The following is a 57671-nucleotide window of genomic DNA, read 5'->3' on the forward strand; positions in this document are numbered from 1 at the left end:
GGGAATACCGTCGCGCTGCCAGCGCTCGACGGCGATGAAGAAGGCGTCGTGCATGGCCTCCTCGGCCAGGTCGAAATCACCCAGCAGGCGGATCAGCGTCGCCAGGATGCGCCGTGACTCGCTCCGGTAGACCGCCTCGACCTCAGCACGCACTTGCGCCAGTGCCGTCATCAGTCGGGCATCCGCTGGGTCACCACCTCCACCAGGCGGTCCAGGCTTTCTCCCCAGCCCTGGTGAAAGCCCATTTCCTCATGGGCGCGGCAATCGGCGGCGTTCCAGTGCCAGGCGCTGGCGGTGTAACGGGTTTTGCCCTGCTCCTCGTCAAAACTGATCACGGCAGTCATGAAAGCCTTGTCCGAAGGCACCCAGCCTGGGCCGAAGGCATCGGTGAACACCAGCCGCCGAGGCGCGGCGATTTCCAGGAACACGCCCTGGTTCGGGTACTCGCTGCCATCCGGCGCCCGCATCAGGGTGCGGAACAGGCCACCGATCCACAACTGCATCTCGCACTCCGGGGTGGTCATGCCGTGCGGCCCCCACCACTGCATCAGCCACTGGGGATCGGTCCAGGCGCGGAACACCTTGGCCGGTGGCGCGTCGATCAGGCGGCTGATGGACAACTCGTGTTGCGCTTGCGCGGGGTGGGCAAGGCTCATGCTGGTAGGTCTCCATTGCTGTCAGGGTTGCAGTTCGCGCACCGGCCGCACCTCGACACTGCCGACCCGCGCGGCGGGGATGCCCTTGGCGATGTTCAGCGCCTCGTTCAGGTCGCGGGCTTCCACCAGGTAGAAGCCCGCCAGTTGCTCCTTGGTCTCGGCGAACGGGCCATCGGTCAGGCTCATGTGCCCGTTGCGCATGCGCACTGTGGTGGCGGTCTGCACCGGCTTCAGCGCCTCGGCCGCCAGCATTCGCCCGGAGCCTTGAATGGATTCGGCATACGCCATGCATTCGGCGTCTTCCGGGCTGTCGGGCAGGCTGTGCAGCAGCCCCTCGTCACAATAGACCAGGCACAGGTATTTCATGGTCGCCTCCAGGGCTTTGGCAAAGTGCGTTTGGCGATAACGGCTCAGGGCTTGAGATCGAACAGGGCTTTCTGGGTTTCCATGTCGAACGGCGCCGACCAGTGCTCGTGGATGACCTGCCACTGGCCACCTTGACGACGATAGCCCACGGTGGCGCGCATGAAGCCGCACTGGCTTTCATTGTCCGCAGGGCCACAGCGGTTCAGCCAGTGGGCCAGGGCCAGGTCGCCAGCGGCATGCACGGTAAGTTCGGCGAACTCGAAAACCATCGGGCCGGGGCACATGCCCATGCACATTTCCCAGTGCGCCTGGTAGGTTGCCTTGCCTTTGAACTGCAGGGCCTGGATGGCATCGAAGGCGACGATGTCGTCGGCATAGGGAGCGATGATGTTGGGGATGTCGCGGTCGCGCACGGCCTGCATCCAGCGCTCGATCAATTGGCGGATCTCGGTTTCGGCTGCGGTGCTCATCGGGGGTTCCTCCGACAGGTCATGGGTGATTGGGCACGCGGTGCGGCGTGCTTTCACCTATGGTCGAACGGGAACTGGAGGAATCGACAGGCAGGGGAAACAATTCTGCACGGTGACGGCAGAATACCTGCGAGAAATAGCGAAAAGCAGGCTGGCTCAGGCCATTGCGGCTTGCTCAAAGACCTCATCAGCCCACTGGTTGAGGCTTTTGCCGGCAGCACGGGCAGCAACACTCGCGGCGGCATGAACTTCGGGCCGAATACGCAACATTACTTTGCCCGAAGCAGGTTTTTCCGGCGCAATGCCCTGCTCAGCACAATCGGCCAGGTAGTCTTCCAGCGCACCGCGAAATGCCTCATGCAGCTCGGGCACCGAGCTTGCGTGAAAACTGATGATGTCACGCATACCAAGCACTCGGCCGACGAAAATATCGTCACGCGCGTCGTACTCGATACGGGCGGCGTAGCCTTTGTAGCGCATGCAACTCATATCCTGACTCCTGCCCGCATGAGGAATTCACGGGCTTCTTCAATCTGATACCGCTTGGCTTCCTTGCCTGGATGAGGCCGATGGCATCTCCAGAATTGGCCACCAAGCACCAGTTTGACTCTGGAGCCTTGCCGCTCCAGCACCTCACCGCCCAGATGGAGTACCAATGCCTCGATCTCGGAGAAAGCCAACGACGCCGTGGTCGGCGTTCGGAAAATTGCGTCGAGGATCTTGCGGTATCGAGTGTTCATCGAAAAATGCTATCAAACAAAGATAGCACTTTTTCCTCGATATTCATTCAGGATTTTTCTGGCGCTTGAACTGCAATACGGTTGACAGCCCTGACACCAGCAGGCTGGTGAAAGGGCCATCGACACCAGGCAAATGTCCGATCAACCCTGCTGACAACCCTCACCCATGGCCCGGTACTGAATGGTGTGCACCTGGCCCTGGTGGTTCTCGTAGGTCATGGTCGCAGGTACCACTTCGCAGACGTTGGGGATGGTCGACAGGTTGATCACCCGCTTGATGTCCAGGTTCATGGAGTAGTCGTACTGCTGGGCGACGGGCTCGCTGGAGACGGGTCTGGCCTCATCGGCGAGGGCGAACGAGGACATACCGACCAATGCAAGAATCAGTAATGGTTTCATGTGAGTTTGCCTTTTGAGCATTCAAGCTGATCGATTGACTTCTATTGCCGTGCTCGGCGCGGAGAAGTTGCCATCTGCGATGAAGATGGCACGAAGTACCGATCCCGCTTCGTACTGCCAGTGGGGATGGATAAAAGTCTACTCCCGGCCCGGAATAGTTGAACCCCGAACTCGGACATTCACCCTTGCCAGATATGCAACAATCTGCGACAAGTTCAGCGCAAAATATCGGGCCAGAGCCTCTGGCCACCTTTCAGGGCAGGGCGCGCGATTTCTGAAAATTTGGATTGTTCGAAACTTTCGGCCCCGGAACGCCGGCTGCTGGACCACTTTTACCGCCAGCACGGCTCACGCATGCGTGCTGCGGGCGATGCTGAGCTGTGGGTAGCGCGAGGCCCTGGCATCATCGCGGGCTTGAGCCTGAGCCCGGTAGGCGATGGCTTCTGGCTGACCGGGTTGTTCGTCGACCCGCAACGGCGCAGCCAGGGGGTGGCCGGGCGGTTGGTCGAGGCGGCGCTGGCGCAGGCTGGCGGGCCCACCTGGCTGTTCTGCCACCCGGACCTTGCGCCCTTCTACCAGCGCCTGGGCTTCGACATGGCCCAGCTGCTGCCGCAAGCCCTGGCTGGCCGCCTGCAGCGCTACCAGCGCAGCAAGCGCCTGGTAGCAATGCAACGAGGTCAGTCGTCGCTGGCGTCGAGCCCGGGGAACAGCACCTCGGTGTAGCCGAACCGGGAAAAGTCCTGGATGCGTGACGGGTACAGCCGGCCGATCAGGTGGTCGCATTCATGCTGCACCACCCGCGCATGGAAGCCGTCGGCAAAGCGGTTGATCGGGTTGCCCTGGGGGTCGATGCCTTCATAGCAGATGTGCTTGAAACGCGGCACCACGCCGCGCAGGCCAGGCACCGACAGGCAACCTTCCCAACCGTCCTCGATCTCGCTGGACGTCGGCGTGATGACCGGGTTGAGCAGGATAGTCTGCGGCACCGGTTCGGCATTCGGGTAACGCTCGCTGCGCTCGAAGCCGAAGATGACAAGCTGCAGGTCGATGCCGATCTGTGGCGCGGCCAGGCCCACCCCGCCCACATGGCGCATGGTTTCGAACATGTCGTCGATCAGTTGCTGCAGTTCGGCGCTGCCGAGCATATGTTCGGGCACTGGCGGGGCGATGCGCAGCAGGCGTTCGTCGCCCATCTTGAGAATGTCACGGATCATCGGGGGTTCGGCTCGGAAGATTGATGCTCGCTCGGTACAGGGTGCTCATGGCCCAGCACGGTAATGGTTTCGCCGGGCTTGTGCTCATCGACGTCCTTCTCGCCAGGGTTCTTGCCCTCGCTCGACATGTGCTCGATCACCGCATTCATCTCCGCACCCAGCAGCAAAACGGCGGCGGAGATATAGAAATACAGCAATAGCACGATGATTGCACCGATACTGCCGTACATGGCGTTGTAATCGGCAAAGGTCTTCACGTAGTAGGCAAAGCCCAGCGACGCCAGGATCCACACCACCACCGCCAGCACCGAGCCCGGTGTGATGAAGCGGAATTCCTGCTTCACATCCGGCATCACGTAATAGATCAGCGCCACCGCCACCATCATCAGGATGATGATCGCCGGCCAGCGCAGGATGGTCCACACGGTGACGATCACCTCCTGCATGCCGATCTGGGCGGCAATCCACTCCATCACCTGCGGCCCCAGCACCATCAGCGCCGCAGCCACCAGCAGCATGCCGGCAATGCCGACTGTGTAGATGATCGACAACGGAATGCGCTTCCATACCGGGCGGCCCTCGGGCACATCGTAGGCGGCGTTCATCGCGCTCATCATCAGGCGCACACCGGCCGATGCGGTCCACAGGGCAATCACGATACCCACCGACAGCAGCCCGCCCTTGGACTGCTGCAACTGGTCGATCACCGGGTTGACCTGTTCCAGTGCCTGGGGTGGCAGCACCAGTTCCGATTGCAGGCGCAGCCAGGAAAAGAAGTCCGGCAGGTGCAGGAAACCGATCAGGGCGATCAGGAACAGCAAGAAGGGAAACAGTGAGAACAGCATCTGGTAGGCCAACGCGGAAGCGTAGGTCGACATCTCGTCGTCGAGAAATTCCTTGACAGTGCGTACCAGCACGCGGTGCAGGGGCAGGCCGCGCAGGTCGGGGAAAATCATAGCGTCTCCTTTCGCCGCTTGATTCGTGAGTACATGGGTAAGTCTAATAGACCATGCCGTTACTGTGCTGATCCCGGCCATGCTGCAAGAATTTGCTTACGCCAGTACCGGCCTTTTCGCGGGTAAACCCGCTCCCACAGGTCCTACGCAAGTTCAAGCACTGTGCAGCACCTGTGGGAGCGGGTTCACCCGCGAAATGGCCGGGACAGGTCACTCACATCAAGGCTTTTTCACCGCATCCTTCACGTTGCCCTTGATCTGTTGCCCCTCGCCCTTGAGCTCCTGCGCCTCGCCCTCGGCCCGCAGCCGCTCGTTGTCGGTCACTTTGCCGACACCCTGCTTGACGTTGCCGATCGCTTCGTTGGCCAGGCCTTTCGCTTTGTCTTTGGTACCGCTCATGGCAAAACTCCTGCAATTGGAGGCACAAGGACCGTGCCGACAGTCGGTGGACCCGACGCCTTCGCCAAGCGTTCCAACAGTTTTTTTGCCTTCGAACCGAGCGGCAAGGCGGTTGGCAAACCTTGCTCCGCTACACGCCACCCCTCACAATGCAGGCCTTCATAGCGTCAACCCGCAGGAACCTGCATGAAACTCGACAAACCCGCCGCCATCGCCCGGCGCAACGAAGCACTGGCCCGCCCGGTGCTGACCAGCAGCAACACCCTGTTCGCCATCCTCGACCGCAAGCGCAACCTGTGGTGGTTCGAGGTGCCGGTGGCCCTGCTGCGCAAGGGCCAGCCCGACTGGGTCAACCTGCTGCTGCACACCCCGGAAAGCGACGAGCTGCAGCACCTGAAGGTGCCGACCAACTTCCTGCGCGCTCACCAGGAACAAATGGAAGTGCGCAACCCGGGCAAGCGCCGCTCGACCATCAGCCTGGCCCTCAGCGCCGACCGCGACTCGCTGCTGCGCGACACCCGCCCCGGTGGCGAGCAGCTGGACTTCCGTACCTTCGTGCAGGCCTGATCAGGCCTTTTCGATGCGATCGTCATGGATGACGATGCGGCCCTGCTTGAACAACCCGCCGATGGCCTTCTTGAAGTTGCCCTTGCTGACGTTGAACAGCTTGCTGATCAGCGCCGGGTCGCTCTTGTCGCTCACGTTCAGCACCCCGCCTTCGGCATCCAGGCGCGCCATGATCTGCTCCTGCAGGCTGTCGGCCAAGGCCGCGCCGACCGGTTGCAGGCTGAGGGCGATCTTGCCGTCCTGGCGCACTTCCTTGATGAAGCCCTTCTCGTGCATGCCCGAGCGCAGGAACTTGAAAACTTCGTTCTTGTGGATCAGGCCCCAGTGGCGATTGTTGATGATCGCCTTGAAGCCCATAGGCGTCTCGCCGGCCACCAGCAGCTCGACCGGCTGGCCCACCTGGTAGTCCGCCGGGGTGCGGTCCAGGTAGCGGTCCAGGCGTGAGGTGGCAGTGATGCGGCGGGTGCGCTTGTCGAGGTACACGTGCACCACGCAGTAGTCGCCGATCTTCAGCGGCCGCGCCTCTTCCGAGTACGGCATCAGCAGGTCCTTGGACAGGCCCCAGTCAAGGAAGATGCCGGCACCGTTGATGTCCTTGACCTTGAGGCTGGCGAATTCGCCGACCTGCACCTTGGGCTTCTCGGTGGTGGCGATCAGCTGGTCTTCGCTGTCCAGGTAGATGAACACGTTCAGCCAGTCATCGACCTCGGTTTCGGCGTTTTTCGGGATGTAGCGCCCGGGCAGCAGGATCTCGCCGTCGGCGCCGCCGTCCAGATACAGGCCGAAGTCCACGTGTTTCACGATTTGCAAACTGTTGTAACGCCCAAGCAGAGCCATTTCCGATGTTCCTCAAGACAAGGTGGCTATTCTACACCTGAAGCCAGCGCGCCGCCCGACCGCTGATGCGGTGGAACCGTCAGCCCCTCGTCGCGTCTACCGTCTGGCCAGCCCCCAGCAAGGAACAGCACATGCCGCTACGCCTGTTCAAAGCCCTGCTCATCGCCATCGGCTTCGCCCTGGCCCTGGCCGCCTGCAGCCGCATCGACCTGGCCTACCGCAACCTCGACCGCCTGGTGCCGTGGTCGCTGGACGACTACCTGGCCATGAACAGCGAGCAGAAGGCCCTGCTTGACGACCGCCTGCGCGAGCACCTGGCCTGGCACTGCAAGACCCAATTGCCCGGCTACCTCGACTGGCTGGACCGGATACGCGGCATGGTCGCCGACGACCAGGTGACCGACCAGGCCCTGCAGCAGCGTACTCGCGAAGCCCGCGAGGCAATTGGCCGGGTGGCCGAGGAAATCACCCCTTCGGCCACCGAGTTGCTGCGCGGCATGAGCGATGCCCAGGTGGCGGAGATGCGCGAGGCGTTCCGCGAGGACATCAGCGAACGGCAGAAGAAGTATGTGGATACGCCGTTGGCCAAGCAGATCGCCCGCCGTACCGAACGCATGGAGAAACGCCTGACCCCGTGGTTCGGCGAGCTGACCGCGGTGCAGAAGCAACGCGTGCAGGCCTGGTCCCAGGCGCTGGGCGACCAGAACCGCGAATGGATCGCCAATCGAGCGCACTGGCAGCAGCAATTGCTGCTGGCGATGAACCAGCGCAACGACGCCAGCTTCGAGCCGCGCCTGGCGACGTTGTTACAGCGCAAGGAGAGTTTGTGGACGCCGGAGTACCGGGCGGCGTATCAGAATACCGAGCAGCAGGCGCGCAGCTTGCTGGTCGACCTGGTGCAGCAGAGTACCCCGCAGCAGCGGCGGTTTCTGGAGGAAAAATTGAGCAAGGTCCGGACTGATTTCAGTGAGTTGAAGTGTTTGAAGGGTTAACTGGGAAAAGCAGGGCCGGCCTCTTCGCGGGTAAACCCGCTCCCACAGGTACGGCACAGGATTTGAAACCAGTGGGGTCCCTGTGGGAGCGGGTTTACCCGCGAAGAGGCCGGGCCTGATAAAACAAGATCACCGCCCCTTGCGCCGATACGGAAACACATCGATCACCTTCCCTTCACGAATCGCCGCCTGCAGCCCCTTCCAGTAATCCGCATCGTACAACTCCCCATGCAAGCGGCTGAACAACCGCCGCTGGCCGATATCGGCAAACAGGAACGGCGGGAACTCCTCGGGGAACACGTCATGCGGGCCGATCGAGTACCACGGCTCGCCCGACATCTCGTCCTCCGGGTAACGCGGCGGCGGGATATGGCGGAAGTTCACCTCGGTCAAAAAGCTGATCTCGTCATAGTCATAGAACACCACCCGGCCATGGCGGGTAACGCCAAAGTTCTTCAACAGCATGTCGCCAGGGAAGATATTCGCCGCCGCCAGCTGCTTGATGGCCAGGCCGTAATCCTCCAGCGCCTCCAGCACCTGGCCCTCGCTGGCGTGCTCCAGATACAGGTTCAGCGGCGTCATGCGCCGCTCGGTCCAGCAGTGGCGGATCAGCACCGTGTCACCTTCCAGCGCCACGGTCGATGGCGCCACCTCCAGCAGTTCGGCCAGGCACTCCGGCTCGAACTTGCTGCGCGGGAAGCGAAAATCGGCAAACTCCTGGGTATCGGCCATCCGCCCAACGCGGTCGACGCTTTTCACCAGCCGGTACTTGTCGATCACCGTGGCACGGTCGACCGTCTTCGACGGTGAAAAGCGATCCTTGATGATCTTGAACACGGTGTTGAAGCCCGGCAGGGTGAACACGCTCATGACCATGCCACGCACCCCGGGCGCCATGACGAAGCGGTCGTCGCTGTTGGCCAGGTGGTTGATCAGCGCCCGGTAGAACTCCGACTTGCCGTGCTTGTAGAAACCGATGGAGGTATACAGCTCGGCCACGTGCTTGCCCGGCAAGATGCGCTTGAGGAAGTTGACGAACTCCGCCGGCACCGGCACATCGACCATGAAGTACGAGCGGGTGAAGGAAAAGATGATCGACACCTCGGCCTCGTCGGTGATCAGCGCATCGGCCTCGATACCGTGCCCTTCGCGGTGCAGCAGCGGGATTACCAGCGGCCACTGCTCGTCGCTGTTGAACAGCCGGCCAACCAGGTAGGCACCCTTGTTGCGGTACAGCACCGGCACGAACAGCTCCAGCGCCAGCGCTGGGTCCTTGCACACCCAGTCCGGCAGGCACTCGCGCAATTGCTCTTGCAGGCGTGTCAGGTCGCCCTCCAGGTCACCGTATGGCACATCGAACGGGTAATCGGTGAACACCGCCCGGAGCAGGCTCTTGAGCCCGCCGTCCGGCCGATAGGTACGGGTCTGCGCGGCGCGCTCGCGGCCGCGCATCGAGGGCCGGGTGGTATGGATGAACATGCAGCCGTCGCTGATCAGGTCATGGCTGAACAGGCTGCAGAACAGCGAGTTGTACCAGGTCTCGGACAGCTCGTCGTCCAGCCGCGGGTCGATCAGGTGGATATAGGCGTTCTTCACCAAAGGCCATTGCTCCACATCCAGCAGCACATCCTCGGCAAAACCCTGGCGCAGCCAGCCGTTGACCTCGGCGACCTTTTCTTCATAGAGATTGATGCGGGCGGCGGAAGCACGCTGGATATCCTGCCAGCGCGCCTGCTCGAAGCGTTTGCGGGCACCGAGGGTGATGCGCTGGAAGTGATCGCGGTAGTCATCGAAGCCGGCGAGGATCATCCGGGCGATTTCGACTGCTGGCCAGGGCTGGGACATGCGAAGACCTCGGTGCGGTGTTGAGTTACAGAGCTTAGTCGCCTCTTGGTTTTTGCGGAGCCTGTGCCGACCTCTTCGCGGGTAAACCCGCTCCCACAGGTTCTGTGCAATGCACGGCCCTGTGGTAATCCTGTGGGAGCGGGTTTACCCGCGAAGAGGCCGGCACAGATTTACACCGCAAGAAAGCACAAGAATCCCTTGGCCCCCTGACGTACACTCGCGCCCCTGCCCCGCCTCCGGAGACCGCTGTGAGCCCCATCGCCCTAGCCCGCCTGCTGACCCTTGCCGCCGTCTGGGGGGCGAGCTTCCTGTTCATGCGCATCATCGCCCCCGAACTGGGTACGGTGCCGACGGCGTTCTTCCGTGTGTCCATCGCCTGCCTGGGCCTGGTTGCACTGCTCGCCGCCGCCCGCGTGCGCTGGGATTTCCAGGGCAAGCTCGGCGCCTGCCTGGTGCTGGGCATGATCAACTCCGGCATCCCCGCCACGTTCTACTCCGTGGCCGCCCAGGTACTGCCTGCCGGCTACTCGGCAATCTTCAACGCCACCACGCCGTTGATGGGCGTGCTGGTCGGCGTGCTGTTCTTCCGCGAACCAATGACCCTGGCCAAGCTCTGCGGCATCTTCCTGGGCCTGTTCGGCGTCGGCATCCTCAGCGGCGCCGGCCCGGTGGCCCTGGACCTGGCCCTGCTGCAAGGCGCACTTGCCTGCCTGGCGGCCACCACCTGCTACGGCTTTGCCGGCTTCCTCGCCCGCCGCTGGGTCAGCGGCCTGGACAGCCGTCTGTCGGCACTGGGCAGCATGCTCGGCGCCACCCTGATGCTGAGCCCGCTGTTCGCCTGGAGCGCGCTGACCCAGCCGCCTGCCAGCTGGGGTGGCTGGCAGGTGTGGCTGTCGTTGATGGGGCTGGGCCTGCTGTGCACAGCGTTCGCCTACATCCTGTACTTCCGCCTGCTGGAGGAGATCGGCCCGGTCAAGGCCAGCACCGTGACCTTCCTGATTCCGGTATTCGGCGTATTGTGGGGGGCGTGGCTGCTGGACGAACCGCTGTCGATGGCGCACCTGTACGGCGGCCTGCTGATTGGCCTGGCATTGTGGCTGGTGCTGCGCCCGGCACGAAGCTGAAGCGGGGTACAGGATGAACGACGCGTACAAGAAGGTGCTGTTCCGCCTGGAGCAGGACGAAAACGGCTACCCGCCCGCCTCGGTCGAGGGCCTGTGGGCCAAGGCCGTGGAAGGCGGCTATGCCGTCGACAACATTCCCTTCCATGTCTACGGCATCGCCCCGGGCGACGTGATCGGCACCCGTGAGGACGCCGGCGAAACCTGGTTCGCCGAACTGCGCCGCAGCAGCGGCAGCTCGGTGTTCCGGGTGATCGTCAAGCCCCCGGAAACCCTGGACCAGGTATGCGCGGCCTTGCACGACTTCGGCTGCAACTGCGAAACCGAGCAGGCGGTGAAGATGCTGGCGGTCGAGGTCCCGCCGCAGCGCTCGCTCGACACCTTGCTCTACTACCTGCTCACCCAGCGCGAAGCCGGCCTGCTGGACTTCGAGGAAGGCGTACTGCGCCACGCCATCCCCGAAGAATTTCGCTAGGGCCTACGCCTCGGCCAGGCGCGCGGCGGGCTTGCGAAACACGAACAGCAGGCCCACCACGATCAGCCCCATGCCCAGCAGGCTGAGCGGCGCCAGGCGGTTGCCGAAGATCAGCAGGTCCATCACCGCGGTCACTGCCGGCACCAGGTAGAACAGGCTGGTGACATTGACCAGGTTACCCTTGGCGATCAGCCGGTACAGCAGCAGGGTCGCCAGCAACGAGACCACCAACCCCATCCACAGCAGCGCGCCGACGAAACCACCAGTCCACTCCACATGCAACGGCTGCAGCGGCGCGAACAGCGCGCACATGGCAAAGCCGGCCAGATACTGCAGAGGCAGCGTGCCCATGGGGTTGTCGGTGATGCGCTTCTGCAGGATTGAGCCGAAGGTCATGCTGACCAGGGCCAGCAAGGCGAACAGCATCCCCGCCAGCGACACCCCGCCCAGGTTGATGCCCTGGTAGACCACCATGATCAACCCGCCAAGCCCCAACCCCAGGCCGAACAAGCGGCTCCAGGAGCGCTGGCGCTCCATCAGCACCACGGTCAGGATCGGTTGTACCCCCATCACCGTGGCCATGACGCCGGGGGTAACGTGGGTATCGAGCGCCAGCAGATAGAAGATCTGATAGGCGCCGAGTAACACACAGCCGGTACCCAGGGCTCGCAGGATGGCCCCGCGACTGCGCGGCCAGCGTAGCCCCAGCAACGGGCCGATCAACAGCAGGCCGGCCAGGGCCAGCGCCGAGCGCAACAGCAGGAAGGCGAACGGGCTGGCGTGTGCCAGGCCAAGTTTGGAAACGATCGCCCCGCTGCTCCACAGCAGGACGAACAGGCTGGTAGTGGCCGCCGAGGCCACGGATGCTTTGCTAAAGACAGACATGTATTGCCACCTGATTCAAGGCGAATAAGCCAGACGGACGGCGTGTGCTTCAGCGTGGGAAGTCGCCGACCGTGTTCAGTAGGTTGCGTGTACGAAGGGATGCGGCCAGAAGCCGATCAGCCCAGCACGACCACGCAAGCAGGCGGAGCTACGCCGCCTACGACGCCACTGACAGGTGGTGGTGGATAGTGACTGATCATCGCCGGCTGCTGGCAGCCACGCACGACCATGCCCGCGACTGGCGCGATGGCAAAGCTTGTGGTGGAAGGGCTGGCTGGCATGAACAGGTCTTCGGGAAGAGAACAGTGGGCTGGACTATAGCCCGGTGCCCCATGCCTTGCAAACAGCTTTTGTGGGAGCGGCCTTGTGTCGCGAAAGGGCCGCAGAGCGGCCCCAGCAATATCTGCGGCGAAGCTGAGTGTGTGGGGCCGCTGCGCGCCCCTTTCGCGACACAAGGCCGCTCCTACAAAAAGACCGCGCCACCATGGATGTTGGTTAATTTCTCACCCCCCCGATTCGTCTGAATGCGAAACGCAGCCCGCATTCACCCGTTTCGAGGACCACCGATGAACGTATCCGCCTGGCTCCACCGGCCAGCCCAGGTCACCTGCCTGCTGCTGGTCAGCGCCTACGCCCACGCCGCCAAGCCCGGCGACGTGTTCAAAGACTGCAAGGACTGCCCCGAGATGGTCGTGCTGCCCGCCGGCAGCTACGTGATGGGTGCCCCCGACGACGAAGTGGGCCGCCAGCCCGACGAGGGCCCGCTGCACACCGTGACCTTCGCCAAGCCCTTCGCCATGAGCCGCTACCAGGTCACCGCCGGCGAACTGGACGCCTACATCAAGGCCACCGGCACCGTCATCAAGAGCGGCGACGACCGCCCAGGCCGCTGGTGCGAAGCCAGCAAGCCCAGCTACAAGCAAGGCCCCCGCCAGCCGGCGGTGTGCGTCGACTACGACGAAGTACAGGCCTACACCCGATGGCTGGCAAAAACCACCGGCAAACCCTACCGCATGGTCAGCGAAGCCGAACGCGAATATGCCGCCCGTGGTGGCTCCAGCGGCCCGTTCCCCTTCCCCTTCGACGAACCGGGCAAGTACGAGATCAGCAAGCACGCCAATACCTATGGCCCCAAGGATGGTCATGCCTTCACCGCCCCGGTGGGCAGCTACCCGCCCAATGCCTTCGGCATGTACGACATGCACGGCAACGTCTACGAATGGGTCGCCGACTGCTACCACGACAGCTACGAAGGCGCCCCCACCGACGGCAGCGCCTGGATCCAGGACCCCAAGTGCATCCGCGCGCACATGCGCGGCAACGACTGGGGCGAACCGCCGATCTTCTCCCGCTCGGCCAACCGCAACGACCGCCTCAAGACCACCCGCGGTGACTTCCTCGGCTTTCGCGTAGCACGCGAACTGTGAAGTTGTGACGCGGTTAACGCAGCACCGGGCAAAAAAATCGCCAATAAGAATCGTTCCGGTTTTTCACAGGTGCTGCGTCCTATAGCTGACATAGAAAAAAACCCTCTGCCAACGAGACCGCAATAGATGTCCAAGTCCCTCCCCGGCCCGCTCAACCCGCTTGCCAAAGCATTACTGATTAGTCATTCCCTTCGCCCCCAGCGCGCGTTAACCCGCATCGGCCTGGGCCTGGCGATATCCGCTGCGATGGTTGCCCAGGTGCAGGCACAGGAGTGGACCCTGGACATTCCCGCGCAGTCGATGAACTCGGCGTTGCAGGCACTGGCCAGGCAGACCGATACCCAGTTGCTGTACAGCCCGGAGGACATCAATGGGCTGCGCTCCACGGCCCTCAAGGGCCGGCATGACCTGCAGTCTTCGCTGCGGACACTGCTGCAAGGCACCGGGCTGCGTTACCAGATCGATGGCAACACCGTGACGGTGACGGCCAGTTCGGGCGCACAGGCCGGCCAGGTCGAGCTTTCGGCGACCAACGTCAATAGCGTGGGCCTTGGTGCCACCACCGAAGGCACGGGCTCCTACACCACCGGTGTCACCAACACTGCCACCAAGATGAACCTGTCGATACGTGAGACGCCCCAGTCGATCAGTGTGATCACCCGCCAGCGCATGGACGACCAGCAGCTCAACAGCGTGACCCAGGTGCTGAACCAGACACCGGGCATCACCATGTCCCAGGACGGTGGCCTGCGCTACAACATCTACTCCCGCGGCAGTGCCATCAACACCTACCAGCTTGACGGCGTGACCACCACCCAGGAAAACCAGACCCGCAACATGCCCAGCACCTTGCTGGACATGACCATTTACGACCGCGTCGAAATCGTCCGCGGCGCCACCGGCCTGATGACCGGCGCCGGTGAACCCGGCGGTGTGGTCAACCTCATTCGCAAACGCCCGACCCGCGAATTCCAGTCGCACATCCAGGGCACTGTCGGCTCCTGGGACTCCTACCGCAGCGAAGTCGATGTTTCCGGCCCCTTGACCGAGGGCGGCAACCTGCGCGGGCGCATGGTGGCGGCCAAGCAGAAAAGCGGCAGCTTTCGCGACTGGTACAAGGAAGACAAGGACATTCTCTACGGTGTTCTCGAAGCGGACCTGAACGACGCCACCCTGGTGCGTTTCGGCGTCGATTACCAGAAGTTCAAGGCCACCGGTTCACCGGGTGTGCCGCTGTTGTTCACCAACGGCAAGCAGACCAACTTCTCCCGCTCGACCAGCTCCGGCGCCCGCTGGATGTACGACGAGCTGGAAACCACCAACTATTTCATGGCCGCCGAGCACACTTTCGCCAATGACTGGCAACTCAAGCTGGCCGCGAACTACATGGATTCCAATCGCGATAACTACAACGGCTCTTATCAGACCTCTTCGGGCCGAGCGTGGATCAATGAAGAAACCGGCGCTGCGCGAATGTTGCGTTACAACGCTGAAGCCGACCAGACCCAGCGCGGCCTGGACCTGACGCTGCAGGGGCCTTTTTCCCTGTTCGGGCGCACCCACGAGTTCATCACCGGTTTCAACTATCAGGATTACAAGAACGATCACACCGGTTATGACGTAGGCAACACAACCGTCAACTTCTATGACTGGGACAACTACCTGCCTCGGCCTACCGATACTGGCGCACTGGGGGAAATTCTCGACATCAAGAGCAGCCAGCGAGGCGCCTACGCGGCATTCAAGTTCAACCTGATGGACGACCTCAACGTAATCGTGGGCGCGCGCACCTCCGACTATGACTACGACTATTACTACTGGCCTACTACGAACGTCAAAATGCACGAGCGTGGTGAAGTAACACCGTACGCGGGCATCATCTATGACCTGACCCCCGAGCAATCGGTGTACGCCAGCTATACCGATATCTTCAAGCCACAATCCAACCTCGATCGTAACGGTTCGGTCATTGGCCCTGTCATAGGCAGCAACTACGAAGTAGGCTGGAAAGGGGCGTTCTACGACGGGCGTCTGAACGCCAGTACGGCATTGTTCCTGGTCAAGCGTGACAACCTGGCGGTGCAGGATGGCGACGCGATCGTGCCAGGCACGCTCGACCAGCAAGCCTACAAGGGCGCAAAGGGTACCGAAACCAAGGGTATCGACCTGGAACTGTCGGGTGAGGTACTGCCTGGTTGGCAGGTCATGACCAGCTACAGCCATGCCCGCACGGAGGACGCCGATGGCGTGCGCCAGCTGACGCAGTACTCCATGGACACCTTCCGCTTCTGGAACACCTATCGCTTCCAGGGTGACTGGAACAGGCTGACGGTGGGTGGCGGGGTGTCCTGGAACTCCAGCATGTCGCTCTACTACAACAGCCTCAAAGCCCGAGCCACCCAGGATGACTACACGGTTGCCAGCCTGATGGCGCGCTATCAGGTCACCGACCATCTGGCCGCCACCCTGAACCTGAACAACATCTTCGACGAGAAGTACTACTCGGGTATCGGCGGCAGTGTTGGCCATTACGGTGACCCGCGTAATGCCACCATGAGCCTGCGCTACGACTTCTAGGCCGACAGCCACCTGTACCGTTGTAGTCGAAGCGGCGTCATCCACACAGGATGACGCCGCTTTTTTTCGTCTCGGTGACGGCACTGCCGACATGAAAAACCTGTGGGGCCCAGGTTGAAGGTGGGCCCCACAGGTCATTCAGCTGGGCTTGGCGGATCAGCCCGGGACCGGCTCCGCCACCAGCCTGGCCGCCAGCCCCTCGATCACGTCCCGATGTTTGAGGATGTCATAGTGACCCGCTGCAACCGTGTGGTTCTCGCGGCTTCCGTGAACCGCGAAACGTTGGCCATGGTCACCAGCCCACCAGCACAAGGCAGCGGCACGGGTCGTCGGCAATGCCGGCAAGCGCTCCGACAACGCCTTCAGTTGCATCGCCACGGCAAAGGTGTGGGCCAGTTCGGCGCTTTCTACACTGGCGAAGGCCGACGATGCCCGCAGCCCCGAGCGTACCTCATCGATCAGCCGCTCAAGCAGCGGAACACCACTGCCCGGCGCAACGGCCGGCAGCGCCACCTGCTCCTTGGCCAGCCCCAGCAGCACACTCAGGAAGCTGCCAAGGTCGTCACTCCAGTCCGCAGCCGGCGTTGCCGACGCACCGGTGGGGATGAAACTGTCGACCAGGCCAAGCATCGATACTTGCTGGCCCTGGGCTTCCAGCTCCTGGGCCACCAGCACCGCCAGCGTGCCACCCAGCGACCAGCCGGCAAGCTGGTATGGCCCTTCGGGCTGCTTCTGGCGAATGTACTGGGCATAGTCGATCGCCATGGCCTGCAACGAATCATCCTGCCAGTTGCGATCGAGCAGCATGCGGCATTGCACGCCGTAAACGCTGCAATGCCCTTCCAGTCGACGCGCCAGCGGCTCGTAGTCGAACACCGTGCCAAAGCCTGCATGCAGGCAGAACAGAGGCCTGGCCCCGGCTACCCGGCTGTTGAGCAGCAGCAGCGGATCAAGGGCGACTTCGGCATCGGTATAGCCGGAAAGCTCGCCAATGGTGGGCCTGGCCATGACATCACGCAGTTTCAGCTCGATCGACAGGTCGGGCCGCGCTCGTACCTTCGACAGCATCTTCAGCACACGCAACGAATCGCCCCCCAACTCGAAGAAGTTGTCATCGACACCGACTTCATCCACTTCCAGCACTTCCTGCCAGATAGCCGCCAATGCCCTCTCCGTGTCATCACGCGGAGCCACCCGCGCCGGTCGCGCGGCCAACTCCGGGGCCGGCAGCGCATTGCGATCGATCTTGCCGTTGGGCGTGAGTGGTAACGCCGGCAGCACTACCCACTGGGTCGGTACCATGTAGTCCGGCAGGTCGGCACGCAAGGCGTCACGCAATGGTGTGGCGGAAGTCGCCCCATTGCTGGTGACCAGATAAGCCACCAGTTGCTTGCCGGTAGCGCCCTCCCGGGCCACCACCACGGCATCCCGCACATCCGCCAGGTTCCGCAGCCGTGCTTCGATTTCCCCGGGCTCGATGCGGAAACCGCGAACCTTCAACTGGTTGTCCAGGCGGCCGATGAAGTCGATCACGCCATCGGCCCGACGACGCACCCGGTCACCGGTGCGGTACAGCCGCCCGCCCTGGGCAAACGGGTCGGCGACAAAGCGCTCGGCGGTCAGTGACGGGCGCTGGTGATACCCGCGCGCTACACCCTCGCCACCAATGTAGAGCTCCCCGGCCACGCCATCGGGCACCGGGTTCAGGCCCTGGTCCAGTACATGCAGCGTGCGTTGGCCAACCCGCTCACCGATCGGCGCGTACACCGCCTGGCATGACTGCTGTGCCGATACTTTCCACAACAGGGGGGTCACGACCGTTTCCGTAGGCCCGTAGCCATTGGTCAGGAACTGCGGGCGCAAGGTCCGCTTGACCAGCTCGAACAGTGCATCGGGCACCGCGTCACCGCCAAAGCAATAGATACGCACCGGCGGTGCAACCTCCTGCCGGGTTTGCGCGAACTCGGCCAGTTGCTGCAGGTACGCCGGCGGGAAGCAGGCAATGTCGATGCGTTCGGCATGCAGTACCTGCCAGGTCTGCTCGGCAGTCCACAGCTGGCTATCGCGCACCACCAGGCAACCGCCCGACGACAAGGTCGACAGCCAGCGCTCCTGGGCACCATCGAAAGCGAACGACATGAACAACAGCTCACGAGTGCTTTCATCCATCTGGTAAAGGCGGGCGATTGCCTGGCAGTGCATGCCGATCTGCCCATGGCTGACCGCCACGCCCTTGGGTTTGCCGGTGGAGCCGGAGGTGTAGATCAGGTACGCCAGGTTGGCGTCGTGCACCAGCACCTGGGGGGCATCGGACGGCAGGCTGGCGATAGCCAGAAGGTCCAGCTCCACGCAGTGCTCCACGCCGGCAAAACGCTGGCGCAAGCCGCTGCTGGTCAGCAGCAGGTGCATGGCCGAATCCTCGACAATCCACTGCAAGCGATCCTGCGGGTAGTCGATATCCAGCGGCACATAGGCGGCGCCGGTTTTCATCACTGCCAGGAAAGCCACGATCACCTCCACCGAGCGTTCCAGGGCGATGCCGACCGTAACCTCCGGGCGCGCGCCCAAGGCAATCAGGTGGTGTGCCAGGCGGTTGGCACGCTCATCCAGTTGGGCATAGCTCAACTGTCGCTGGCCACAGGCCACCGCGATTGCCTCGGGCCGCGCCTGGGCATGCCGGCCGATCAGCTCGGCCAGCCTGGGCATGGCCCGCTCGCGTGGCTGCAGGGCATTGCGAGCCTGGGCCTGCTGCGCTTGCGCCGGGGTCAGCATGTCCAGGCTGCCCACGGTGGCGTCAGGGTTGTCGAGCATGCCCGCGAGCAGCCGTTCGAAACTGCCACGAATGCTGTCGGTGGCTTGCTCCGTGAAGCGGTTGCGCAAGTAGAGGAACTCGACCGAGAGCGTCTCGCCCAGATGCACCGCCAGGTCCATGGCGTAGTTGGTCACGTCGCGGTTGCTCACCTCACCGAACTGCAGCGAGCCACCCCCGCCCTCTTGCAGGCGCTCGTCCACCGGGTAGTTCTCGAATACCACGATGCTGTCGAACAATGCTTGCCCGGCCTGCCCCGCCCAGCGCTGCACATCGGCCAAGGCTGCATGTTCGTGGTCCCGCAGTTCCAGGTTGTAGGCCTGCAGTTGCTGCAGCCAGTCGACAATCCGTTGCTGCGGTTGAGGCGTCTGCACCACCGGCAAGGTGTTGATGAACAACCCCAGCATTTCGTCGGCGCCGGGCAAGCCGGCCGGCCGGCCGGCCACGGTGGCGCCGAAGCACACCGTGGCTTGCCCGGTATAGCGCTGAAGCAGCAGCAGCCAGGTCGCTTGGATCAAGGTGTTGGCAGTGATGCGCAGGCGCTGGGCCTGCTCACGCAGTTGCCGGGTACGCGAGGCATCCCAGCGCAGGTACAGCGCGGCGTGCCCCTGCAGGTCTGCCGACGGGCGAGCCGCCAGGCTGTCCGCCAGCCAGGTAGGGCTTTCCAGCTCTTGCAGCTTGCCTCGCCAGAACTGCTCCAGCGCCGCCTTGGGTTGCCCGGCAAGCCAGCGGATGTAATCGCCAAACCGCCCTGCCGGTGCTCGTGCAGGGTGACCATGGTAGGTCTGCAACACCTCACCGAGCAGTCGTGAAGTGCTCCAGCCGTCCATCAGAATGTGATGACGGGTCCACAGCAGGTGCAGACGCTCGTCGTCCAGCCGCACCAGCGTCAGGCGCATCAACGGCGCGACACTCAGGTCCAGGCCTTGTGCGGCGTCGGCCTCGGCCAGCGCCTGCAGCATCTGCGCACTCACCGGGCGGTCGCGCCAGTCATGCACGACCACCGGCAATTCGACCTTGCGGTAGACAAGCTGCAAAGGCTCGGCCAGGTGGGGCGCCGACCAGAACGCACTGCGCAGGATATCGTGGCAGCCGATCACCTGCTGCCAGGCTGCCACGAACCGATCGATTTCCAGACCTTTGACTTCCACCGACGTCTGGTTGATGTAAAGCGCGCCTTCAGGCCCCTGTAGCGAATGGAACAGCATGCCCTGCTGCATCGGCGACAGTGGGTAGATATCGGCCACCTGCCGTGCAACTGCCGGCAGGTCATCCAGTTGCTGTTGGCTCAGCGCGGCCAGTGGGAAGTCCGAAGGCGTTACACCACGGTTGCCAGGCTCGCAGCAATGAGCGATGAGCGCGCCAAGCTCTGCGGCATAGTCATCTGCCAACCGCTGCATGACCGCCGTGTCGTAGCGCTGCGCACTGAAGGTCCAGCCAAGTTTCAGCTCGCCGCCATATACCTGGCCGTTCAGGGCGATCTGGCTATCGAGCGGCGCATCGGCCGGTTTGGCCGCACCACCGTATTCCCGGGCGGGTGCGAACAAGCCCGACTGCTCGTCGAAGCTACCGTCGAACTGCCCGAGGTAGTTGAACACGATCTCGCCCTGAGGCAACGCAGCCAGGGCCTCACGCGCGCCAGTCGGCCCCATGTACTTCAGCGCGCCATAGCCCAGGCCTTTGTTCGGCACGGCCCGCAGCTGCTCCTTGACCGCCTTGATCGATTCGCCGATGCCCCCCAAGGGGCTCAACTTCACTGGGTACATGCTGGTGAACCAGCCCACCGTGCGGCTCAGGTCAATGTCATCGAACAGGTCTTCCCGGCCATGGCCTTCCAGCCTGACCAGCACCTGTGGCTGCTCGGTCCAGCGGGCGATCACTCGAGCCAGGGCTGTCAGCAGCAGGTCATTGATCTGCGTGCGATAGGCCGCCGGGGCATCGTGCAACAACTGCCGCGTGGCCTCGCGGCCCAGCCGCGTACTGACCGACGCTGCGTGCTGCTGCTGGTTGCCGCCCAGCGCATTGGCGCACGGCAGATGGTCGCTGGTGCCCTGCAACTGCGCTTGCCAGTAGGCAAGTTCCGCTTGCAGCGCCTCACTTTGGGCATAGGCCTGCAACTGCTGCGCCCAGGCCTTGTAGGCGCTGGTCTTGGCTGGCAATTGCACCGGCTGCCGGTTGCCCAGGGCCTGGTAGGCCTGTTGCAGGTCCTCCAGCAACAGGCGCCACGACACACCATCCACCGCCAGGTGATGAATGACCAGCAGCAGACGCTGGCTGCCATCGGGCAGGCTGGCCAGCAGCGCACGGACCAGCGAGCCTTGCTGCAGGTCCAGGCTGCGTTGGGCCTGGTCAGCGAGTACGGTCAACGCCTCCTCGTCCGCGCAGGCATGCTCCCAGAGTATCCGGGCCTGTTGCTGTGGCTTGTATTCCGCTTGCCAGGCCCCCGCCTGCTGCTCGAAGCCCAGACGCAGTGCATCATGATGGGCGACCAGTGCCAGCAACGCATCGTGCAGGCGGTTCGCCTGCAGGGGTTCGCTGGGTGTCAGCAGAACCGACTGGTTCCAGTGCCCGCGCTGGCCAATATCGGCCTCGAAGAACCAGTGCTGAATCGGTGTCAGCGGTGTGCTGCCGGTGATCGGCCCTTGTTCGCTCGCACCTGCGACAACACGCCGCGCCACCGTGGCCAGGCCTTGTACGGTCTGATGCTGGAACAATTGCTTGGGGGTGAACTGTACGCCGGCCTGACGGGCCTTGCCCACGACCTGCAGGGAAACGATGGAGTCGCCACCCAGTTCGAAAAAGTTGTCGTCCAGGCCCACCCGGTCCAGCTTCAACACATCGGCCCAGATCGCCGCGATCTGTTGTTCCAGTTCACTCTGCGGGGCCACGTAGGCCGCTTGCAGCAGGCTGGCGTCCGGCTGCGGCAGCGCACGGCGGTCCAGCTTGCCGTTGGCGGTCAACGGCAGCTTGGCCAGGAACAGCAGGTGGGCCGGCACCATGTAGTCCGGCAGGCTCGCCTTCAGCGCAGTACGCAGCGTTTCACGCTCGGCAGCCTGGGCCTCGGTGCTGGCCATCACGGCCGCATCGGCAGGTACTACATAACCCACCAACTGCTTGCCGCCAGGGCCGTCCTGGGCCAGCACCACACCCTGGGCCACGCTGGCCTGCGCTTGCAGCCGCGCCTCGATCTCGCCCAGCTCGATGCGAAAACCTCGAATCTTCACCTGATGGTCGATCCGTCCCAGGTACTCCACCACTCCCGCGCCGCCGTAGCGGGCCAGGTCGCCCGAGCGATACAGGCGGCCACCCTGGCTGTCGAACGGGTTCGGCACGAAGCGCTCGGCGGTCAGCCCCGGGCGCCCGTGATAGCCCCGCGCCAGGCCGGCCTGGCCGATCACCAGTTCGCCATGGCTGCCCGGGGCCACCGGGTTCAGCGCGGCATCCAGCAGATACCACGACAGGTCCGGGATCACCTCGCCGATCGGGCTGCTCGCGCCCTTGGTCAGGTCGGCCTTGGTGATCGGCCGGTAGGTCACATGCACCGTGGTTTCGGTGATGCCGTACATGTTGATCAGCCGTGGCTGCTGGTCGCCGAATACCTCGAACCAGGGAGCGAGGCTGCTCACGTCCAGCGCTTCACCGCCGAACACCACGTGCCGCAGGGCCAGGCCCTGCCCCTGCCGCGCTGCCGCGCAAGCCACCGGGATCAACTGGCGGAACGCCGACGGCGTCTGGTTCAGGACCGTCACCTGCTCGCGCTGCAGCAGCGCATGGAAGTCCTCGGTGGAACGTGCCACATCCTTGGCCACCATCACCGCCCGGCCGCCGTACAGCAGCGCGCCGAACAGCTCCCATACCGAGAAGTCGAAAGCGTAGGAGTGGAACACCGTCCACACATCGCTGGCATCGAAGCGGAACCAGTCCTGCGTCGCCGCGAACAGGCGGACCACGTTCTGGTGCGGCAGCAGCGTGCCCTTGGGCTTGCCGGTGGAGCCGGAGGTGTAGATCACGTAGGCCAGGTTCTGCGGGGCTACTGCAACCCCGGGGTTGGCGTCGCTGTAGCTGGCCAGAGCCTGCTCATCCAGCTCCAGGCACTCGATAGCGGCCGGAATTGGCAGCACCTGGCGCAGGTGCGACTGAGTCAGCAGCAAGGCAATGCCACTGTCGGCGAACATGTAGCTGAGGCGGTCCTCTGGGTACTCCGGGTCCAGCGGCACATAGGCGCCACCGGCCTTGAGGATACCCAGCAGGCCGATGACCATTTCCAGGCTGCGCTCCATGGCGATGCCCACCAGCACATCAGGGCCAACGCCACGCTCGATCAACTTGTGCGCCAGCTGGTTGGCCCGACGGTTCAGCTCGCCATAGCTCAGGGTCTGCTCGCCGAAAGTGACTGCCGGCGCCTCGGGAGCGGCGGCCACCCGGGCCTCGATCAGTTCATGAATGGTTCGCTCATCCGGGAAGGCGACGGTGTTGCGGTTCCAGTCACGCAGCACGGCTTGCTGCTCGTCTTCGCCGAGCAACGGCAGCTCGCTGATACGCTGGCCCGGTTGGCGCACGATAGCTTCCAGCAGGTTGACCCAATGCCGCGCCATGCGCTCGATGGTGCTGGCGTCGAACAGGTCGGTGGCGTAGATCAACGAAGCCCCGATGCCCTGTTCATGCTCGGAGGTGTCCAAAGCCAGGTCGAACTTGGCGGTGTGGTTGTCCCAGGCCAACGCCTCCATCTCCAGCCCTGCTATACGTCGGGGCTCGCCCTTGGCCTGGGTCTGGTGGTTGTACAGCACTTGAAACAGCGGGTTGTAACTGAGGTTGCGCTCCGGTTGCAGCGCATCGACCAACTGCTCGAACGGCAGGTCCTGGTGGGCCTGGGCACCCAGGGCTCGTTGCTTGACCTGTTGCAGCAGCTCGCCGAAGGTCAGCTGCACATCGAACTCGGCACGCAGCACCTGGGTGTTGACGAAGAAGCCGATCAGGCGCTCGGTCTCGACCCGGTTGCGGTTGGCAATCGGTACCCCAACGCGGATGTCCGCCTGGCCCGAGTAGCGATGCAGCAGGGTCTGGAAGCTGGCCAGCAACAGCATGAAAGGCGTCACGCCCTGCTGCTGGGCAACCCGTTTCAGGTGGGTGGCCAGCTCATCGTCCAGCACGATCGGCAACCGTGCCCCTCTGTGACTTGGCATGGCCGGGCGCGGATGGTCCAGCGGCAGCTCCAGCACCGGTTGCTCATCACCCAATTGTTCGGTCCAGTAAGCCAGTTGCCGTGCCTGTTCGCCAGCTTCCATCCAGCTACGCTGCCAGATGGCATAGTCGGCATACTGGATCGGCAGGGCCGGCAGTTGCGGCACCTGGCCCTGGCTGAAACCTTGATAGAACTGTACCAGCTCATTGACCAGCACCGGCATCGACCAGCCATCGGCGACGATATGGTGCAGGGTCAGTACCAGCACATGCTGGTCCGCCGCCAGGCGCAGCAGCCGGGCCCGCAGCAGCGGCCCCTGCTCCAGGTCGAACGGTATCCCCGCTTCGGTCTCGACCCAGGCCCGCACCGCGGCCTCGTCGGCGTGCGCCTGCTCCTCGATGAGCAGGTCGAACGGCATCTGGCCATGAATGACCTGCACCGCCTGCTCACCGTCGCGACGGAACGTGGTACGCAGGGTTTCATGTCGCTCGATCAGGGCCTCGAAGGCCAGTTGCAGAGCTGTGGTGTTCAGAGCCCCCTTGAATTTCAAGGCAGCCGGGATGTTGTAGGTGGCACTGGCAGGCTCCCATTGCCACAGGAACCACTGCCGTTGCTGGGCGTATGAAAGCGCCGGCAATGGATGCTCGCCGCGCACCTCGGGGATCGGCAACTGGGCCAGGCTCATGCCCTTCGCCGCCAGTTTCTCGAGGAAGAGTTTGCGCTGTGGCAGCGGCAGGCCGATGAAGCGCTGCACCAGAGCCATGTTTCTGTTATCCGTTTGCATTTCAGACTGCCTCAAGCTCGCTCATGAAGTCCTGGAGTTCATCCAGGTCTGCATCGCTATGGGTATTCAAGCCATTGATCATTGCTGCGTAGTCCTGCAGCGTTTGCGCCTGGAACAACAACGCCAGGGGCAGGCTCGTGCCAAGCTCGACCTGTAGCCGCGCCATGACCTGGGTTGCCAGCAAGGAGTGCCCGCCCAGTTCGAAGAAGTTGTCGCCCAGGCCGACCCGCTCCAGCTTCAACACATTGGCCCAGATCGCCGCGATCCGTTGCTCCAGTTCGCTTTGTGGTGCGAGGTAGTCACGCTGCAACTGGCTGGCATCCGGTTGCGGCAGCGCACGGCGGTCCAGCTTGCCGTTGGCGGTCAACGGCAGCTTGGCCAGGAACAGCAGGTGGGCCGGCACCATGTAGTCCGGCAGGCTCGCCTTCAGCGCAGTACGCAGCGCTTCACGCTCGGCAGCCTGGGCCTCGATGCTGGCCATCACGGCTGCATCGGCAGGCACCACATACCCCACCAGCTGCTTGCCGCCAGGGCCGTCCTGGGCCAGCACCACTCCTTGGGCCACGCTGGCCTGCGCCTGCAACCGCGCCTCGATCTCGCCCAGCTCGATGCGAAAACCTCGAATCTTCACCTGATGGTCGATCCGTCCCAGGTACTCCACCACTCCCGCGCCGCCGTAGCGGGCCAGGTCGCCCGAGCGATACAGCCGGCCACCCTGGCTGTCGAACGGGTTCGGCACGAAGTGCTCGGCGGTCAGCCCCGGGCGCCCGTGATAGCCCCGCGCCAGGCCGGCCTGGCCGATCACCAGTTCGCCGTGGCTGCCCGGGGCCACCGGGTTCAGCGCGGCATCCAGCAGGTACCACGACAGGTCCGGGATCACCTCGCCGATCGGGCTGCTCGCACCCTTGGCCAGGTCGGCCTTGGTGATCGGCCGGTGGGTCACGTGTACCGTGGTTTCGGTGATGCCGTACATGTTGATCAGCCGTGGCTGCTGATCACCAAACGCTTCGAACCAGGGGGCGAGGCTGCTCACATCCAGCGCTTCACCGCCGAACACCACATGCCGCAGGGCCAGGCCCTGCCCCTGCCCCTGCCGCGCTGCCGCGCAGGCCACCGGGATCAACTGGCGGAACGCCGACGGCGTCTGGTTCAGCACCGTCACCTGCTCGCGCTGCAGCAGCGCATGGAAGTCCTCGCTGGAACGAGCCACGTCCTTGGCCACCATCACCGCCCGGCCGCCATACAGCAGCGCGCCGAACAGCTCCCACACCGAGAAGTCGAAGGCGTAGGAGTGGAACACCGTCCACACATCGCTGGCATCGAAGCGGAACCACGCCTGCGTCGCCGCGAACAACCGGACCACGTTCTGGTGCGGCAGCAGCGTGCCCTTGGGCTTGCCGGTAGAGCCGGAGGTGTAGATCACGTAGGCCAGGTTCTGCGGGGCCACTTCGATATTCGGATTGGCATCGCTGTAGCTGGCCAGAACCTGCTCATCCAGCTCCAGGCACTCGATAGCGGCCGGAATTGGCAGCACCTCGCGCAGGTGCGACTGGGTCAGCAGCAAGGCAATGCCACTGTCGGCGAACATGTAGCTGAGGCGGTCCTCTGGGTACTCCGGGTCCAGCGGCACATAGGCGCCACCGGCCTTGAGAATCCCCAGCAGGCCGATGACCATTTCCAGGCTGCGCTCCATGGCGATGCCCACCAGCACGTCAGGGCCAACGCCACGCTCGATCAACTTGTGCGCCAGCCGGTTGGCCCTGCGGTTCAGCTCGCCGTAGCTCAGGGTCTGCTCGCCGAAAGTGACTGCCGGGGCCTCGGGGGCAGCCGCCACCCGGGCCTCGATCAGCTCGTGAATGCTGCGTTCATCCGGGAAAGCGACGGTGTTGCGATTCCAGTCATGCAGTACTGCCTGCTGCTCCTCCTCGCCCAGTAACGGCAGCTCGCTGATACGCTGGCCCGGTTGGCGCACGATGGCTTCCAGCAGGTTGACCCAATGCCGCGCCATGCGCTCGATGGTCCTGGCGTCGAAGAGATCAGTGGCATAGGTCAGCGCCGCACCGATCCCTTGCTCGGCTTCGTAGGTATCCAGGCTCAGGTCGAACTTGGCTGTGTTCGTGCTCCAGTCCAGGCCGGACATTTCCAGGCCCGGCAAGCGGTGCTGGCTACCCTTGAGTTCTGTCTGGTGGTTGTACAACACCTGGAACAATGGGTTGTGCCCAAGGTTGCGCTCCGGCTGCAAGGCTTCGACCAACTGCTCGAACGGCAGGTCCTGATGGGCCTGCGCGCCCAGGACACGTTGCCTGACCTGTTGCAGCAGCTCGCCGAAAGTCAGCTGCACATCGAACTCGGCACGCAGCACCTGGGTGTTGACGAAGAAGCCGATCAGGCGCTCGGTCTCGACCCGGTTGCGGTTGGCCGTGGGCACACCAACACGGATATCGACCTGGCCCGAGTAGCGATGCAGCAAGGTCTGGAAGCTGGCCAGCAGCAGCATGAACGGCGTCACGCCCTGCTGCTGGGCAACGCGCTTGAGGTTGACCGCCAGCTCATTACCCAACTCAATCGGCCAACGCGCGCCTTGGTGGCTCGGTACAGCCGGGCGCGGATGATCCAGGGGCAGTTCCAGCACCGGCTGCTCACCCCCCAATTGTTCGGTCCAGTAGGCCATCTGCCGCGCCTGCTCGCCGGCTTCCATCCAGTTGCGCTGCCACACGGCAAAGTCGGCATACTGGATCGGCAGGGCCGGCAGTTGCGGCACCTGGCCCTGGCTGTAACCCGCATACAGTTGCACCAGCTCATCGACCAGCACCGGCATCGACCAGCCATCCGCGACGATATGGTGCAGTGTCAGTACCAGCACATGCTGGTCCGCCGCCAGGCGCAGCAGCCGGGCGCGCAGCAGCGGCCCCTGCTCCAGGTCGAACGGTTGCCCGGCTTCGGCTTCGACCCAGGCACGCACAGCGGCCTCATCGGCGTGCGCCTGCTCCTCGATGGCCAGCGCGAACGGCACCTGGGCATGAACGACCTGCACCGCCTGCTCGCCGTCCAGGCGGAAGGTGGTGCGCAGGGTTTCGTGACGCTCGATCAAGGCGCCGAAGGCTTGCTGCAGGGCAGCGATATCCAGCGCCCCGGCCAGCTTCAGTGCTGCCGGAATGTTGTAGGTGGCACTGTGCGGTGCCCATTGCCACAGGAACCACTGCCGTTGCTGGGCGTAGGAAAGCGCCAGTGGTTGCTCCCGAGAAACCCGTGCAATACCGGTAGAGCCAGCTCGCTCACCTTGCGCTGCAAGCCTGGCGAAGTCGGCCAGGCTCGACGTTTCGAACAGCACGCGCAACTGCAGCTCCACGCCCAGGCTCTGACGTACCCGGGAGATCACCTGGACGGCGAGCAAGGAGTGCCCACCCAGTTCGAAGAAGTTGTCGCCCAGGCCGACCCGCTCCAGCTTCAGCACATCGGCCCAGATCGCCGCGATCCGTTGTTCCAGCTCACTCTGCGGGGCCACGTAGGCCGCTTGCAGCAGGCTGGCGTCCGGCTGCGGCAGCGCACGGCGGTCCAGCTTGCCGTTGGCGGTCAACGGCAGCTTGGCCAGGAACAGCAGGTGGGCCGGCACCATGTAGTCCGGCAAACCGGCCTTGAGCGCCTCGCGCAGGCTGTTGCGCAATGCGCCTTCGTCTTGCGTGCTGTCGACAGGCACCACATACCCCACCAACTGCTTGCCGCCAGGGCCGTCCTGGGCCAGCACCACACCCTGGGCCACGCTGGCCTGCGCTTGCAGCCGCGCCTCGATCTCGCCCAGCTCGATGCGAAAACCTCGGATCTTCACCTGATGGTCGATCCGTCCCAGGTACTCCACCACTCCCGCGCCGCCGTAGCGGGCCAGGTCGCCCGAGCGATACAGGCGGCCACCCTGGCTGTCGAACGGGTTCGGCACGAAGCGCTCGGCGGTCAGCCCCGGGCGCCCGTGATAGCCCCGCGCCAGGCCGGCCTGGCCGATCACCAGTTCGCCATGGCTGCCCGGGGCCACCGGGTTCAGCGCGGCATCCAGCAGATACCACGACAGGTCCGGGATCACCTCGCCGATCGGGCTGCTCGCGCCCTTGGTCAGGTCGGCCTTGGTGATCGGCCGGTAGGTCACATGCACCGTGGTTTCGGTGATGCCGTACATGTTGATCAGCCGTGGCTGCTGGTCGCCGAATACCTCGAACCAGGGAGCGAGGCTGCTCACGTCCAGCGCTTCACCGCCGAACACCACATGCCGCAGGGCCAGGCCCTGCCCCTGCCGCGCTGCCGCGCAGGCCACCGGGATCAACTGGCGGAACGCCGACGGCGTCTGGTTCAGCACCGTGACCTGCTCACGCTGCAGCAGCGCATGGAAGTCCTCGCTGGAACGAGCCACGTCCTTGGCCACCATCACCGCCCGGCCGCCATACAGCAGCGCGCCGAACAGCTCCCACACCGAGAAGTCGAAGGCGTAGGAGTGGAACACCGTCCACACATCGCTGGCATCGAAGCGGAACCACGCCTGCGTCGCCGCGAACAACCGGACCACGTTCTGGTGCGGCAGCAGCGTGCCCTTGGGCTTGCCGGTAGAGCCGGAGGTGTAGATCACGTAGGCCAGGTTCTGCGGGGCCACTTCGATATTCGGATTGGCATCGCTGTAGCTGGCCAGAACCTGCTCATCCAGCTCCAGGCACTCGATAGCGGCCGGAATTGGCAGCACCTCGCGCAGGTGCGACTGGGTCAGCAGCAAGGCAATGCCACTGTCGGCGAACATGTAGCTGAGGCGGTCTTGTGGGTATTCCGGGTCCAGCGGCACATAGGCGCCACCGGCCTTGAGGATACCCAGCAGGCCGATGACCATTTCCAGGCTGCGCTCCATGGCGATGCCCACCAGCACATCAGGGCCAACGCCACGCTCGATCAACTTGTGCGCCAGCTGGTTGGCCCTGCGGTTCAGCTCACCATAGCTCAGGGTCTGCTCGCCGAAGGTGACCGCCGGCGCCTCGGGGGCAGCGGCCACCCGGGCCTCGATCAGCTCATGAATGCTGTGCTCATCCGGGAAGGCGGCTGTGTTGCGGTTCCAGTCATGCAGCACTGCCTGCTGCTCGTCCTCGCCCAGCAACGGCAGCTCACTGATACGCTGGCCCGGTTGGCGCACGATGGCTTCGAGCAGGTTGACCCAGTGCCGCGCCATGCGCTCGATGGTGCTGGCGTCGAACAGATCAGTGGCATAGGTCAGTGCCGCACCGATCCCTTGCTCGGCTTCGTAGGTATCCAGGCTCAAGTCGAACTTGGCTGTGTTCGTGCTCCAGTCCAGGCCGGACATTTCCAGGCCGGGCAAGCGGTGCTGGCTACCCTTGAGTTCTGTCTGGTGGTTGTACAGCACCTGGAACAACGGGTTGTGCCCAAGGTTACGCTCAGGCTGCAAGGCTTCGACCAACTGCTCGAACGGCAGGTCCTGATGGGCCTGCGCGCCCAGGACACGTTGCCTGACCTGTTGCAGCAGCTCGCCGAAAGTCAGCTGCACATCGAACTCGGCACGCAGCACCTGGGTGTTGACGAAGAAGCCGATCAGGCGCTCGGTCTCGACCCGGTTGCGGTTGGCCGTGGGCACACCAACACGGATATCGGCCTGGCCCGAGTAGCGATGCAGCAAGGTCTGAAAGCTGGCCAGCAACAGCATGAACGGCGTCACGCCCTGCTGCTGGGCAACGCGCTTCAGGTTGGTGACCAACTCATCGTCCAGCACGATCGGTAACCGCGCCCCTCTGTGGCTCGGTACAGCCGGGCGCGGATGATCCAAGGGCAGTTCCAGCACCGGCTGCTCATCACCCAGTTGTTCGGTCCAGTAGGCCAGCTGCCGCGCCTGCTCGCCGGCTTCCATCCAGTTGCGCTGCCACACGGCGAAGTCCGCGTACTGGATCGGCAGGACCGGCAGTGTCGGCTCCTGGCCCTGGCTGTAGCCCGCATACAGTTGCACCAGCTCATCGACCAGCACCGGCATCGACCAGCCGTCGGCGACGATATGGTGCAGGGTCAGTACCAGCACATGCTGGTCCGCCGCCAGGCGCAGCAGCCGGGCGCGCAGCAGCGGCCCCTGCTCCAGGTCGAACGGTTGCCCGGCTTCGGCTTCGACCCAGGCACGCACAGCGGCCTCATCGGCGTGCGCCTGCTCCTCGATGGCCAGCGCGAACGGCACCTGGGCATGAACGACCTGCACCGCCTGCTCGCCGTCCAGGCGGAAGGTGGTGCGCAGGGTTTCGTGACGCTCGATCAAGGCGCCGAAGGCTTGCTGCAGGGCAGCGATATCCAGCGCCCCGGCCAGCTTCAGTGCTGCCGGAATGTTGTAGGTGGCACTGTGCGGTGCCCATTGCCACAGGAACCACTGGCGTTGCTGGGCGTAGGAAAGCGCCAGCGGCCGAGCCCTGCTCACGCATTCGATGGCAGCAGCCGGTGCCCGCTCACCAAGCTCGGCACGTTTGGCAAAGTTCCTCAACACCGGAGCCTCGAACAGGGTAAGCAGCTGCACATCCAGCCCCAGGTGCTGACGAATGCGGGCAATCACCGAAACGGCCAGCAGAGAGTGCCCTCCCTGCATGAAGAAATGGTCGTCGAGGCCGACCCTCTCCAGCTTCAGCACATCCGCCCAGATCGCGGCAATCTGCTGCTCCAGCTCGCTCTGCGGGGCGATGTACTGGCCCTGCGTCTGGCTGGCATCCGGCTGCGGCAGGGCCTTGCGGTCCAGCTTGCCGTTCGGCGTCACTGGCAGCTTGTCGAGCAGCAGCAGGTGCGCCGGCACCATGTAGTCCGGCAGGCCGGCCTTGAGCGCCTCGCGCAGGCTGTCGCGCAACGCGCTTTCGTCTTGCGTGCCGTCGGCAGGCACCACATAGCCCACCAGCTGCTTGCCGCTTGGTCCGTCCTGCGCCAGCACCACGGCCTCCTGCACACTCGGCAGTTCCAGCAAGCGTGCCTCGATCTCGCCCAGTTCAATGCGCAGGCCGCGAATCTTCACCTGGTGGTCGATGCGCCCGGCGTAGTCGATCACGCCATCGGCGCGGTAGCGCGCCAGGTCACCGGTGCGGTACAGGCGGCCGCCGTTGTCGCTGAACGGGTCTGGTACGAAGCGTTCGGCAGTCAGCGCCGGGCGCTGGTGGTAACCACGGGCCAGGCCCACGCCACCGAGGTACAACTCACCGGCACTGCCGCGCACCGCCGGTTGCAGGCTGCCTTCGAGGATGTGGGTCTTGAGGTTGTCGATCGGCTGGCCGATCGGCACGCTGATGCTTTCGTCCGGTTGGCAGGTCCAGTGGGTGACGTCGATCGCCGCTTCGGTCGGGCCATACAGGTTGTACAGGCCAGCAGCAGGCAGGCGTTGCAGGGTCTGGCGGGCCAGCTCAGCCGGCAACGCTTCGCCGCTGCACACCACGCGCTTGAGGCTGACGCAGCTTTCGACCGCTTCGTGGGTCATGAACGCTTGCAGCATCGACGGCACGAAGTGCAGCGTGCTGATGCCGTAATGGTTGATGCACTCCACCAGCAGCTGCGGGTCGCGGTGCGCACCCGGCTGGGCCATGACCAGACGCGCCCCGGTCAGCAGCGGCCAGAAGAACTCCCAAACCGACACGTCGAAGCTGAACGGGGTTTTCTGCAGCACGCTGTCGCTGGCGCCCAGGCCGTAGGCCTTCTGCATCCAGCACAGGCGGTTGACCAGCGCCTGATGGCTGTTGCCAGCACCCTTCGGGCGACCGGTGGAGCCGGAGGTGTAGATCACGTAGGCGAGGTTAAGCGGGGCCACGTCGATGTTCGGGTTGGCGTCGCTGTAGCCGCTCAGGTCCACCATATCCAGGTCCAGGCTGCGCAGGCCGGCCGGGATCGGCAGGGCTTCGTGCAGGTGCGACTGGGTCAGCAGCAAGGCGATGCCGCTGTCCTCGAACATGTAGCTCAAACGGTCCTGGGGGTACTCCGGGTCCAGTGGCACATAGGCGCCACCGGCCTTCAAAATACCCAGCAAACCGACGACCATCTCCAGGCTGCGCTCCATGGCGATGCCCACCAGCACATCCGGGCCCACGCCCAGCTCGCGCAGCTTGTGCGCCAGCTGGTTGCTACGGCGGTTGAGCTCGGCATAGCTCAGGGTCTGCTCGCCAAAGGCCAGCGCCGGTGCATCCGGGTTGGCGAACACTTGGGCTTCGATCAGCTGATGGATGCTGTGCCCTGCCGGGTAGTCCGCTTCGGTGGCGTTCCAGTCGCGCACGATGATGCGCCGCTCAGGCTCGTCCAGCAGCGGCAGGTCGGCAACCCGCTGCCCGGGTTCGCACACGATCCCCTGCAGCAGGCTCAACCAATGCCGGGCCATGCCCTCGACGGTCGCGGCGTCAAACAGGTCGGTGGCGTAGGTCAGTGCCGCGCCAATACCCTGCTCGTGCTCGAAGGTATCCAGGGTCAGGTCGAACTTGGCGGTGTGGTTGTCCCAGGCCAGCTCTTCCATCTGCAGCCCTTGCAGGCTACGGCGCTCGCCCTTGGCCTGGGTCTGGTGGTTGTACATCACCTGGAACAGCGGGCTGTGGCCAAGGTTGCGCTCGACCTGCAAGGTCTCGACCAACTGCTCGAATGGCAGGTCCTGATGGGCCTGGGCACCCAATGCACGTTGCTTCACCTGCTGCAGCAGGTCAATGAAAGTCATCTGCAAGTCGAACTCGGCGCGTAACACCTGGGTGTTGACGAAAAAGCCGATCAGGCGCTCGGTCTCGACCCGGTTGCGGTTGGCAACCGGTACGCCGACGCGGATGTCTGGCTGGCCGCTGTAGCGGTGCAGCAGCGCCTGGAAGCTGGCCAGCAACAACATGAACGGCGTCACGCCCTGCTGCTGGGCCAGATGCTTGAGTGCCTCGGCCAGTTCCTGGCCCAGCGCGACCTTTACCCGTGCGCCCTGATGGCTGCTCACGGCGGGCCGCGGGCGGTCGGCGGGCAGCTCCAGCACGGGCTGCTCTTCCCCCAGTTGCGCGGTCCAGTAGGCCAGTTGCTTTGCCTGTTCGCCGGCCTCCATCCAGTTGCGCTGCCAGGTGGCGTAATCGGCGTACTGCACCGGCAGCGCCGGCAATTCCACGGGTTGGCCCTGGCTGTGGCCGTGGTAGAGCTGCACCAGCTCGTTGACCATCACCGGCATCGACCAGCCGTCGGAGACAATGTGGTGCAGGGTCAGCACCAGCACATGTTCGTCTGCTGCCAGGTGCAACAGGCGCACACGCAGCAGCGGGCCCTGTTGCAGGTCGAAAGGCAGGTGGGCTTCGGCTTCGACGCGCTGGCGCAAGTGGTTGTCATCGGCCTGCGCCAGCACTTCAACGGGCAGTTCGAAAGGGACATGTGGGTGGATCACCTGAACCGCCTGCTCGCCTTCCAGGCGGAAGGTGGTCCGCAGCGTTTCGTGGCGCTCGATCAGGGCCTCGAAGCTGCGCTGCAGGGCTTGGGTATCCAGGTGGCCTTTGAAACGCAAGACGGACGAGAGGTTGTACGCACTGCCCACCTCGCCCAGTTGCGACAGTATCCACAAGCGCTGCTGAGCGTAGGAAAGCAGCACCGGCTCTGCAGGATCCCTCGGGAAGATCGGCGTGACACCGTACAGGTTCACGCCTTGTTTCTTGAGCAAGGCTGCCAACGCCTTACGTTTTTGGGTGGACAACGATACGACTGTATCGAGCAGCTCTTGCACAGGGAATCTCCTAAGAAATCAGCTCATCAATTTCCTCCGTAGTTAGACGGTTGAGTGGTGGCATGGATTTAGACGGAAATTCAGGGCAGTAGCGCCCGCGAACACCGGCGCAGCCGGTGCCTTCCACCGCGTCGCCTGCTTCGCGGGTAAACCCGCTCCCACAGGGACCCCACCAGCTGAAGCAATGCGCCATACCTGTGGGAGCGGGCGCGCCCGCGAACACCGGCACAGCCGGTGCCATCCACCGCGTCGCTTGCTTCGCGGGTAAACCCGCTCCCACAGAGACCCCACCAGCTGAAGCAATGCGCTGTACCTGTGGGAGCGGGCGCGCCCGCGAACACCGGCACAGCCGGTGCCATCCACCGCGTCGCTTGCTTCGCGGGCATGCCCGCTCCCACAGGGACCCCACCAGCTGAAGCAATGCGCCATACCTGTGGGAGCGGGTTTACCCGCGAACACCGGCGCAGCCGGTGCCATCCACCGCGTCGCCTGCTTCGCGGGTGAACCCGCTCCCACAGGCCCCCCGCCAGCTGAAGCAATGCGCTGTACCTGTGGGAGCGGGCGCGCCCGCGAACACCGGCGCAGCCGGTGCCATCTACCGCGTCGCTTGCTTCGCGGGCATGCCCGCTCCCACAGGGAACCCGCCAGCTCAAGGAATACGCTGTACCTGTGGATGCGGGTTTACCCGCCCGCACAGATCACATCAGGGCCTCAGGAAATCAGCTCATCGAGCTCATCCATGCTCAGGCTATCGAGCAACGCCAGGGATCTGGCCAGCTGGTCCTGGGTGGAATCGACCAAGGGCGTCCTGGCCTCCAACTGGCGACTGAAGTCAGCCAGCACCGGGAACTCGAAGAGTTCTTTCAATTCGGCCACTACCCCCACCTGCTCCCGGATGCGCACGATCACCGAGGTGGCCAGCAACGAGTGCCCGCCAAGCTCGAAGAAGTTGTCACCCAGGCCGACCCTCTCCAGCTTCAGCACATCCGCCCAGATCGCCGCAATCTGCTGCTCCAGCTCTCTCTGTGGCGCGATGTACTCGCCCTGCGTCTGGCTGGCATCCGGCTGCGGCAGGGCCTTGCGGTCAAGCTTGCCGTTAGGCGTCACTGGCAGCTTGTCGAGCAGCAGCAGGTGTGCCGGCACCATGTAGTCCGGCAAACCGGCCTTGAGCGCCTCGCGCAGGCTGTCGCGCAAGGCGCCTTCGTCTTGCGTGCTGTCGGCAGGCACCACATAGCCCACCAGCTGCTTGCCGCTTGGTCCGTCCTGGGCCAGCACCACGGCCTCCTGCACACTCGGCAATTCCAGCAGGCGCGCCTCGATCTCGCCCAATTCGATGCGCAGGCCGCGAATCTTCACCTGGTGGTCGATGCGCCCGGCGTAGTCGATCACGCCATCGGCGCGGTAGCGCGCCAGGTCACCGGTGCGGTACAGGCGGCCGCCGTTGTCGCTGAACGGGTCTGGTACGAAGCGTTCGGCGGTCAGCGCCGGACGCTGGTGGTAACCACGCGCCAGGCCCACGCCACCGAGGTACAGCTCGCCGGCACTGCCGCGCACCGCCGGTTGCAGGCTGCCTTCAAGGATGTGGGTCTTGAGGTTGTCGATCGGCTGGCCGATCGGCACGCTGATGCTTTCGTCCGGTTGGCAGGTCCAGTGGGTGACGTCGATCGCCGCTTCGGTCGGGCCATACAGGTTGTACAGGCCCGCCGCCGGCAGGCGTTGCAGGGTCTGGCGGGCCAGTTCGGCCGGCAACGCTTCGCCGCTGCACACCACGCGCTTGAGGCTGACGCAGCTCTCGACCGCTTCGTGGGTCATGAACGCCTGCAGCATCGACGGTACGAAGTGCAGCGTGCTGATGCCGTAATGGTTGATGCATTCCACCAGCAGCTGCGGGTCGCGGTGCGCCCCGGGCTGGGCCATGACCAGGCGCGCCCCGGTCAACAGCGGCCAGAAGAACTCCCACACCGACACGTCGAAGCTGAACGGGGTTTTCTGCAGCACGCTGTCGCTGGCGCCCAGGCCGTAGGCCTTCTGCATCCAGCACAGGCGGTTGACCAGCGCCTGATGGCTGTTGCCAGCGCCCTTCGGGCGACCGGTGGAACCGGAGGTGTAGATCACATAGGCGAGGTTCAGCGGGGCCACGTCGATGTTCGGGTTGGCATCGCTGTAGCCGCTCAGGTCCACCATATCCAGGTCCAGGCGGCGCAGGCCGGCCGGGATCGGCAGGGCTTCGTGCAGGTGCGACTGGGTCAGCAGCAAGGCGATGCCGCTGTCCTCGAACATGTAGCTGAGGCGGTCCTGGGGGTACTCCGGGTCCAGTGGCACATAGGCGCCACCGGCCTTCAAAATACCCAGCAAACCGACGACCATCTCCAGGCTACGCTCCATGGCGATGCCCACCAGCACATCCGGGCCCACGCCCTGCTCGCGCAGCTTGTGCGCCAGCTGGTTGCTACGGCGGTTGAGCTCGGCATAGCTCAGGGTCTGCTCGCCAAAGGCCAGCGCCGCTGCATCCGGGGTGGCGAGTACCTGGGCTTCGATCAACTGGTGGACGCTGCGCTCGTCCGGGTACGCCGCGTGGGTTTCGTTCCAGCCTTCGACCATCTGTTGCTGTTCTGCCAGCCCCAGCATTGGCAGCTCGCCAATCCTCGCGTCAGCATTCTCCACCAGCGCCTGCAACAGGTTGGCAAAGTAGCCGGCCAGGCGGCCAACGCTCTCGTCGCTCCACAGCGCACGGTCGTGGCTGTACTGCATCGACAGCGTGGTGCCCAGCTCCACCACCAGGGTCAGCGGGTAGTTGGTCTGTTCCTGCACGGCCACGTCGCCGAAGCGCAGGCCACCGGGCACGCCCTGTTGCAGCGCCTCGGCCACCGGGTAGTTCTCGAACACCAGGATGCTGTCGAACAAGGCGTCACCGCCCTGCCCCGCCCAGCGTTGCACATCGTACAGCGGGGTGTGCTCGAATTCGCGCACGGCTAGGTTGCCGGCCTGCACCTGGCCGATCCACTCGGCCACGGTCTGCTCGGCACGCGGGGTGCCGATAACCGGCAAGGTATTGATGAACAGGCCGATCTGCTCCTCTACCCCCGGCAGGTCTGCCGGGCGGCCGGCGACCGTGGCGCCGAAGCACACGCTGGCCTGGCCAGTGCAGCGCTGCAACAGCAGCAGCCAGGCCGATTGCACCAGAGTGTTGACCGTGACCCGGTTGGCCCGGGCGAAGGCTTCGATACGGGCGGTCTGCTCAGGGTCGAAGGCCACGCGGTGGTCGCCATGGCCACTTCCGCCCGCGCCTGCGCTGCCGGCGATGGCCTGAGCCAGGCGGGTCGGCTCGTCCAAGGCCGCAAGCTGGGCTTTCCAGAAGGCTTCGGCAACGGCTGCGTCCTGGCCCTGCAACCAGGCAATGTAGTCGCGATAGTGCGTGGCCTGGGCCTGCGGCACCAGGCCGGCGTAACGCTGCAGCACTTCGCCCAACAGGCGCGAGGTGCTCCAGCCGTCCATGAGGATGTGGTGGTTGGTGTAGATCAGGTGGTGGCGGGTATCGCCTGTGCGTACCAGAACCAGACGCAGCAGCGGCGCGGCAGCAAGGTCGAAGCCGCGCTGGCGCTCGCCCTCGGCAAGGGCCTGCAATGCCTGCTCCAGCGCCGGCTGGCCACGCCAGTCATGCTCGCTGCATGGCAATCCGACGGCCTTGCGTACCACTTGTACGGCCTGTTCCAGCTCGCCTTGCAGGATAAAACCGCTGCGCAGGATGTCGTGGGCATCGAGCGTGGCCTGCCACGCCTGCAGGAAACGCTGCACATCCAGCCCATCCACATCCACGCGCAGCTGGTTGATGTAGTTGCCGGCCTGCTGGTCGTAAAGGGTGTGGAACAACATCCCTTGCTGCATGGGTGACAGCGGGTATACATCGGCGATCTGCCCGGCCTCCAGCGGCAGGCTGTCCAGTTGCGCCTGGGTCAGCGCGGCCAGCGGGAAGTCCGACGGCGTCACGCCCTGGTGCCGCGCATCGCAGCAGTGCTCGACCAGCTCTGCCAAGGCCTGCCCGTAGGCCTGGGCCAGCTTTTCGAGGGTGGCCGGATGATGAACGTCGGCGCTGTAGGTCCACTCCAGGAACAGCTCGCCGCCGTACACCTGGCCGGTGATGCTCAGCCAGTTGCCCAGCTGTGCGCCGGTACATTGGGTACGGCCTGCGCTTTCCCCGCTCGGGGTGAACAGGGCGCCCGCCTCAGAGTCGAAACTGGCATCGAACTGGCCCAGGTAGTTGAAGGTGACACGAGCCTGGGTGGCGCGCTCGAGCCGGTCACGCACTTCAGCATCACCGAAGTAACGCAGCAAGCCGTAGCCGAGGCCTTTGTCCGGCACGCCGCGCAGTTGCTCCTTGATCGCCTTGATCGACTGGCCCAGGTCCTGGGTGGGTGTGAGGCTTACCGGGAACAGGCTGGTGAACCAGCCCACGGATCGGCTGAGGTCGAGGTCGTCGAACAGGTCTTCGCGGCCATGGCCTTCCAGCAGTACCTGCACGTTGCCCTGTGCGCTCCACAGGCACAGGGTGCGCGCCAGCGCGGTCAGCAGCAGGTCATTGATCTGCGTGCGGTAGGCCGCCGGAGCCTGTTTCAGCAGCTTTGCGGTGCGCTCGGCATCCAGCCGTGTGACGGCGGTACGGGCATGAGTGTTGGCCAGGCTGCCCTGCGGGTTGTCCCGCGGCAGTTCGCCGGAGTCGCCGGCCAGCGCCTGCAGCCAGTAGTCGCGCTGTGCTTGCAGCGTCGGGCTGCCGGCATGGCTGGCCAGGCGCTCGGCCCAGGTCTTCACCGAGGTGGTCTTGGCGGGCAGGCTCACAGCCTGGCCGCCCAGCAGTTGCCGGTAGGCCGCTTGCAGATCTTCCAGCAGCACCCGCCACGACACGCCGTCGACCACCAGGTGATGGACCACCAGCAGCACACGCTGCTGGCCATCGGCGAAGTCGAACAGTTCGGCACGCAGCAGCGGCCCGTGCTCCAGATCCAGGCTCGCCTGCACCTGGTTGCCGGCGGCATCCAGTTCATTCAGGACGGCCAGGCTGCGCTGGTGCAGCAGTGGTGCATTGTCCAGCGGCTGGAAGCGTGCCTGCCACTGGCTTTCGCCACGGCTGAAGCGCAGGCGCAGGGCATCGTGCTGCTCGACCACGGCGCGCAGGGCTGCCTCCAGATGTTGCACCTGCACCGGGCTGGTCGGCTTGAGCAGTACCGACTGGTTCCAATGCGCCGGCTGGGCGATCTCCATCTCGAAGAACCGCGCCTGCGCTGGCAACAACCCTGTCTCGCCGCTGATGGCAATGTCCACGGCGGCTACCGCTGGCTTCGGTTCGATGCGCTTGGCCACCTGGGCCAGCTGGGCGATGGTCTGTTGTTCGAACAGCTGCTTGGGGGTGATCCTGATGCCCTGGCGTTTGGCCCGGGCGATGATTTGCAGGCTGAGGATCGAGTCGCCGCCCAGTTCGAAGAAGTTGTCAGTGCTGCCAACCTGCTCCAGCTTGAGCACATCGGCCCACACCGCGGCCAGCTTTTCCTCGATATCGCCTTGCGGCGCCACATAGCCACGGCTGACAGCGCCCGGTAACGGCAATGCGCGCTTGTCGAGCTTGCCGTTGGCAGTCAGTGGCAGGCGCTCCAGCAGCAGTATCTGCGCCGGCACCATGTAGTCTGGCAGGCGTGCCTGCAATTGCGCCTGCAGCTGCTGCACGGTCACACCCGCATCGGCCACCCCGTAGGCCACCAGTTGCAAGCGCTCGGCGTCACCCTCCAGTGGCAAGGCCAGTACGACGGCCTCGCTGACACCGGGCAGGCCAGCCAGCACCCGGCCGACTTCACCAGGCTCCACGCGATAGCCACGGATCTTCACCTGGTCATCGGCACGGCCGATGAACTCGACCAGGCCATCGGCCGTCAGCCGCGCGCGGTCGCCGGTGCGGTACAAGCGGGCACCACCCTCGGTCGGCACGAAGCGTTCGGCGGTCAAAGCCGGCTGGCCCAGGTAGCCCTGGGCGACGCCTTGCCCGCCCAGGTAAAGCTCACCGGGCACCCGCGTCGCCAACGGGTTGAGGTAGCCATCCAGGACCTGGGCGCTGGCGTTGCCCAGCGGGCGCCCGACCGGCACCGTGCGGCAGCCTGGCTGTGGCTGCCCCGGCTCGAACGTGAGCACGCCGACTGTGGTTTCGGTCGGGCCGTAGTGGTTGATGACCCGGCAGGCCGGGCGCAGTTCGCGGATTTTTTCCAACAGGCTCCAGCTGCATGCCTCACCGCCCAGGATCAGTGCCTCGGCGGGCAGCACATCGGCGGCGCGTGCCGCTTGCAGCAAACCTTGCAGGTGGCTCGGCACCAGCTTGAGCACGCCGACCTGGTGCTGTGCCATGTAGCTGGCGAAGCCATCGGGGTCGAACGCCAGTTCCTGTGGCAACAAGTGCAGCAGGCGGCCTGAGGCCAGGGCACCGAACAGCACCGTGTGGCCCAGGTCGGCTGCGGTGGTGGAGACCATCGCCATGCTCGCTGCGGCCGGCAGTTGCAGGCGCTCCAGCACCGCCTGGGTGTAGCTGGCCAGCGCCCCGTGGCTGATCACCACGCCTTTCGGCTGACCAGTCGAGCCCGAGGTGTAGATCAGATAGGCCGGTTGTTCGGCGGCGATGGCCACCTCGACCGGGCTGTCGCTGCAGGTTGCCCAGGCGGTGTGATCGCAGGCAATCAGCTGCACGCTGTCCAGGCTTGCGAAGCGCTGGTCGTCCGGCGCATGCACTAGGACAGCGGCGCTACTGTCGGCAATCAGTTGTTGCAGGCGCTCCTGCGGTTGCTGGGCGTCCAGCGGCAGGTAGGCAGCGCCGGTCTTGAGCACTGCGAGCAAGGCGCTGACCCACTCGATGGAGCGCGGCAGGCACAGGGCAACGATGTTGCCGACGCCGACGCCGCGCTGGCGCAGGTAGTTGGCCAAGCGGTTGGACGCCGCCTCCAGACCGGCCTGGGTCATGAACCGGTCACCGGCACGCACACCGCCGTGGGCCTGGCCTTGCGCCATTGCCTGGCGCCACAGGGCGAGGAAGTCACCATGCGGGTAGGCCTGCGTGGTCGCCGGCAGCAGCGTCGCCACTTGCGGGCTGTCGACGATCGCCTGCTGCGGGTCGCGGATCAGCGCATCCAGCACCTGGCGCAGCGAAGCGGCCATGCGTTCGATGGTGGCCTGCTCGAACAGGTCGGTGGCGTAAGTGAAGTAGCCTTCGATGCCGTCGGCCTTGTCGGAGAAATCGAACGCCAGGTCGAAGCGGGCATCGCCGCCGTCACGGGCAAAGCCCTCCACCTCCAGCGCGCCCAGGCGCTTGCGCCCCGCATCGCTGGCAGCCACGTGCTGGTTGATCTTGAACTGGAACAGCGGGTTGTGGGCCAGGTTGCGCTCGGGCAGCAAGGCATCGACCAGGTGCTCGAACGGCAGTTCCTGATGCGATTGGGCGCCGCCGATCACATCCTTTACCTGCTCCAGCAGCGCGGCAAAGGTGGCGCGCTCGTCTACCTGCACGCGCAGCACCTGGGTGTTGATGAAAAAGCCGATCAGGCCTTCCAGCTCCTTGCGGTTGCGCCCTGCGTTCGGGGCGCCGATGCGGATGTCGGCCTGGCCGCTGTAGCGCGACAGCACCACCGCCATGGCCGCCAGTACCAGCACGAACAACGTGTGGCCACCTTTGCGCGCCTGGCTGCGCAGGGCCTCGGCCTGTTCGGTGCCGATATCCACGCGCACCACCGCGCCACGCTGGCTGGGCGTGGCCGGGCGCTCGAAGTCCAGCGGCAGGCTCAGCACCGGCTGCTCATCGCCCAACTGCGCCTGCCAGTAGGCCAACTGGCGCTGCGCTTCACCGGCCTCGAGCCAGGCGCGCTGCCAGATGGCGTAGTCGGCGTACTGGATCGGCAGAGCCGGCAACTCGGCCTGCCGGCCTTCGGCCAGGGCGCTGTACAGCTGGATGAATTCCCGCACCAGCACATCGCTTGACCAGCCATCGGAGATGATGTGGTGCATGCTCAGCGCCAGCACGTGGTGATCGGCGGCCACGCGCAGCAGGGTCACCCGCAGCAGCGGGCCGGTCAGCAGGTCGAAAGGCTGCTTGAGGGCGGCATCCACGGCCACGCTCAGCGCTGCCTCATCGGCGGCAGCGTCGAGCATCACCAGCGCCAGCGGGCAGTGTTCGAGGATTTCCTGGTAGAACTCACCCTCCTCCGAGGCGAAGCGCGTACGCAGCGACTCGTGGCGTTGCACCAGCGCATCCAGCGCCTGTTGCAGCAGCGCCTGGTCCAGGGCGCCCTTCAGGCGTACTGCCATCGGCACGTTGTAGGCCGGGCTGTCGGGCTCCAGCTGCCAGAGAAACAGCAGGCGTTGCTGGGCGTACGACAGCGGAATACGCGCCAGGCCCTGGCGCGCGGGCACGATGGGCAGCAGGCGGAAGCTCTGCCCGGTGGCCTGCATCTTTTCCAGGATCTGCTGGCGTTGCTCCACGGGGAGGCCAACGAAACGTTGGGCGATGCGTTGTGCGGCGGTGAGTTCCATGTCAGGCCTCTGTGAATGCATTCATCATTTGTTCGATATCGCTCAGGCCGTCGTCGGAGAGCGACAGGCCCTGCTCGTCCAGCGCCTGGGCGAACGCGCATAGCTCGGGGTGGCTGAAGATCAGCCGCAGGGGTATGTCCAGCCCCAGTTCGACGTTGATCCGCGACACGGCCTGGGCAGCCAGCAGGGAGTGGCCGCCCAGCTCGAAGAAGTTGTCGTTCAGGCCGACCCGGGCAACGCTCAGCAACTGCGCCCAGATGTTCGCCAGCTGCTGCTGCCGCTCGGTCTGCGGCGCCTGGTAGTCGTGCTGTGGCTGGTTCGGGTCGGGCAGCGGCAGCGCCTTGCGATCGAGTTTGCCGCTGGGGGTCAGCGGTATGCTCGGCAGGGTCACCAGGTAGGCCGGGATCATGTAGTCAGGCAAGCTGGCCTTGAGGTACTGCTTCAGGGCCTGGCGCAGATCGCCGCGGTAGCCTTCGGCCGGCACCGCATAGGCGCACAGCTGCTTGCCACTGGGCAAGTCGATGGCCAGCACGGCGGCTTCGCGGACATCCGGGTGCGCCCGCAGGTACTGCTCGATCTCGCCCAGTTCGATACGGAAACCACGCACCTTAACCTGGTGGTCGACTCGGCCACGATAGGCCAGCTGGCCGTTTTCGTCGTAGCAGCCAAGGTCGCCGGTACGGTACAGCCGGCCACCGCCGACCGGGTCGAACGGGTCGGGGATGAAACGCTCAGCGGTGAGTGACGGCCGCTGGTGATAACCGCGCGCCAGGCACCCTGCCCCGCCGATGAACAGCTCGCCAGGTACGCCCACCGGCGTCGGCGCCAGGCCATCGTCCAGGGCATGCAAGGTACGCCCCGGCAAGGCACGGCCGATCGGCACCCCGCCCTGGCTGACCTGCTCCACGGTCATGTGCGAGCAGTCGTAGGTGGTGGCGACCACGGTGGCTTCGGTCGGGCCGTAGGTGTTCAGCAGGCGCACGGCTGGCGGGCCATCGACCAGCCAGGCGCGCAGGGCATCTTCCGGCACCGCCTCTCCCCCCACGTGAATCTGCTTCAGCCGGCCATAGGCCTCGGGGGCTCGGCGCTCCAGCGCCAGCAGGCGCCAGTAGGCTGCCGGCAGGTCGGCAACGGTCACGCCGTGACGATTGATCTCGTCCAGCAGCGTGGCGGTGTCCCACAGTCGCAGGTCGCGCAGCACCACGCAGGCGCCCTGGGCCAGCGGCGGGAAGAACTGCTCGATGAAGCCGTCGAAGCTGATGGTGGCGAACTGCAGCACGCGGTCGCCCGGGGTGAGGCGCGAATAGTCGCCTGCCACCTGGCAGAACAGCGACAGGGCGTGGTGGTCGATGGCCACGCCCTTGGGCATGCCGGTGGAGCCGGAGGTGTAGATGACATAGGCGAGGTTGTGCGGTGCCGCCAGGTTGGCCGGCGGTTCGGCGGGCCAGGCGTGCAGCCACTCGGTGCCCGGTTCCAGTACCACGCAGGGGAGTTGCCTGCCCAGTTGCAGGCGCTCACGCGAGGGCGCATCGGCCAGCAGCAGGCCGATATTGCTGTCCTCGACCATGTAGGCCAGGCGTTCTTGCGGGTAGTCCGGGTCCAGCGGCACATAGGCACCACCCGCCTTGTGGATGGCGACCAGCGCCAGGGCCATGCCCAGGCCGCGCTCGACAGCCACGCCGACCAGCGAGTCCGGCCCCACGCCCAGCGCCCGAAGGCGGTGGGCCAGCTGGTTGCTGCTGCGGTCCAGTTCGGCGTAGGTCATCTGCTGGTCGTCGAAGATCAGCGCCAGCGCATCCGGCCGCTCGTGGGCCTGGCGCGCCAGCAGCTGGTGCGCGCACAAGCCGCTGCCAGCCTGGGGCGCCGGGTTCCAGCCGTGGGTCAGCTGCTGGCGTTCGGCACTGCCAAGGAAGTCCAGCTCGGCAATGCAGCGCCGTGGCTCGGCGCAGATGGCTTGCAGCAATGCTTGCCAATGCCCGGCCATGCGCTCGATACGTGCAGCATCGAACAGGTCGGTGGAATAGTTGAACGAGGCAGTCACGCCATCGGCGCGCTCCAGGGTATTGAGCGAGATGTCGTACTGCGCGCCCGGCTCCAGCAGGTCCACTTCCTTGACCTGCAGGCCGTGCAGCGCATCGCTGGACACCTGCTCGCCAAGGTCGCGCAGGTGGTTGTACAGCACCTGGAAGAACGGGTTCACACCTTGGCTGCGGTCGGGGTACAGCGCCTCGGCTACCTCGAGGAACGGCACATCCTTGTTGGCCTGGGCCTGTAAGGTGGTTTCCTTGATCGCCGCCAGCAACTGCGGAAAGGGCTGGCTGCCATCGACACTGATACGGGCCACCACCACGTTGATGAAGAAGCCGATCAGGCCTTCCAGTTCCAGGCGGTTGCGGTTGGTGACCGGCACGCCGATGTTGAGCGTGCCCTTGCGGCTGTAGCGCGACAGCACGATGGCATAGGCCGCCAGGAACACATGGAACAGCGTGGCGTTGGATGCCACCGCCAGGGCGCGCAGGCGCTCGGTGAGGGCCTGTGGCAGGCGCACGTCGAAGCGGCTGCCCTGGTAGCTTTTGACCTGCGGGCGAATGCGGTCGGCAGGCAGTTCCAGCACTTCGAAGTCGTCTTCCAGGCGCGCCTTCCAGTAGTCGATCTGCGCCTGCATCTGCCCCTCGGCCAGCCACTTGCGCTGCCAGGCGGCGAAGTCGGCGTACTGCACCGGCAGTGGCTCGACGGTTTGCGCCTGGCCCGTGGCGGCGGCGTTGTAGGCGGCGGCGAACTCGCGCACCAGCAGGCTCATCGACCAGCCATCGGAGACGATATGGTGCAGGGTCAGAGACAGCAGGTGCTCCTGCGCATGCACCTTGAACAGCCGGGCGCGCAGCAGCGGGCCGCGCTCCAGGTCGAACGGGACGAAGGCTTCGGCTTGCAGCTTGCGCATCTGCGCGGCGTGGTCCTGGCCGCTGAGGTCTTCGAAACCGATCGCTACCGTGGCAGCCGGCAGGATGCGCTGCCAAGGCAAGCCGTCGGCCTCGACGAACACCGTGCGCAACGATTCGTGGCGGGTTACCAAGGCATCCAGCGCAGCCTGCACGGCGCAGTGGTCGAGGTGGCCCTGCATGCGCACGGCCATCGGCGTGTTGTAGGCCAGGCTTTCAGGGTTGAGCTTCCAGAACAGCCACTGGCGGTTTTGCGAGCGGGACACCGGCAGCGGTTGCTGGCGGTCGAGGATCTCGATGTCCAGGCCTGCGCCCTGCTCGCCTTCGGCCACTGCCTGGGCAAAGGCCTGCAGGTCGACGGTGTCGAACAGGCTGCGCAGCGGAATATCCACGCCCAATTGCTTGCGTATCCGCGATACCGCCTGGGTGGCCAGCAGCGAATGGCCGCCAAGGGCAAAGAAGTTGTCGCCCAGGCCTACCTGCGGTACTTGCAGGACTTGCGCCCAGATCTGCGCCAATTGCGTTTGCAGCGGGGTCTGCGGCGCTTGATAGGCCACCTGGGTGGCGACGGGTTCCGGCAGCGCCTTGACGTCAACCTTGCCGTTGACCGTGACCGGCAGGTGCTCCAGCACTATCAGGTGGGTCGGCACCATGTGTTCGGGCAGCAGGCTCTTGAGGCTGGCGCGGATCGATTCCTGCCAGGTCAGGATATCGGCCGGCATCTGGCTGGGCACCAGCCAGGCAGCCAGTTGCAGTTGCGGCGCCTGGCCATGCACGCGCACCAGGGCATTGGCGACACCGCCCAGGGCACGCAGCTGGTTCTCGATTTCGGCCAGTTCCACGCGATAGCCCCGGATCTTCACCTGGCCATCCATGCGCCCGGCGAACTGCAGGTCGCTGCCTTGGCGAACCCAGTCACCGCTGCGGTACAGGCGCTGGCCCTGGCCGTTCGGGTCGGGAACGAAGCGCTCGGCGGTGAGTGCCGGGCGGTTCAGGTAGCCACGGGCCAGGCCGGCGCCACCGATGTACAGCTCGCCCTTGGCTTTGGCCGGCAAGGGTTGCAGGCAGCGGTCGAGCACCGCGACACGGGTGTTGGCCAGGGGCTGGCCGAGGCTGGCCTGCCCGTTCAGTTCGGCGACCAGCACACCGACTGTGGCTTCGGTCGGGCCATAGTGGTTGAACACCTTGAGCGCCGGGGCCAGGCTGCGGACCTTGCCCAGCAGGCTCGGGCTGATGGCCTCGCCGCCGAGCACCAGGCACTGTGCCGGCAGCGCCGAGCGGCCTGCCACCAACATGGCCTCCAGGTGCGACGGTACGATCTTCAGCGCGTCTACCCGGTGTTCGGCCAGGTAGGCGGCGAAGCCTTCGGCATCCAGCACCTGCTCGCGTAGCAGCAAATGCAAGGTGTGGCCGCCGCACAGGGCGCCGAACAGCATGGTGTGGCCAAGGTCGGCAGCCGGGGTCGAGACCTGGGCCATGCTGCGGATACGCTCGACCGGCAGGCGCGCGGTGATGCCCTCGATGTAGTTGGCCAGGGCGCCGTGGCTGATCGCCACGCCCTTGGGCTGGCCGGTGGTGCCGGAGGTGTAGATCACATAGGCCAGGTTGGCCGGCGCCGGTGCGATGCCGGCGACGTTGCCGTTGCCGGTTTGCACCCAGTCCAGGCGCTGCACGCCCTCGGGCAGTTCGGCCGGCCAGTTACCGGGCGCCAGCACCAGGCGCGTACCGCTGTCGGCAAGCATGTAGGCCAAGCGTTCCGCCGGCTGCTCGGGCTCCAGTGGCAGGTAGGCGCCACCGGCCTTGAGCACACCAAGGATACTGGCGAGCATGCCAACGCTGCGGTCAGCCAGCAAGCCGACCAGTGTGTCCGGCCCCACCCCGGCGTCGACCAATCGGCTGGCGATGTCTTCAGCGCGGGCATCGAGTTCGGCGAAGCTGGCCTGCTCGCCCGCAGCCATCACCGCCGTGCGTTCGGGGTGGCGGCTGGCGGCGGCGGCAAAGCGCTGGTGAACCAGCAGCGTTGCGTCAGCCTGCGCAGGTGCGCCAATGGCAGCAGCCAGGCCTGGCAATGGCAGCTCGCCGACTGCCCCACCCACTTCGTCGGCCAATGCCTGTACCAGGGCCAGCCACTGCTCGCCAAGGGCTTCGACTGTGACCGCATCGAACACGTCGGTCGCATAGGTGAACGCTGCGTGCAGCTGCCCCGCTCGCTCATGGGTGTCCAGCGCCAGGTCGAAGCGGGCACTGAGCTTTGCCAGGGTGACCGGTGCCAGGCTCAGGCCGGAGCGGGTCTCGATGGCCTGCACATCCGCCACCTGCGCCTGGTGGTTGAACAGCACACGGAACAGCGGGCTCTCGCTGCTTCGCGGCAGGTCCAGGGCTTCGACCAGTTGCTCGAACGGTAGGTCCTGGTGGCTTTGCGCGCCTACGGCGGTTTCGCGCACGCGCTGGAGCAGGCCGGTAATGTCCAGCAGTGGGTCGATTTCGGTGTGCAGTACCTGGGTATTGATGAAGCAGCCGATCAGCCCTTGGCTTTCGGCGCGGTTGCGGTTGGCGATGGGTACGCCGACACGGATCGCCGACTGGCCGCTGTAGCGCTGCAGCAGCAGTTTGAAGGCTGCCAGCAGGAGCATGAACAGGGTGACGTTATGCTTGCGCGCCAAGCCGCGCAGGCGTTCGGCGACATCTGCGGCGACGGGGAACTCGTGTCGCGCGCCGCGATAGCTGGGGCGCCCGTGGCGGCTGCGGTCCAGTGGCAATTCCAGCGGCGAATGGTCATCGCCCAGGCGCGCCTGCCAGTAGGCCAGCTGGCGCTCCTGCTCACCGGCCTGGAGCCAGCTGCGCTGCCACAGGGCGTAGTCGCGGTACTGGATCGGCAGCGGTTCCAGGCGGGCATCGCTGCCAGCCACAGCGGCGTCGTACAGGCGCAGGAATTCGTCGATCAGCACGTTCATCGACCAGCCGTCAGCGACGATATGGTGCAGGGTGAGCAGCAGTATGTGTTCCTGGTCGGCCAGTCGCAGCAGGCGCACACGTAGCAGCGGGCCACAGGCCAAGTCGAAGGGGGCGAGGGCTTCGGCTTCGGCGATGGTTTCGATGGCGGCCTGACGGGCGTCCTCGTCAAGATCGGCCAGGGCATCCTGGTGCAGCTGCAACGGGGCGGCGACGGCATCGACCTGCTGGCGCACGTCATCACCGTCGGCGACAAAGCGGGAGCGCAGGGTTTCGTGGCGGGCCACCAGGGCATCGAAGGCGTGCTGCAGGGCGGTCAGGTCCAGCGGGCCATGCAGGCGCACGGCCATGGGCAGGTTGTATGCCGCGCCCTGCGGGTCGAGCTGCCAGAGGAACCACATGCGCCGCTGGGCGTACGACAACTGGTCACGCTCGGCCACCTCAACCCCGGGCGCGATCGGCAGCACGGAAAAATCCATGCCCTCGCCCTGCAGCGCCTTGAGGAACAGGCGGCGCTTGTCGGGGCTGAGTTCGATGAAGCGGCGGGCGAGCTTGAGCGTTTGGTCGGCATTCATGTCGAGCGGTGTCCTGGCAGTCGAGCGGTAACTGTCAGACGAAGGCATGCGGGGCTGATTTAGTGGCGCCAACCTTAGGTCCAGCACCATCCCCGTGGGAGCGGGCGTGCCTGCGAATCAGGCGACGCGGTGGCTGGCACCGGCTGCGCCGGTGATCGCCGGCAAGCCAGCTCCCACACCGACCGCGCAGGTTTCAAGGGCTCTGGGCAAGGCCATAGCCGCTACAGGAATGGCGCCAGCCAGGACGGGGCGCTATCTCCGTGGGAGCGGGCGTGCCCGCGAAGCAGGCGCCGCGGTGGCTGGCACCGGCTGCGCCGGTGTTCGCGGGTAAACCCGCTCCCACAGGGGCCGTGCATGGCCTGGCATGCGCAATCCCTGTGGGAGCGGCTTTAGCCGCGAAAGGGCCAGCCCAGCCAATACAAGGATCAGCGCAGCAACCCCAACTCGGCATCATCCAACAACGCCTTGGCCATGGCTGCAAAGTAATGCGAAGCCCAGAGCATCTGCTGATCGCCGTCCATCAAACCGGTCAGTGACAAGTCGCGTGCATAGCCCATCAGCTCCTAGGCTTGCTCGCGGGCGCTGCGGCAGGGGATGCCCTCAGCAATACGGAACAGTGGATGGGTTTGGCCTTCGCCTTGGTAGAAGTAGGTAACGCCGGGGGTGGTTTTGGTATCGTCGGTCATGGGTTCTCCTGAATGTAACGACAAACCCTGAAATGCTTACTACAGGTTTCCACACCCGATCGCTGAACCGTCAGCGACGGGCAAAGCCTAGAGTGCGGGATTTGCAGGAACAATCAGACGCATGTCGACAGAGGTTGTAGGATATTTCGCAGGGGTGGAGTTGCCAGTCCCGAGGCGTAGGAAGAGTCTGGGATTTTTGAAGGCTGCAGGAGGCATGTCTGGGGAATGCATCTGGGCTGACAGGTGTTCGCCACAACCCTTTCGGTGCCTATGAGATCGAGCGCCGCCCGCGCGGCGCTTCGCGGGACAAGCCCGCTCCCACATTTGTTGCAACGTGGCCATGCCTGTGGGAGAGGCGTTGTCAGCCTGGGTGCATGGCTTGAGACAGGTGATGCGGCAGCAATGCCAACTCAGAAATCCAGTCAACCCACCAAGGCTGGCAACCATGGCCTGACAGGTTCGGCACGTTGCAACAAATGTGGGAGCGGGCTTGTCCCGCGAAGCGCCGCGCGGGCGGCGCTCGATCTCACAGACACCACACCTCTCAAGGCAGGCACATGGCAGCCCTCACTCCCTAATCAGCGCAAAAACTCGGAATACCCCTGCGCCATCGCCACCACCACCTTGCGCTTGCCGGTAAACGGCGACCGCGCATGTGCCGCAAGCATGTTGTCCAACATCAGCACATCGTTCTCCAGCCACGGAAAGCTGATGGTGCATTCGTCCAGCACCCCGCGCACTTCATCGAGCAGCGAATCCTCGATGGTCGTACCGTCGCCGTAATACACGTTACGCGGCAGGTCCTCTTCCTCGACGATGTCCATCAACGACTCGCGCACTTCTGGCTGCAGGTTCGAAACATGGAACAGGTGCGCCTGGTTGAACCACACATCCTCCCCGGTCACCGGGTGGCGCGCCACCACCTGGCAGCGCTGGCGGGTGCGCAATTCGCCGTCATCCTTCCAGATGCACTCGATGGCATGTGCCCGGCAATAGGCCTCGACCTGGCGCGGGTCTTCCGTGTTGAACACCTGCGACCATTCCACATCCAGGCCGTTGCCATAATTGCGCACGTACATCAGCCCCTTCTCCACCAGCCGCTCACGAATGCGCGCCGGCATGCGCCGGTACACCTCGCGGCTGTCGGCAATCGGCGTCTCGCCACCGGTCGCGGCGGGGATCACGCTGTAGAACCAGATCTTCATCGGCCATTCCAGGGTGTAGGCCTGCTCGTTGTGCAGGGGGATGCTCTGGTGCGCCGGGTACTCGGTGGAGGTGTACACGCCCTTGGTCACGTTGCTGCGCGGGGTGGAGCCAAACTCGTAGTTGAGCAGCGGGTGGCCGAAGGACGCGGCGAACTGGCGGAACGCTTCGGCGCCACCCACCTCGAACCCACGAAACAGGATGCCGCCGGCCTGCAGCAGGTGCCGGTCCACCAGCGGCTGCAACTCGGCAAAGGCTTCCAGCAGGTCGATACCCGGCTCCGGTGCGCGCACCAGCAGCGGCAGGTTGCCGCGCGCGGCGTCCAGGGGTTCGATCGCAAAGCTCAGCAGTTCACTCATGTCCGGTCACCTCAGGCCTGGGCCGCATAGGCGGCGAAATCGGGATATGCGCCATGAGGGCGCCTGCCTGAATGAACGAGCGGGCGATGGGGAAATTCACCCGGGCCGCACACACAGGTAAAGCCTGCGCGCGCCGGTTCGTCTGAACGATGTGCACCCTTCTATCGCCCAGGAACCGTACATGACTCGCCAGCTTCTGCTCCTCGCCCTGCTCGCCGTGGCCCCTGCCGCGTGGTCGGCAGAGCCATGCGCCGTGGAAATCCATGGCACCGACCAGATGACCTTCGACAAGGCCGCCATCACCGTGCCCAAGGCCTGCGCCGTGTTCACCGTCACGCTCACCCACCCTGGCGATATGCCGAAGAACGTGATGGGCCACAACTGGGTGCTGAGTACCCAGGCCGATATGCAAGGCGTGCTCGACGACGGCCAGAAAGCCGGCGAAGCGCTGGACTACGTGAAGCCCGGCGACCCCCGGGTAATCGCCCACACCCGCCTGATCGGCGGCGGTGAAACAGACAGCATCAGCCTCGACGTCCGGTCGCTGAAGGCAGGTACCGCGTACAGCTTCTACTGCTCGTTCCCATTCCACGGCACCTTGATGAAAGGCTCCCTGACCCTAGGCAGCTGACCCCGCCCCCACCTCACCAGCGAGATCACGCTTCATGAAAACCTCCTCCCCCGGGGCCATCCGCGAATTGCTGGGCCTGCTGAAACCCTACCGCCCGGCGGTAATCGTCTCGGTGCTGCTGGGCATGCTCGGCGGCCTGGCCGTGACCGCCCTGCTGGCCACCGTCAACCAGGGCCTGCATGCCGCTGACGGCATGAGCCAGGGCGTGATCCTGGCCTTCGCCGGCCTGTGCGTGCTGGCCCTGGTCAGCAGCGTGGCGGCTGACAGCGGCACCAACTACGTTGGGCAGAAAGTCATCGCCAGGCTGCGCAAGGACCTCGGCGCCAAGGTGCTGTCGGCGCCGATCGAGCAGATCGAGCGCTACCGCACCCACCGCCTGATCCCGGTGCTGACCCGCGACGTCGATACCATCAGCGACTTTGCCTTCGCCTTCGCCCCGCTGGCCATCTCGCTCACCACCGTGACTGGCTGCATGGCCTACCTGGCCTGGCTGTCGTGGCCGATCTTCCTCATCACCCTGGCGGCCATCGGCATTGGCAGTGGCATCCAGTACGTGGCCAGGCAGAAAGGCGTGGCCGGCTTCAACGCCGCCCGCGATGCCGAAGACAACCTGCAGAAGCACTACTCGGCCATCGCCGAGGGCGCCAAGGAGCTGCGCATCGACCGCCGCCGCCGCCATGCCATGCTGACCCGCAACATCCAGGGCACCGCCGACTTCATCGCCAACACCCATATCCGCGCCATCAACATCTTCGTCGCGGCCAAGAGCCTGGGGTCGATGCTGTTCTTCGTGGTCATCGGCCTGACCCTGGCCCTGCAATCGCTATGGCCGAGCAACGACCCGGCGGTGATGAGCGGCTTCGTGCTGGTGCTGCTGTACATGAAAGGCCCGCTGGAAACCTTGATCGGCAACCTGCCGATCCTCGGCCGCGCCCAGGTGGCGTTCCGCCGCATTGCCGACCTGTCCGAGCGCTTCTCCTCGCCCGAGCCGCACCTGCTGCTGGAGCCGCCGGTCAAGCGCGCCGCCCCGGCCAGCGCGCATCTGGAGCTGCACGACGTCGAGTACGCCTACCCGCCGGTGGACGGCAACGAGCCGTTCCGCGTCGGGCCGGTGAACCTGAGCATCGAACCGGGCGAGATCCTGTTCATCGTCGGCGAGAACGGCTGCGGCAAGACTTCGCTGATCAAGCTGCTGCTGGGCCTGTACACCCCGCAACGCGGCGAAGTGCGCCTGAACGGCAAGGCGGTCGGCCCGGAGGGGCTGGATGACTATCGCCAGCTGTTCACCACGGTGTTCGCCGACTATTACCTGTTCGACGACCTGCCCGAGCACGAGCACAGCCTGCCCAGCGATGCCACGCGCTACCTGGAACGGCTGGAGATCGCCCACAAGGTGAGCGTGCGCGATGGCGCCTTCACCACCACCGACCTGTCGACCGGCCAGCGCAAGCGCCTGGCGCTGGTCAATGCCTGGCTGGACGGCCGGCCGGTGCTGGTGTTCGACGAATGGGCGGCGGACCAGGACCCGACCTTCCGCCGGGTGTTCTACACCGAGCTGCTGCCGGACCTGAAGCGCATGGGCAAGACCATCATCGTGATTTCGCATGATGACCGGTACTTCGATACGGCGGACAAGGTGGTGCACCTGAGCCGTGGGAAGGTAGTCGAGGCATTGGAGCCGGCTTGATACGGCAAAGGGGGGCTGCGCGCCCCTCACTGGTTTCCTGAGAGGACGCCGGGGGCGCTTTGCGCCCCTATCGCGACACAAGGCCGCTCCCACAGGTTCTGCGCAATTCCAGAGGTGGCGCGGTAGCTGTGGGAGCGGCCTTGTGTCGCGATGGGCTGCGAAGCAGCCCCAACAGGCAGAATCAGAACAACCAGCGATACAGCAGATATGCCACCACCACCGCCAGCACCGGCCGCAGCACGCGGTAAGCCTTGGGGTTGGCGCGCTTGAACTGCTTCACCTGGCCACTGACCCGGTTACTGAAGCGCTTGCTCCAGGCATACGCCTGGTTGATCCCGCCGACACGCTCGTCATCGGTATTCTGCGGCGCGGTGGCACGCCCCAGGAACGCGCTGACCTGGCGGTTGATGCGGGTCATCAGCGGGCTGCTCAGCGGGCGCTCGATATCGCAGAACAGGATCACCCGCGTAACGTCGGTCTCGTTCTTGACCCAGTGCACGTAGGTTTCATCGAACATCACGTCCTCGCCGTCACGCCAAGCGTACTGCTCACCATCGACGTAGATGCGGCAGGCATCGGAGTTGGGCGTGGACAGGCCCAGGTGGTAGCGCAGGGAACCGGCGAACGGGTCGCGGTGCGGGTTCAGGTGGCTGCCGCCTGGCAGCAGGGCGAACATCGCACCCTTGACGTTGGGGATGCTGCTGACCAGCTCGACAGTACGCGGGCACAGGGCTTCGGCCGACGGCAACGGTTTGTCGTACCACTTCAGGTAAAAGCGCTTCCAGCCTTTCTTGAAGAACGAACCGAAGCCGGCGTCGTTATCCTTCTCGGCGGCGCGGATGTAGCCCTCGTCGAACAGGCGCATGGCCTCTTCGCGGATCTCCTGCCAGTTGTCCTTCAGCACGTCCAGCTCGGGGAAGCGCTGGCGGTCCAGGTAGGGCTTGGACGGTACGCCGGAGAACAGGTACATCAGGCTGTTATAAGGGGCGAACAGCGCCGAATGGTTGACGAACTGGCGCAACATCGGCAAGCGAGCCTTGCCGCGCAGGTGCACGAACAGCACGCTGCCAAAAAACACCAGCAAGACACCCGCCTTGGCTGCAAAGGAAAAGGTCATGCTTTCACTCCTTGAGGAAGAAACAGGGCTGTGCGCCCTGCTCTCCGATAAATCATCCTGCCATCATAAACTGATGCCGCCGGGGTAAAAACAGCCTGGGCGGCAACTCAATCATGAAGATTTTGCAATAAACCAAGCCGCCAAACGTTGCGCCGGATCAGCGGCAAGGCCATCACTGCTGGTTTTCCTGCTCGCTGAACATGTCGCTGAACAGCATGCTCGACAGGTAGCGCTCGCCGGAGTCCGGCAAAATCACGACGATGGTCTTGCCCTGCATTTCCGGCTTTTCGGCCAGCCGCACGGCCACCGCCATCGCCGCACCACAGGAAATGCCACAGAGGATGCCCTCTTCCTGCATCAGGCGGATGGCCATGGCCTTGGACTCTTCGTCAGTCACCGTTTCCACCTGGTCGACGATCGACAGGTCGAGGTTCTTCGGCACGAAGCCGGCGCCGATGCCCTGGATCTTGTGCGGGCTGGGCTTGAGCTCCTCGCCGGCCAGGGTCTGAGTGATCAGCGGCGATGCCACGGGTTCCACCGCCACCGACAGGATCGCCTTGCCCTGCGTATGCTTGATGTAGCGCGAAACACCGGTGATGGTGCCGCCGGTGCCGACGCCTGCAACCAGCACATCGACCGCGCCGTCGGTGTCGTTCCAGATTTCCGGGCCGGTGGTTTTTTCGTGGATCGCAGGGTTGGCCGGGTTTTCGAACTGGCCCGGCAGGAAGTACTGGGCCGGGTCGGAGGCGACGATTTCGTTGGCCTTCTCGATGGCGCCCTTCATGCCCTTGGCCGGGTCGGTCAGCACCAGCTCGGCACCCAGCGCCTTCAACACCTTGCGGCGCTCCAGGCTCATGGAGGCAGGCATTGTCAGCATCAGTTTGTAGCCACGGGCTGCGGCGACGAAGGCCAGGCCGATGCCGGTGTTGCCCGAGGTGGGCTCGACGATGGTCATGCCCGGCTTGAGCTTGCCGCTGCTTTCGGCGTCCCAGACCATGTTCGCGCCGATGCGGCATTTGACCGAATAGCCCGGGTTACGCCCTTCGATCTTGGCCAGGATGGTCACGCCGCGCGGGGCAATGCGGTTGATCTGCACCAGCGGCGTGTTACCGATGGAGTGGGCGTTGTCTGCAAAGATACGGCTCATGGCAGGGGTCCTTGGCATGAAAGTAAGCAGGGAAAGACCTCAAGGGTAAGCCTGGGCCGGTGGCCCGTAAAGCCTGTTCGAACTCCCCCGGACGCGTTGCGGTCAACCGCATATCCTGCCTTGGAGACACTCCGATGAGAGCCCGTTATCGCTGGCCGTTGATCGGCCTGGCCAGCCTGATCGTGCTGTTGCTGGCGCTGCACCTGGCCCTGCCCTATCTGGTGCGCAACTACCTCAACGACAAACTGGCCGACATGGGCGACTACCGTGGCCAGGTGACTGATGTGGACCTGGCCTGGTGGCGCGGCGCGTACCAGATCAACGGCCTGAAGATCGTCAAGACCACCGGCAAGGTGCCGGTGCCGTTTCTCGACGCTCCGCTGATCGACCTGTCGGTAAGCTGGCACGCCCTGTGGTACGACCGCGCAGTGGTTGCCGAAGTGGTGTTCGACCGGCCGGAACTCAACTTCGTCGATGGCGGCAACAAACAGAACTCGCAGACTGGTCAGGGCACCGACTGGCGCCAGCAACTGGAAAAACTGCTGCCGATCACCCTGAACGAGGTTCGCATCGACAAAGGCGTGCTGACATTCCGTAACTTCAACTCCAGGCCACCGGTCAACCTCAAGGCCACCCAGCTCGATGCCAGTATTCGCAACCTCACCAACATTCGTGACGAAAAGGGCCGACGCGATGCAAGCTTTGATGGCACGGCGCTGATCGTAGGCGATGCCAAGGTGGAAAGCCGCGCCACTTTCGACCCATTCAGCGATTTCGATGACTTCGAGTTCCGCCTGCGCGCCACGGGTATCGAGCTGCGCAAGCTCAATGACTTCGCCAGCGCCTACGGCAAGTTCGACTTCAATGCCGGGCACGGCGATGTGGTGATAGAGGCCGAGGCGACCAACGGCCGACTGAACGGGTACATCAAGCCGCTGTTGCGGGATGTGGATGTGTTCGACTGGCAGCAGGATGTGCAGGAAAAGGACAAAGGCTTCTTCCGCTCAGTCTGGGAAGCGCTGGTGGGCGCGACCGAGACGGTATTGAAGAACCAGCCAAAGAACCAGTTCGCGACCCGTGTAGAGCTCAGCGGTAGCGTGCACAAGCAGGATGTCAGCGCCTTCGAGGCGTTTCTGCAGATACTGCGCAACGGGTTCATCCAGGCGTTCAATGCCCGGTACGAGCGTGACGCGCCGGATTCCGACTAGGATCGAGTGACGGGGCATTCAGGGACTGAATACCCGGTCTGCGTTTCCAGTCGGCGAAGCCCGCGTTATAGTCGGTGACAAATCGAAAATAGATGCTGCCTGTACTGGCCCCTTCGCGGGTAAACCCGCTCCCACAGGTATTCGACAAACCTCAGGGAAGGTGGGGTACTTGTGGGAGCGGGTTTACCCGCGAAAGGGCCG

At 64.8% G+C, this 57671-nt stretch carries 30 protein-coding genes and 2 pseudogenes (1 of these 32 running past the window's edge); 10 read left to right on the forward strand and 22 right to left on the reverse strand.

The genetic code is table 11. The features are described from left to right. The 7 genes from R9B85_RS05605 to R9B85_RS05635 form a co-directional block, all read right to left on the reverse strand. A protein-coding gene (locus tag R9B85_RS05605; protein ID WP_207876902.1) for an RNA polymerase sigma factor crosses the window boundary here: on the reverse strand, window positions 1-171 show its start. Its footprint begins 1068 nt before the window's first position; only the first 171 of its 1239 coding nucleotides appear in the window; it begins with the start codon at window positions 169-171; the stop codon falls past the left edge of the window. Beyond that, window positions 171-656: an SRPBCC family protein gene (locus tag R9B85_RS05610; RefSeq protein ID WP_313855952.1), complete on the reverse strand. Its 486-nt coding sequence runs from the start codon at window positions 654-656 to the stop codon at window positions 171-173. The genes R9B85_RS05605 and R9B85_RS05610 overlap by 1 nt, the downstream gene beginning before the upstream one ends. A 21-nt stretch (window positions 657-677) precedes the next feature. Further along, complete coding sequence (locus R9B85_RS05615; protein ID WP_013973721.1) at window positions 678-1022, reverse strand: YciI family protein; 345 nt, start codon at window positions 1020-1022, stop codon at window positions 678-680. 44 nt (window positions 1023-1066) lie between these two features. Beyond that, window positions 1067-1492 carry a YybH family protein gene (locus R9B85_RS05620; protein WP_189121308.1) on the reverse strand — a complete coding sequence of 142 codons (426 nt, stop codon included), beginning with the start codon at window positions 1490-1492 and terminating at the stop codon, window positions 1067-1069. A 156-nt stretch (window positions 1493-1648) separates the two neighbouring features. Continuing rightward, complete coding sequence (locus tag R9B85_RS05625; protein WP_112253217.1) at window positions 1649-1981, reverse strand: type II toxin-antitoxin system HicB family antitoxin; 333 nt, start codon at window positions 1979-1981, stop codon at window positions 1649-1651. Next, window positions 1978-2232 carry a type II toxin-antitoxin system HicA family toxin gene (locus R9B85_RS05630; RefSeq protein WP_112253218.1) on the reverse strand — a complete coding sequence of 85 codons (255 nt, stop codon included), beginning with the start codon at window positions 2230-2232 and terminating at the stop codon, window positions 1978-1980. Before R9B85_RS05630 ends, R9B85_RS05625 begins: the two co-directional genes overlap by 4 nt. 141 nt (window positions 2233-2373) lie before the next feature. Then, a complete protein-coding gene (locus R9B85_RS05635; protein ID WP_423770891.1) occupies window positions 2374-2631 on the reverse strand; it encodes a DUF2790 domain-containing protein in 258 nt (85 codons plus the stop codon). 354 nt (window positions 2632-2985) lie between these two features. Here R9B85_RS05635 and R9B85_RS05640 point away from each other — a divergent pair, with 354 nt between their 5' ends. Next, window positions 2986-3354, forward strand: coding sequence for a GNAT family N-acetyltransferase (locus R9B85_RS05640; RefSeq protein WP_112253219.1), 369 nt, complete (start codon window positions 2986-2988; stop codon window positions 3352-3354). On the opposite strand, the gene def is transcribed toward R9B85_RS05640, so the two are convergent. The 3 genes from def to R9B85_RS05655 all read right to left on the reverse strand — a co-directional run bounded on the left by def (window position 3309) and on the right by R9B85_RS05655 (window position 5200). After that, window positions 3309-3845, reverse strand: a complete 537-nt coding sequence (gene def, locus R9B85_RS05645) for a peptide deformylase (protein ID WP_112253220.1) — start codon at window positions 3843-3845, stop codon at window positions 3309-3311. The genes R9B85_RS05640 and def overlap by 46 nt on opposite strands. Then, the gene (locus tag R9B85_RS05650; RefSeq protein ID WP_112253221.1) at window positions 3842-4801 is read right to left on the reverse strand and encodes a YihY/virulence factor BrkB family protein; all 960 of its coding nucleotides are present in this window, start codon (window positions 4799-4801) and stop codon (window positions 3842-3844) included. The genes def and R9B85_RS05650 overlap by 4 nt, the downstream gene beginning before the upstream one ends. Before the next feature lie 219 nt (window positions 4802-5020). Then, on the reverse strand, window positions 5021-5200 hold the full coding sequence (locus R9B85_RS05655; protein ID WP_015271319.1) for a CsbD family protein: 180 nt from the start codon (window positions 5198-5200) through the stop codon (window positions 5021-5023). Window positions 5201-5386: 186 nt separating this feature from the next. On the opposite strand from R9B85_RS05655, the gene R9B85_RS05660 reads away from it, so the two are divergent. Beyond that, entirely contained in the window at window positions 5387-5767 is a 381-nt protein-coding gene (locus R9B85_RS05660; protein WP_013973727.1) for a hypothetical protein, read from the forward strand. Here R9B85_RS05660 and R9B85_RS05665 read toward each other — a convergent pair whose 3' ends face one another. Beyond that, window positions 5768-6604: a CvfB family protein gene (locus R9B85_RS05665; RefSeq protein WP_112253222.1), complete on the reverse strand. Its 837-nt coding sequence runs from the start codon at window positions 6602-6604 to the stop codon at window positions 5768-5770. A 131-nt stretch (window positions 6605-6735) separates the two neighbouring features. On the opposite strand from R9B85_RS05665, the gene R9B85_RS05670 reads away from it, so the two are divergent. Continuing rightward, a complete protein-coding gene (locus R9B85_RS05670; RefSeq protein ID WP_423770892.1) occupies window positions 6736-7596 on the forward strand; it encodes a DUF6279 family lipoprotein in 861 nt (286 codons plus the stop codon). A 129-nt stretch (window positions 7597-7725) separates the two neighbouring features. Here the strand turns inward: R9B85_RS05670 and aceK are convergent, their stop codons facing one another. Continuing rightward, entirely contained in the window at window positions 7726-9441 is a 1716-nt protein-coding gene (gene aceK / locus R9B85_RS05675; RefSeq protein WP_215521068.1) for a bifunctional isocitrate dehydrogenase kinase/phosphatase, read from the reverse strand. A 248-nt stretch (window positions 9442-9689) separates the two neighbouring features. Here aceK and R9B85_RS05680 point away from each other — a divergent pair, with 248 nt between their 5' ends. Further along, window positions 9690-10565 carry a DMT family transporter gene (locus R9B85_RS05680; RefSeq protein ID WP_112253226.1) on the forward strand — a complete coding sequence of 292 codons (876 nt, stop codon included), beginning with the start codon at window positions 9690-9692 and terminating at the stop codon, window positions 10563-10565. A gap of 13 nt (window positions 10566-10578) precedes the next feature. Next, entirely contained in the window at window positions 10579-11037 is a 459-nt protein-coding gene (locus tag R9B85_RS05685) for a DUF4265 domain-containing protein (RefSeq protein ID WP_207876908.1), read from the forward strand. Between the two features lie 3 nt (window positions 11038-11040). Here R9B85_RS05685 and R9B85_RS05690 read toward each other — a convergent pair whose 3' ends face one another. Together R9B85_RS05690 and R9B85_RS05695 are read right to left on the reverse strand one after the other, a co-directional pair. Further along, a complete protein-coding gene (locus R9B85_RS05690) occupies window positions 11041-11922 on the reverse strand; it encodes a DMT family transporter (RefSeq protein ID WP_133974648.1) in 882 nt (293 codons plus the stop codon). Window positions 11923-12038: 116 nt separating this feature from the next. Next, complete coding sequence (locus tag R9B85_RS05695) at window positions 12039-12203, reverse strand: hypothetical protein (RefSeq protein WP_166674295.1); 165 nt, start codon at window positions 12201-12203, stop codon at window positions 12039-12041. Between the two features lie 285 nt (window positions 12204-12488). Here R9B85_RS05695 and R9B85_RS05700 point away from each other — a divergent pair, with 285 nt between their 5' ends. Beyond that, the gene (locus tag R9B85_RS05700) at window positions 12489-13349 is read left to right on the forward strand and encodes a formylglycine-generating enzyme family protein (protein WP_423770893.1); all 861 of its coding nucleotides are present in this window, start codon (window positions 12489-12491) and stop codon (window positions 13347-13349) included. 126 nt (window positions 13350-13475) lie between these two features. After that, complete coding sequence (locus R9B85_RS05705; protein WP_112253230.1) at window positions 13476-15926, forward strand: TonB-dependent siderophore receptor; 2451 nt, start codon at window positions 13476-13478, stop codon at window positions 15924-15926. Between the two features lie 156 nt (window positions 15927-16082). Here R9B85_RS05705 and R9B85_RS05710 read toward each other — a convergent pair whose 3' ends face one another. The 6 genes and pseudogenes from R9B85_RS05710 to R9B85_RS05735 all read right to left on the reverse strand — a co-directional run bounded on the left by R9B85_RS05710 (window position 16083) and on the right by R9B85_RS05735 (window position 51680). Continuing rightward, on the reverse strand, window positions 16083-24680 hold the full coding sequence (locus tag R9B85_RS05710; RefSeq protein ID WP_423770894.1) for an amino acid adenylation domain-containing protein: 8598 nt from the start codon (window positions 24678-24680) through the stop codon (window positions 16083-16085). Between the two features lie 22 nt (window positions 24681-24702). Beyond that, window positions 24703-34413: pseudogene (locus tag R9B85_RS05715) on the reverse strand (amino acid adenylation domain-containing protein); the annotation flags it as partial. A 711-nt stretch (window positions 34414-35124) separates the two neighbouring features. Further along, window positions 35125-42966: an amino acid adenylation domain-containing protein gene (locus R9B85_RS05720; RefSeq protein ID WP_423770895.1), complete on the reverse strand. Its 7842-nt coding sequence runs from the start codon at window positions 42964-42966 to the stop codon at window positions 35125-35127. Between the two features lies 1 nt (window position 42967). Then, window positions 42968-49432 carry an amino acid adenylation domain-containing protein gene (locus tag R9B85_RS05725; protein WP_423770896.1) on the reverse strand — a complete coding sequence of 2155 codons (6465 nt, stop codon included), beginning with the start codon at window positions 49430-49432 and terminating at the stop codon, window positions 42968-42970. Between the two features lie 425 nt (window positions 49433-49857). Continuing rightward, a pseudogene (locus R9B85_RS05730) lies at window positions 49858-50118 on the reverse strand (DUF3077 domain-containing protein). A gap of 578 nt (window positions 50119-50696) precedes the next feature. Continuing rightward, window positions 50697-51680, reverse strand: a complete 984-nt coding sequence (locus tag R9B85_RS05735; protein WP_112254175.1) for a TauD/TfdA family dioxygenase — start codon at window positions 51678-51680, stop codon at window positions 50697-50699. A gap of 181 nt (window positions 51681-51861) precedes the next feature. On the opposite strand from R9B85_RS05735, the gene azu reads away from it, so the two are divergent. Together azu and R9B85_RS05745 are read left to right on the forward strand one after the other, a co-directional pair. Next, window positions 51862-52311 (forward strand): azurin, encoded by a 450-nt coding sequence (gene azu, locus R9B85_RS05740; RefSeq protein WP_274079914.1) that lies wholly within the window; start codon window positions 51862-51864, stop codon window positions 52309-52311. Window positions 52312-52345: 34 nt separating this feature from the next. Beyond that, complete coding sequence (locus R9B85_RS05745) at window positions 52346-53998, forward strand: cyclic peptide export ABC transporter (RefSeq protein WP_112254177.1); 1653 nt, start codon at window positions 52346-52348, stop codon at window positions 53996-53998. Between the two features lie 181 nt (window positions 53999-54179). Here the strand turns inward: R9B85_RS05745 and R9B85_RS05750 are convergent, their stop codons facing one another. Beyond that, window positions 54180-55115, reverse strand: coding sequence for an aspartyl/asparaginyl beta-hydroxylase domain-containing protein (locus tag R9B85_RS05750; protein ID WP_207876926.1), 936 nt, complete (start codon window positions 55113-55115; stop codon window positions 54180-54182). A 172-nt stretch (window positions 55116-55287) separates the two neighbouring features. Next, on the reverse strand, window positions 55288-56262 hold the full coding sequence (cysK, locus tag R9B85_RS05755; RefSeq protein WP_112254180.1) for a cysteine synthase A: 975 nt from the start codon (window positions 56260-56262) through the stop codon (window positions 55288-55290). Window positions 56263-56396: 134 nt separating this feature from the next. Between cysK and R9B85_RS05760 the strand changes: the two genes are divergently transcribed. Then, the gene (locus R9B85_RS05760) at window positions 56397-57470 is read left to right on the forward strand and encodes a DUF748 domain-containing protein (protein WP_207876927.1); all 1074 of its coding nucleotides are present in this window, start codon (window positions 56397-56399) and stop codon (window positions 57468-57470) included. The last annotated feature ends 201 nt before the right edge of the window (window positions 57471-57671 follow it).

Source organism: Pseudomonas sp. NLJ1 (genome assembly GCF_049486705.1).
In the GTDB taxonomy this organism is placed as follows: domain Bacteria; phylum Pseudomonadota; class Gammaproteobacteria; order Pseudomonadales; family Pseudomonadaceae; genus Aquipseudomonas; species Aquipseudomonas inefficax.

Bases quoted from the DNA above. Each gene is read 5' to 3' on its own strand.
- R9B85_RS05615 (WP_013973721.1), bottom strand. From the start codon at position 1,022: ATGAAATACCTGTGCCTGGTCTATTGTGACGAGGGGCTGCTGCACAGC.
- R9B85_RS05695 (WP_166674295.1), bottom strand. From the start codon at position 12,203: ATGCCAGCCAGCCCTTCCACCACAAGCTTTGCCATCGCGCCAGTCGCG.
- R9B85_RS05725 (WP_423770896.1), bottom strand. From the start codon at position 49,432: ATGAATGCCGACCAAACGCTCAAGCTCGCCCGCCGCTTCATCGAACTC.
- R9B85_RS05720 (WP_423770895.1), bottom strand. From the start codon at position 42,966: ATGGAACTCACCGCCGCACAACGCATCGCCCAACGTTTCGTTGGCCTC.
- R9B85_RS05690 (WP_133974648.1), bottom strand. From the start codon at position 11,922: ATGTCTGTCTTTAGCAAAGCATCCGTGGCCTCGGCGGCCACTACCAGC.
- R9B85_RS05630 (WP_112253218.1), bottom strand. From the start codon at position 2,232: ATGAACACTCGATACCGCAAGATCCTCGACGCAATTTTCCGAACGCCG.
- R9B85_RS05710 (WP_423770894.1), bottom strand. From the start codon at position 24,680: ATGGCTCTGGTGCAGCGCTTCATCGGCCTGCCGCTGCCACAGCGCAAA.
- R9B85_RS05745 (WP_112254177.1), top strand. From the start codon at position 52,346: ATGAAAACCTCCTCCCCCGGGGCCATCCGCGAATTGCTGGGCCTGCTG.
- R9B85_RS05760 (WP_207876927.1), top strand. From the start codon at position 56,397: ATGAGAGCCCGTTATCGCTGGCCGTTGATCGGCCTGGCCAGCCTGATC.
- R9B85_RS05735 (WP_112254175.1), bottom strand. From the start codon at position 51,680: ATGAGTGAACTGCTGAGCTTTGCGATCGAACCCCTGGACGCCGCGCGC.
- R9B85_RS05610 (WP_313855952.1), bottom strand. From the start codon at position 656: ATGAGCCTTGCCCACCCCGCGCAAGCGCAACACGAGTTGTCCATCAGC.
- cysK (WP_112254180.1), bottom strand. From the start codon at position 56,262: ATGAGCCGTATCTTTGCAGACAACGCCCACTCCATCGGTAACACGCCG.
- R9B85_RS05625 (WP_112253217.1), bottom strand. From the start codon at position 1,981: ATGAGTTGCATGCGCTACAAAGGCTACGCCGCCCGTATCGAGTACGAC.
- R9B85_RS05685 (WP_207876908.1), top strand. From the start codon at position 10,579: ATGAACGACGCGTACAAGAAGGTGCTGTTCCGCCTGGAGCAGGACGAA.
- aceK (WP_215521068.1), bottom strand. From the start codon at position 9,441: ATGTCCCAGCCCTGGCCAGCAGTCGAAATCGCCCGGATGATCCTCGCC.
- azu (WP_274079914.1), top strand. From the start codon at position 51,862: ATGACTCGCCAGCTTCTGCTCCTCGCCCTGCTCGCCGTGGCCCCTGCC.
- R9B85_RS05665 (WP_112253222.1), bottom strand. From the start codon at position 6,604: ATGGCTCTGCTTGGGCGTTACAACAGTTTGCAAATCGTGAAACACGTG.
- R9B85_RS05640 (WP_112253219.1), top strand. From the start codon at position 2,986: ATGCGTGCTGCGGGCGATGCTGAGCTGTGGGTAGCGCGAGGCCCTGGC.
- R9B85_RS05655 (WP_015271319.1), bottom strand. From the start codon at position 5,200: ATGAGCGGTACCAAAGACAAAGCGAAAGGCCTGGCCAACGAAGCGATC.
- R9B85_RS05705 (WP_112253230.1), top strand. From the start codon at position 13,476: ATGTCCAAGTCCCTCCCCGGCCCGCTCAACCCGCTTGCCAAAGCATTA.
- R9B85_RS05650 (WP_112253221.1), bottom strand. From the start codon at position 4,801: ATGATTTTCCCCGACCTGCGCGGCCTGCCCCTGCACCGCGTGCTGGTA.
- R9B85_RS05670 (WP_423770892.1), top strand. From the start codon at position 6,736: ATGCCGCTACGCCTGTTCAAAGCCCTGCTCATCGCCATCGGCTTCGCC.
- R9B85_RS05750 (WP_207876926.1), bottom strand. From the start codon at position 55,115: ATGACCTTTTCCTTTGCAGCCAAGGCGGGTGTCTTGCTGGTGTTTTTT.
- R9B85_RS05660 (WP_013973727.1), top strand. From the start codon at position 5,387: ATGAAACTCGACAAACCCGCCGCCATCGCCCGGCGCAACGAAGCACTG.
- R9B85_RS05620 (WP_189121308.1), bottom strand. From the start codon at position 1,492: ATGAGCACCGCAGCCGAAACCGAGATCCGCCAATTGATCGAGCGCTGG.
- def (WP_112253220.1), bottom strand. From the start codon at position 3,845: ATGATCCGTGACATTCTCAAGATGGGCGACGAACGCCTGCTGCGCATC.
- R9B85_RS05635 (WP_423770891.1), bottom strand. From the start codon at position 2,631: ATGAAACCATTACTGATTCTTGCATTGGTCGGTATGTCCTCGTTCGCC.
- R9B85_RS05700 (WP_423770893.1), top strand. From the start codon at position 12,489: ATGAACGTATCCGCCTGGCTCCACCGGCCAGCCCAGGTCACCTGCCTG.